General features: G+C 66.0%; 47 protein-coding genes (2 of these 47 cut by a window edge). 20 read left to right on the top strand and 27 right to left on the bottom strand.

Features of this window, described 5'->3' with window-relative positions:
• The 3 genes from folD to KW843_RS10735 all read right to left on the bottom strand — a co-directional run.
• A protein-coding gene (gene folD / locus KW843_RS10745; RefSeq protein WP_218295106.1) for a bifunctional methylenetetrahydrofolate dehydrogenase/methenyltetrahydrofolate cyclohydrolase FolD crosses the window boundary here: on the bottom strand, window positions 1-806 show its 5' portion. 49 nt of this gene lie to the left of the window's left edge; the window shows 806 of its 855 coding nt (coding positions 1-806); it begins with the start codon at window positions 804-806; the stop codon falls past the left edge of the window.
• Window positions 807-878: 72 nt separating this feature from the next.
• A complete protein-coding gene (locus KW843_RS10740; RefSeq protein WP_218295105.1) occupies window positions 879-1,505 on the bottom strand; it encodes a response regulator transcription factor in 627 nt (208 codons plus the stop codon).
• Complete coding sequence (locus KW843_RS10735; RefSeq protein WP_218295104.1) at window positions 1,502-4,063, bottom strand: PAS domain S-box protein; 2,562 nt, start codon at window positions 4,061-4,063, stop codon at window positions 1,502-1,504. The genes KW843_RS10740 and KW843_RS10735 overlap by 4 nt, the downstream gene beginning before the upstream one ends.
• A gap of 168 nt (window positions 4,064-4,231) precedes the next feature.
• Between KW843_RS10735 and aceE the strand changes: the two genes are divergently transcribed.
• The 5 genes from aceE (at window position 4,232) to KW843_RS10710 (ending at window position 13,677) form a co-directional block, all read left to right on the top strand.
• The gene (aceE, locus tag KW843_RS10730) at window positions 4,232-6,955 is read left to right on the top strand and encodes a pyruvate dehydrogenase (acetyl-transferring), homodimeric type (protein ID WP_218295103.1); all 2,724 of its coding nucleotides are present in this window, start codon (window positions 4,232-4,234) and stop codon (window positions 6,953-6,955) included.
• Between the two features lie 17 nt (window positions 6,956-6,972).
• Complete coding sequence (gene aceF, locus KW843_RS10725; protein ID WP_218295102.1) at window positions 6,973-8,658, top strand: dihydrolipoyllysine-residue acetyltransferase; 1,686 nt, start codon at window positions 6,973-6,975, stop codon at window positions 8,656-8,658.
• Window positions 8,659-8,677: 19 nt separating this feature from the next.
• Window positions 8,678-10,528 (top strand): dihydrolipoyl dehydrogenase, encoded by a 1,851-nt coding sequence (gene lpdA / locus KW843_RS10720; RefSeq protein ID WP_218295101.1) that lies wholly within the window; start codon window positions 8,678-8,680, stop codon window positions 10,526-10,528.
• Between the two features lie 378 nt (window positions 10,529-10,906).
• On the top strand, window positions 10,907-11,977 hold the full coding sequence (locus KW843_RS10715; RefSeq protein WP_218295100.1) for a hypothetical protein: 1,071 nt from the start codon (window positions 10,907-10,909) through the stop codon (window positions 11,975-11,977).
• A 278-nt stretch (window positions 11,978-12,255) separates the two neighbouring features.
• Window positions 12,256-13,677 carry an aspartate kinase gene (locus KW843_RS10710; RefSeq protein WP_218295099.1) on the top strand — a complete coding sequence of 474 codons (1,422 nt, stop codon included), beginning with the start codon at window positions 12,256-12,258 and terminating at the stop codon, window positions 13,675-13,677.
• 87 nt (window positions 13,678-13,764) lie between these two features.
• On the opposite strand, the gene KW843_RS10705 is transcribed toward KW843_RS10710, so the two are convergent.
• The 7 genes from KW843_RS10705 to KW843_RS10675 form a co-directional block, all read right to left on the bottom strand.
• Window positions 13,765-15,096 (bottom strand): four-carbon acid sugar kinase family protein, encoded by a 1,332-nt coding sequence (locus KW843_RS10705; protein WP_218295098.1) that lies wholly within the window; start codon window positions 15,094-15,096, stop codon window positions 13,765-13,767.
• A 3-nt stretch (window positions 15,097-15,099) separates the two neighbouring features.
• A complete protein-coding gene (locus tag KW843_RS10700) occupies window positions 15,100-16,377 on the bottom strand; it encodes a ribulose-bisphosphate carboxylase large subunit family protein (RefSeq protein WP_218295325.1) in 1,278 nt (425 codons plus the stop codon).
• A gap of 98 nt (window positions 16,378-16,475) precedes the next feature.
• Window positions 16,476-17,018, bottom strand: a complete 543-nt coding sequence (locus KW843_RS10695) for a VOC family protein (RefSeq protein ID WP_121420116.1) — start codon at window positions 17,016-17,018, stop codon at window positions 16,476-16,478.
• A gap of 93 nt (window positions 17,019-17,111) precedes the next feature.
• A complete protein-coding gene (locus KW843_RS10690; protein ID WP_218295097.1) occupies window positions 17,112-17,906 on the bottom strand; it encodes a transporter substrate-binding domain-containing protein in 795 nt (264 codons plus the stop codon).
• 56 nt (window positions 17,907-17,962) lie between these two features.
• Window positions 17,963-18,790: an amino acid ABC transporter ATP-binding protein gene (locus tag KW843_RS10685; RefSeq protein ID WP_255594659.1), complete on the bottom strand. Its 828-nt coding sequence runs from the start codon at window positions 18,788-18,790 to the stop codon at window positions 17,963-17,965.
• A gap of 14 nt (window positions 18,791-18,804) precedes the next feature.
• Entirely contained in the window at window positions 18,805-19,491 is a 687-nt protein-coding gene (locus KW843_RS10680; protein ID WP_218295096.1) for an amino acid ABC transporter permease, read from the bottom strand.
• Window positions 19,488-20,171 carry an amino acid ABC transporter permease gene (locus tag KW843_RS10675; RefSeq protein WP_218295095.1) on the bottom strand — a complete coding sequence of 228 codons (684 nt, stop codon included), beginning with the start codon at window positions 20,169-20,171 and terminating at the stop codon, window positions 19,488-19,490. The genes KW843_RS10680 and KW843_RS10675 overlap by 4 nt, the downstream gene beginning before the upstream one ends.
• Before the next feature lie 269 nt (window positions 20,172-20,440).
• On the opposite strand from KW843_RS10675, the gene KW843_RS10670 reads away from it, so the two are divergent.
• The gene (locus KW843_RS10670) at window positions 20,441-21,508 is read left to right on the top strand and encodes a LacI family DNA-binding transcriptional regulator (protein WP_218295094.1); all 1,068 of its coding nucleotides are present in this window, start codon (window positions 20,441-20,443) and stop codon (window positions 21,506-21,508) included.
• Between the two features lie 68 nt (window positions 21,509-21,576).
• Here the strand turns inward: KW843_RS10670 and KW843_RS10665 are convergent, their stop codons facing one another.
• A complete protein-coding gene (locus tag KW843_RS10665) occupies window positions 21,577-24,174 on the bottom strand; it encodes an AAA-like domain-containing protein (RefSeq protein WP_218295093.1) in 2,598 nt (865 codons plus the stop codon).
• A 5-nt stretch (window positions 24,175-24,179) separates the two neighbouring features.
• Entirely contained in the window at window positions 24,180-25,697 is a 1,518-nt protein-coding gene (locus KW843_RS10660; protein ID WP_218295092.1) for an AAA family ATPase, read from the bottom strand.
• Window positions 25,698-25,803: 106 nt separating this feature from the next.
• On the opposite strand from KW843_RS10660, the gene KW843_RS10655 reads away from it, so the two are divergent.
• Complete coding sequence (locus KW843_RS10655) at window positions 25,804-25,959, top strand: hypothetical protein (RefSeq protein ID WP_218295091.1); 156 nt, start codon at window positions 25,804-25,806, stop codon at window positions 25,957-25,959.
• A 100-nt stretch (window positions 25,960-26,059) separates the two neighbouring features.
• Here the strand turns inward: KW843_RS10655 and KW843_RS10650 are convergent, their stop codons facing one another.
• On the bottom strand, window positions 26,060-27,571 hold the full coding sequence (locus KW843_RS10650; protein WP_255594658.1) for a TIGR01777 family oxidoreductase: 1,512 nt from the start codon (window positions 27,569-27,571) through the stop codon (window positions 26,060-26,062).
• Between the two features lie 21 nt (window positions 27,572-27,592).
• Window positions 27,593-28,321 (bottom strand): DUF4166 domain-containing protein, encoded by a 729-nt coding sequence (locus KW843_RS10645; protein WP_218295089.1) that lies wholly within the window; start codon window positions 28,319-28,321, stop codon window positions 27,593-27,595.
• Between the two features lie 187 nt (window positions 28,322-28,508).
• On the opposite strand from KW843_RS10645, the gene KW843_RS10640 reads away from it, so the two are divergent.
• Window positions 28,509-30,407: a HAMP domain-containing sensor histidine kinase gene (locus KW843_RS10640; RefSeq protein WP_218295088.1), complete on the top strand. Its 1,899-nt coding sequence runs from the start codon at window positions 28,509-28,511 to the stop codon at window positions 30,405-30,407.
• Window positions 30,404-31,855, top strand: a complete 1,452-nt coding sequence (locus tag KW843_RS10635; protein WP_218295087.1) for a sigma-54 dependent transcriptional regulator — start codon at window positions 30,404-30,406, stop codon at window positions 31,853-31,855. Before KW843_RS10640 ends, KW843_RS10635 begins: the two co-directional genes overlap by 4 nt.
• A 97-nt stretch (window positions 31,856-31,952) precedes the next feature.
• Here the strand turns inward: KW843_RS10635 and KW843_RS10630 are convergent, their stop codons facing one another.
• Window positions 31,953-32,936: a DMT family transporter gene (locus KW843_RS10630; protein ID WP_218295086.1), complete on the bottom strand. Its 984-nt coding sequence runs from the start codon at window positions 32,934-32,936 to the stop codon at window positions 31,953-31,955.
• A 202-nt stretch (window positions 32,937-33,138) separates the two neighbouring features.
• Between KW843_RS10630 and KW843_RS10625 the strand changes: the two genes are divergently transcribed.
• Window positions 33,139-34,041 carry a LysR family transcriptional regulator gene (locus KW843_RS10625; RefSeq protein WP_218295085.1) on the top strand — a complete coding sequence of 301 codons (903 nt, stop codon included), beginning with the start codon at window positions 33,139-33,141 and terminating at the stop codon, window positions 34,039-34,041.
• A 5-nt stretch (window positions 34,042-34,046) separates the two neighbouring features.
• On the opposite strand, the gene KW843_RS10620 is transcribed toward KW843_RS10625, so the two are convergent.
• On the bottom strand, window positions 34,047-34,811 hold the full coding sequence (locus KW843_RS10620; protein WP_218295084.1) for a DeoR/GlpR family DNA-binding transcription regulator: 765 nt from the start codon (window positions 34,809-34,811) through the stop codon (window positions 34,047-34,049).
• Between the two features lie 63 nt (window positions 34,812-34,874).
• On the opposite strand from KW843_RS10620, the gene KW843_RS10615 reads away from it, so the two are divergent.
• Window positions 34,875-35,285 carry a DUF4406 domain-containing protein gene (locus KW843_RS10615; protein ID WP_218295083.1) on the top strand — a complete coding sequence of 137 codons (411 nt, stop codon included), beginning with the start codon at window positions 34,875-34,877 and terminating at the stop codon, window positions 35,283-35,285.
• Complete coding sequence (locus KW843_RS10610; RefSeq protein ID WP_218295082.1) at window positions 35,282-35,914, top strand: NUDIX domain-containing protein; 633 nt, start codon at window positions 35,282-35,284, stop codon at window positions 35,912-35,914. Before KW843_RS10615 ends, KW843_RS10610 begins: the two co-directional genes overlap by 4 nt.
• Window positions 35,915-35,988: 74 nt before the next feature.
• Here the strand turns inward: KW843_RS10610 and KW843_RS10605 are convergent, their stop codons facing one another.
• The 3 genes from KW843_RS10605 to KW843_RS10595 form a co-directional block, all read right to left on the bottom strand.
• Complete coding sequence (locus KW843_RS10605; RefSeq protein WP_218295081.1) at window positions 35,989-36,933, bottom strand: IS481 family transposase; 945 nt, start codon at window positions 36,931-36,933, stop codon at window positions 35,989-35,991.
• A gap of 86 nt (window positions 36,934-37,019) precedes the next feature.
• On the bottom strand, window positions 37,020-37,271 hold the full coding sequence (locus KW843_RS10600) for a GlsB/YeaQ/YmgE family stress response membrane protein (RefSeq protein ID WP_218295080.1): 252 nt from the start codon (window positions 37,269-37,271) through the stop codon (window positions 37,020-37,022).
• A 308-nt stretch (window positions 37,272-37,579) separates the two neighbouring features.
• Window positions 37,580-39,952, bottom strand: coding sequence for a penicillin acylase family protein (locus KW843_RS10595; protein ID WP_218295079.1), 2,373 nt, complete (start codon window positions 39,950-39,952; stop codon window positions 37,580-37,582).
• 139 nt (window positions 39,953-40,091) lie between these two features.
• Here KW843_RS10595 and KW843_RS10590 point away from each other — a divergent pair, with 139 nt between their 5' ends.
• From KW843_RS10590 to KW843_RS10575, 4 genes are all read left to right on the top strand, one after another.
• Window positions 40,092-41,207: a helix-turn-helix domain-containing protein gene (locus KW843_RS10590; protein ID WP_255594657.1), complete on the top strand. Its 1,116-nt coding sequence runs from the start codon at window positions 40,092-40,094 to the stop codon at window positions 41,205-41,207.
• Window positions 41,208-41,372: 165 nt separating this feature from the next.
• Window positions 41,373-42,326, top strand: a complete 954-nt coding sequence (locus KW843_RS10585; protein ID WP_218295077.1) for a class I SAM-dependent methyltransferase — start codon at window positions 41,373-41,375, stop codon at window positions 42,324-42,326.
• Between the two features lie 185 nt (window positions 42,327-42,511).
• Complete coding sequence (gene xrtH, locus KW843_RS10580) at window positions 42,512-43,033, top strand: exosortase H (protein WP_218295076.1); 522 nt, start codon at window positions 42,512-42,514, stop codon at window positions 43,031-43,033.
• Entirely contained in the window at window positions 43,023-43,661 is a 639-nt protein-coding gene (locus tag KW843_RS10575) for an exosortase H-associated membrane protein (RefSeq protein ID WP_218295075.1), read from the top strand. Before xrtH ends, KW843_RS10575 begins: the two co-directional genes overlap by 11 nt.
• Before the next feature lie 45 nt (window positions 43,662-43,706).
• On the opposite strand, the gene KW843_RS10570 is transcribed toward KW843_RS10575, so the two are convergent.
• The gene (locus tag KW843_RS10570) at window positions 43,707-44,105 is read right to left on the bottom strand and encodes a nuclear transport factor 2 family protein (RefSeq protein ID WP_218295074.1); all 399 of its coding nucleotides are present in this window, start codon (window positions 44,103-44,105) and stop codon (window positions 43,707-43,709) included.
• 300 nt (window positions 44,106-44,405) lie between these two features.
• Here KW843_RS10570 and KW843_RS10565 point away from each other — a divergent pair, with 300 nt between their 5' ends.
• Window positions 44,406-46,214, top strand: coding sequence for a diguanylate cyclase (locus tag KW843_RS10565; protein WP_218295073.1), 1,809 nt, complete (start codon window positions 44,406-44,408; stop codon window positions 46,212-46,214).
• Between the two features lie 18 nt (window positions 46,215-46,232).
• Here the strand turns inward: KW843_RS10565 and KW843_RS10560 are convergent, their stop codons facing one another.
• Window positions 46,233-46,745: an EVE domain-containing protein gene (locus KW843_RS10560; RefSeq protein WP_218295072.1), complete on the bottom strand. Its 513-nt coding sequence runs from the start codon at window positions 46,743-46,745 to the stop codon at window positions 46,233-46,235.
• 269 nt (window positions 46,746-47,014) lie between these two features.
• On the opposite strand from KW843_RS10560, the gene KW843_RS26755 reads away from it, so the two are divergent.
• Window positions 47,015-48,874 (top strand): DUF3592 domain-containing protein, encoded by a 1,860-nt coding sequence (locus KW843_RS26755; protein ID WP_370628483.1) that lies wholly within the window; start codon window positions 47,015-47,017, stop codon window positions 48,872-48,874.
• Here the strand turns inward: KW843_RS26755 and alkB are convergent.
• The 5 genes from alkB to KW843_RS10530 form a co-directional block, all read right to left on the bottom strand.
• The gene (alkB, locus tag KW843_RS10550; RefSeq protein WP_218295071.1) at window positions 48,871-49,563 is read right to left on the bottom strand and encodes a DNA oxidative demethylase AlkB; all 693 of its coding nucleotides are present in this window, start codon (window positions 49,561-49,563) and stop codon (window positions 48,871-48,873) included. The genes KW843_RS26755 and alkB overlap by 4 nt on opposite strands.
• A gap of 157 nt (window positions 49,564-49,720) precedes the next feature.
• Complete coding sequence (locus KW843_RS10545) at window positions 49,721-50,458, bottom strand: 2OG-Fe(II) oxygenase (RefSeq protein WP_218295070.1); 738 nt, start codon at window positions 50,456-50,458, stop codon at window positions 49,721-49,723.
• On the bottom strand, window positions 50,455-51,582 hold the full coding sequence (gene ada / locus KW843_RS10540; RefSeq protein ID WP_255594656.1) for a bifunctional DNA-binding transcriptional regulator/O6-methylguanine-DNA methyltransferase Ada: 1,128 nt from the start codon (window positions 51,580-51,582) through the stop codon (window positions 50,455-50,457). Before ada ends, KW843_RS10545 begins: the two co-directional genes overlap by 4 nt.
• A 248-nt stretch (window positions 51,583-51,830) precedes the next feature.
• Window positions 51,831-54,674, bottom strand: a complete 2,844-nt coding sequence (locus KW843_RS10535; protein ID WP_218295068.1) for a DEAD/DEAH box helicase — start codon at window positions 54,672-54,674, stop codon at window positions 51,831-51,833.
• A 50-nt stretch (window positions 54,675-54,724) separates the two neighbouring features.
• Window positions 54,725-55,633 (bottom strand): DMT family transporter, encoded by a 909-nt coding sequence (locus tag KW843_RS10530; protein ID WP_218295067.1) that lies wholly within the window; start codon window positions 55,631-55,633, stop codon window positions 54,725-54,727.
• 135 nt (window positions 55,634-55,768) lie between these two features.
• Here KW843_RS10530 and KW843_RS10525 point away from each other — a divergent pair, with 135 nt between their 5' ends.
• Window positions 55,769-56,212 (top strand): Lrp/AsnC family transcriptional regulator, encoded by a 444-nt coding sequence (locus tag KW843_RS10525; RefSeq protein WP_010458347.1) that lies wholly within the window; start codon window positions 55,769-55,771, stop codon window positions 56,210-56,212.
• A gap of 26 nt (window positions 56,213-56,238) precedes the next feature.
• Here the strand turns inward: KW843_RS10525 and KW843_RS10520 are convergent, their stop codons facing one another.
• Entirely contained in the window at window positions 56,239-57,171 is a 933-nt protein-coding gene (locus KW843_RS10520; RefSeq protein WP_370628482.1) for a helix-turn-helix transcriptional regulator, read from the bottom strand.
• Window positions 57,172-57,318: 147 nt separating this feature from the next.
• Between KW843_RS10520 and KW843_RS10515 the strand changes: the two genes are divergently transcribed.
• Window positions 57,319-57,365, top strand: the 5' portion of a protein-coding gene (locus tag KW843_RS10515) for a DUF3237 domain-containing protein (RefSeq protein WP_218295066.1). 430 nt of this gene lie beyond the right edge of the window; 47 of the gene's 477 nt are visible here — the first part of the coding sequence; it begins with the start codon at window positions 57,319-57,321; its stop codon lies beyond the right edge, outside the window.

Raw genomic sequence — 57,365 nt, 5'->3', positions numbered from 1 at the left:
ATGGTAATGGTCATGGGGCCAACCCCGCCAGGCACGGGGGTGATCCAGCCGGCCACTTCCTTGACGCCGTCAAAGTCCACGTCGCCGCAGAGCTTGCCTTCGTCGTTGCGGTTCATGCCCACGTCGATCACCACGGCGCCGGGCTTGACCATGTCGGCGGTCAGCACATTGCGTTTGCCGACCGCCGCCACGATCACGTCGGCCTGCAGGGTTTGCGCCTTGAGGTCCTGCGTGGCGCTGTGGCAGATGGTGACGGTGGCGTTCTGGCCCAGCAGCATCAGCGCCATCGGCTTGCCCACGATGTTGCTGCGACCGATGACCACGGCGTGTTTGCCCTTGAGGTCGTAGCCGATGCTCTCCAGCATCTTCATGCAGCCGTAGGGCGTGCAGGGCCAGAAGCCGGGCATGCCGGTCATCAGGGCCCCGGCGCTGGCGATGTGGAAGCCGTCCACGTCCTTGGCGGGCGAGATGGCCTCGATCACCTTCTGCGCGTCAATGTGCCGGGGCAGGGGCAGTTGCACCAGGATGCCGTGGATGGCGGGGTCGTTGTTGAGGGCTTCCACGCGGGCCAGCAAGGCGGCCTCGGTCATGTCGGCCTCGTATTTTTCAAGGACGGAATGCAGGCCACCGTCTTCGCAGGCCTTGACCTTGTTGCGCACGTACACCTGGCTGGCGGGGTTGTCGCCCACCAGGACCACCGCCAGCCCGGGCGTGGTGCCCCGGGCCTTCAGGGCGGCGGCGCGTTGCGCCACGTCGGCGCGCAGTTGGCGGGAAAGGGCATTGCCGTCGATGAGTTGGGCGGTCATGTCAAAAAATATCCGTCAAATCGGGCTCTGGCGCTTTATTGGAAAGCGCGAGCAGCTATCAAAAAAATAGTATTACGCCTTGGGCGCGTTCTGGCCCAGCGCGATCTTGAGCAGGTCGGCCACGGTGTTGGCGTTGAGCTTTTCCATGATGTTGGCGCGGTGCGCCTCCACCGTCTTGATGCTGATGCCCAGATCGTCCGCGATCTGCTTGTTCAGGCGGCCGGCGACGATGCGCTCCAGAACCTGCGCTTCGCGGCTGGTGAGCTTGGACAGCAGGGCATCGCGGCTGGCGGCCTGCTGGTAGCCCGCGAAGGCCTCGCGGGCGTGGTCCAGCATGCGCTCGACCAATCCGACCAGTTCTTCCTCGTCAAAGGGCTTCTGGATGAAGTCGAGCGCGCCCTTCTTCATGGTGTTCACCGCCATCGGCACGTCGCCGTGGCCGGTGATGAACACGATGGGCAGGGGCGACTTGCGCTCGATGAGGCGGTCCTGCAGCTCCAGGCCCGTCATGCCGCCCATGCGGATGTCCACGATCAGGCAGGCCACCTCGCGCGGGTCGTAGCGCGACAGAAACGTTTCGGCCGAATCAAAGCAACGCACCCGGTAGTCCTTGCCTTCCAGCAGCCACTGCAGGGAATCGCGAACTGCTTCGTCGTCGTCTACAACGTAAACAGTGCCTTTTTTCGGAATCAAGCTCATGCAATTGTCCTTGGGTTTCGTACGTGTGCTACAGAATTTGTAGTGGCATCAGCAGGCTTGGCAAGCGGCAGCCAGAAGGAGAACCTGCAGCCTGTGACCTCCGATCCATTGTAGAGGTTCTCCGCCTGCATCCGGCCCTGGTGCGACTCGACGATGCTGCGGCACAGATTGAGGCCCATGCCCATGCCTTCTTCCTTGGTGGAGAAGAAGGCTTCGAACAGCCGTTCGAGCACCTCGGGCGCCAGGCCCTTGCCGGTGTCCTGCACGGAGAACTCCACCACCTCGCGGTCCTCGATGTGCTTGGGCACGACGCGCAGCTCCACGCTGCGCCCGGACGGGGGGCGGCTGGCGTGCTGGATGGCCTCGGCGCCGTTCTTCATGAGGTTGACCAGCACCTGTTCGATCAGGATGGTGTCGGCCATCACGGGCGGCAGGCGGGCGGCTACGTAATGCGTGAGGCGCACGTTGTGGCGGCGCAGCTCGATGTCGGCCAGCTCCACGGCTTCGTTGACCATCGAGTGCACGTCGGCCAGGGTACGGTTGGGCTCGCTCTTCTTCACGAAGGCGCGGATGCGCTGGATGATCTGGCCCGCGCGCTGCGCCTGGTGGGCCGTCTTCTGCAGCGCCGTGAGGAGCGCCTCTTCGGTGAGCTGGCCGCTCTGGATGCGCGAGACCATGCCGCTGCAGTAGTTGTTGATGGCCGTGAGCGGCTGGTTGAGCTCGTGCGCCACGCTGGAGGCCATTTCGCCCATGGTGATGAGGCGGCTCACCGACTGCGCGCGCTCGGCCTGGCGCGCCGCCTGCTCCTCGGCCTGGCGGCGGGGGGTGATGTCTGTGGCGATCACCATCTGGGCCAGGCGCCCGTCCACCCAGTTGAGGTAGCGCGAGCGCACTTCCAGCCACTTGCCCAGGTCGGGCAGGTAAATCTCGGCGTTCTCGGTGCGGGCGCTGGTCAGCGGGTCGGTCGGCAGGCCCATGAGGCCGTCCTCGTCGTCCATGCCCCGGTGGTCGGTGCCCGCCACGGGCACCACGCCGGCCTGGGCGACCAGCTGCAGGTGCCCGCCGGTCTGCGAGCCGAACCATTGGCGGTAGAGCTTGTTGGCGAACAGCAGCTCTTCGCTGCCCAGCGGGGCCACCGACACCGACGCGTCCAGCGATTCGAGCACGATGGTGAAGCGTTCGTGCGATGCCGAGAGCTGCTCGCGGATGCGGTTGGGCTCGGTGATGTCGGTCATCGACGTCATCCAGCCCGTTTGCTGGCCGTGCGCATCGATCAGAGGCGAGACATACAGGCGGGCATCGAACAAGGTGCCGCTCTTGCGCCGCACCCGCACCTGAAAGCCGCCCACGATGGTCTTGCCGGACAGCTCGTCGCGCAGCTTGGCGTGCAGGGCTTCGTGGTCGGAGTCGGGCCAGTAAGGGAAGGGCGCCTTCAGGCCCACGAGTTCCGCCTCGCTCCAGCCTGTCATCTGGCAGAAGGCGGCGTTCACATAGGTGATGCGGCCTTCCATGTCCAGCGCACGCATGCCGGTGAGGATGGAATTCTCCATCGCGCGGCGGAAATTCGTCTCGGCCACCAGGGCCTGTTGTGCCTGCATGCGGCGGCGGGTGTGGCGCCAGGTGGCGATCAGCATCCATGCCGTCATGGCGGAAAGCGTGCCCACCAGCCAGAAAAGCCCGCTGCCGACCACGCCCAGCGAGGTGCGGTAGGCCTGGGCCTTGAGCACCAGCCCGTTGCCCACGGGCGACACGGGCACCTCGTATTCATTGGCGCGGGGCGTCCAGGGCAGGAGCTGGGTGGCGGTGTTGCGCGGGCCCAGGGGGGTGCCCGCCAGAACCTGGTTCTTGCCGTCCAGCAGCGTGACGGCGTAGCGCGCCAGCACTTCGGTGGGCGTGCCATAGCGCAGCAGGCTGTCGATGGAGTATTCGCCCAGCACCACGCCGCTGAACTTGCCCTGGTTGTTCAAGGGCACCTGCAGCTGCAGCAGCGGCGTCGAGTCGCCCGAGGTGGCGGCCGGCTGGGCGTACACCGGCTGCTGCAGGTCGCGCGCCAGCCCGAAGGTGTCGGCGGTGTCGCCCGGCTTGAGCACTTCGCCCGCGATGCGCAGTTCGCTGCTGGCCAGCGTGGGGGCCGCGTGGCTGGCGCGGATGCGGCGGCGCTCGTCGATCCAGGTGATGGCCTGCAGCTCGGGGTACTGGCTGATCAGGGTTTCGGCGCGGCTCACGAATTCCGTGCGCTCCAGCTCCTGGTTGGACAGGTCGCGCGCGATGCGCATGAGCTGTTCCTGCCGCTCCAGCAGCCGCAGCCGCACGCGCTGTTGCGCATATTCCACATCGCGCCGCAGGGCTTCCTGCTCGCGCTCGGCCTCCTCGGCGCGCAAATACCAGAACGCGGCCACGATGGCCGCGAGAAACATCAGCACGGCGGCCAGCGGCGCCAGGGCCGCGAACCGGTCCTGCCGTGTGGGCGACAACCCGCGCCACCACTTGCGCCACCAGCGGGCGGGCGCGGCCACGACCATGGCGGTGGGGGAAGACGTGGGGGGCAGGGAGTCCATGTTCCAAGTGTAGGGGAGGCGATGCCCGGTGTTGGAACGGCGGGTCAATGTGCGTTTGCAGCATTTTCTTGTAATGTGAAATGAATAAGCACCATTTGAAATTATCAAAAAATATGCGAAACTAGAGCCAACGTACTAAATTGCTGCCACACCTACAGGAGACAAAGCATGTCAGCTCAGCCCGACCCCCAGGCCGGAAACGGCGCCGCGCCCGCCACCGACACCGACCAGCAGGAAACCCGTGAGTGGATGGATGCGCTGTCCGCCGTCATCGACAAGGAGGGGGCCGAGCGCGCCCACTACCTGCTGGAGCAATTGCTGGAACATGCCCGCCAGAACAGCGTGGACCTGCCGTTCTCGGCCAACACCGGCTACGTGAACACCATCGAGCCCGGCCAGGAGGCACGCAGCCCCGGCAACCTCGAAATCGAACAGCGCCTGCGCGCCTACATGCGCTGGAACGCCATGGCCATGGTCGTCAAGGCCAACCGCCACCATCCGCCCGAAGGCGGCGACCTGGGCGGCCACATCGGCTCCTTTGCCTCGCTGGCCAGCATGTTCGGCGCCGGCTTCAACCATTTCTGGCACGCCGAGAGCGAGAACCACGGCGGTGACCTGCTCTACATCCAGGGCCACGTATCCCCCGGCATCTATGCCCGCGCCTACCTCGAAGGCCGCCTCTCCGAAGACCAGCTGCTCAATTTCCGCCAGGAAGTGGACGGCAAGGGCCTGTCGAGCTACCCGCACCCCAAGCTCATGCCCGAGTTCTGGCAGTTCCCCACCGTGTCCATGGGCCTGGGCCCGCTGATGGCCATCTACCAGGCGCGTTTCCTCAAGTACCTGCACGCCCGTGGCATCGCCAACACCGAGAACCGCAAGGTCTGGGTGTTCTGCGGCGACGGCGAAATGGACGAGGTCGAATCCCTGGGCGCCATCGGCCTGGCCGCGCGCGAGAAGCTCGACAACCTGGTGTTCGTCATCAACTGCAACCTGCAGCGCCTGGACGGCCCCGTGCGTGGCAACGGCAAGATCATCCAGGAGCTCGAAGGCGAGTTCCGTGGTGCTGGCTGGAACGTCATCAAGCTGATCTGGGGCAAGGGCTGGGATGCGCTGCTGGCCGCCGACAAGGACGGCGCGCTGCGCAAGCTCATGATGGAAACCAACGATGGCGACTACCAGGCCATGAAGGCCAACGATGGTGCCTACGTGCGCAAGAACTTCTTCGGCCGCGACCCGCGCACCCTGAAGATGGTCGAGCACATGACCGACGACGAGATCTGGAACCTGCAGCGCGGCGGCCATGATTCGCAAAAGGTCTATGCCGCATTCCATGCCGCGCAGAACCACGGCGGCCAGCCCTCCGTCCTGCTGGTCAAGACCGTGAAGGGTTTTGGCATGGGCAAGATCGGCGAGGGCAAGAACACCGTCCACCAGACGAAGAAGCTCAGCGACGAAGACATCAAGGCCTTCCGCGACCGCTTCAACATCCCCGTCCCGGACAGCCAGCTCGCCGAGCTGCCTTTCTACAAGCCGGCCGACGACACCCCGGAAATGAAGTACCTGCACGAGCGCCGCAAGGCCCTGGGCGGGTACCTGCCGCACCGCCGCGTGAAAGCCGACGAGAGCTTCACCGTGCCCGCGCTGGACACCTTCAAGGCCATCCTGGAAGCCACGCCCGAAGGCCGCGAAATCTCCACCACGCAGGCTTACGTGCGCTTCCTCACCCAGCTGCTGCGCGACCAGGCCCTGGGCCCGCGCGTGGTGCCCATCCTGGTGGACGAGGCCCGCACCTTCGGCATGGAAGGCCTGTTCCGCCAGATCGGCATCTACAACCCCGCTGGCCAGCAGTACACCCCGGTCGACAAGGACCAGGTCATGTACTACAAGGAAGACAAGGCCGGCCAGATCCTGCAGGAAGGCATCAACGAAGCCGGCGGCATGAGCAGCTGGATCGCGGCGGCCACCAGCTACAGCACGAACAACCGGATCATGATCCCGTTCTACGTGTACTACTCCATGTTCGGCTTCCAGCGCATCGGCGACCTGGCCTGGGCGGCGGGCGACATGCAGGCGCGTGGCTTCCTCTTGGGCGGCACCTCGGGCCGCACCACGCTCAACGGCGAAGGCCTGCAGCATGAAGACGGCCACAGCCACATCCTGGCCAACACCATCCCCAACTGCGTGAGCTACGACCCGACCTTCGCGCACGAAGTCGCGGTGATCATGCACGACGGCATGAAGCGCATGGTCGAGCGCCAGGAGAACGTCTTCTACTACCTGACGCTGCTGAACGAAAACTACCCCATGCCCGGCCTGCAGCCTGGCACCGAGGAGCAGATCATCAAGGGCATGTACCTGTGCAAGCAGGCGCCCGCACTGCCCAAGGATGCGCCCACGGTGCAACTGCTGGGCAGCGGCACCATCCTGCGCGAATCGTTCTTTGCACAGGAGCTGCTCGAAAAGGACTGGGGCGTGGCCGCCTCGGTGTGGAGCTGCCCGAGCTTCAACGAACTGACCCGCGACGGCCAGAACGCCGAGCGCTGGAGCCTGCTGCACCCGACCGAAGCGGCCAAGGTGCCGTTCGTCACGCAGCAACTGTCCGCATCGCAAGGCCCCGTGGTCGCGTCCACCGACTACATGAAGGCCTATGCCGAGCAGATCCGCCCCTTCATCCCCAAGGGCCGCACCTACAAGGTGCTGGGCACCGACGGCTTTGGCCGCAGTGACTTCCGCAGCAAGCTGCGCGAGCACTTCGAGATCAACCGCCACTACATCGTGGTTGCTGCACTCAAGGCGCTGAGCGAAGACGGCGTGCTGCCCGCCACCAAGGTGGCCGAGGCGATTGCCAAGTACAACATCCAGGCCGACAAGGTCAACCCGCTCTACGCATAAACCGAACGGAGACAACAATGGCATTGGTAGACATTCAAGTCCCGGACATCGGGGATTTCGACGAAGTGGGCGTGATCGAACTGCTGGTCAAGGTGGGCGACACGGTCAAGGCCGAGCAGTCGCTCATCACCGTGGAGTCCGACAAGGCCTCCATGGAGATTCCATCCAGCCACGCAGGCGTGGTCAAGGAACTCAAGATCGCCCTGGGCGACAAGGTCAAGCAGGGCTCCGTGATCGCCGTGGTGGAAGCCGCCGACGCGGGCGCTGCGGCCGCAGCCCCGGCGGCGGCATCTGCACCCGCTGCCGCCCCGGCTGCAGCCCCCGTGGCCGCAGCCGCGCCTGCGCCGGCTGCGCCCGCCGCAGCCCCTGCGGCTGCGGGCCCGGTGGAAGTGCGCGTGCCCGACATCGGCGACTTCAAGGACGTGGCCGTCATTGAACTGCTGGTCAAGGTGGGTGACACCATCAAGGTCGAGCAGTCGCTGTTCACCGTCGAATCCGACAAGGCCTCCATGGAGATCCCTTCGCCCGCCGCCGGCGTGCTCAAGGAGCTCAAGGTCAAGATCGGCGACACCGTCAACATCGGCGACCTCGTGGCCCTGCTGGAAGGCGTGGCGGGCAGTGCGCCTGCTGCAGCTGCAGCACCCGCAGCGCCGGCGGCGGCTCCCGCTGCTGCGCCTGTTGCCGCCCCCGCACCGGTTGCTGCAGCCGCTGCACCGGTCGCCGCCACGGCCTCCGTGCCCGCCCACCAGCCCGGCACGCCCACCGTGGGCCTGCCCCACGCCAGCCCTTCCGTGCGCAAGTTCGCCCGCGAGCTGGGCGTGCCCATCGACGAGGTCAAGGGCACCGGCCCCAAGGGCCGCATCACGCAGGACGATGTGCAGTCCTTCACCAAGCAGGTGATGGCGGGTGCCACCCAGACCAAGGCGCAGGCTGCCAAGGCGCCTGCAGCGGCGGGCGGTTCCGGCGTGGGCCTGGACCTGTTGCCCTGGCCCAAGGTGGACTTCACCAAGTTCGGCCCCGTGGAGCGCAAGGACCTCTCGCGCATCAAGAAGATCAGCGGTGCCAACCTGCACCGCAACTGGGTCGTCATCCCGCACGTCACCAACCACGACGACGCGGACATCACCGACCTCGAAGCCTTCCGCGTGCAGTTCAACAAGGAAAACGAGAAGAGTGGCGTCAAGGTCACCATGCTCGCCTTCATGATCAAGGCCGCCGTGGCCGCGCTCAAGAGGTTCCCCGAGTTCAACAGCTCGCTTGACGGCGACCAGCTGGTGCTCAAGAACTACTTCCACATCGGCTTTGCGGCCGACACGCCCAACGGCCTCGTCGTGCCCGTCATCCGTGACGCCGACAAGAAGGGCATCGTCCAGATCTCGCAAGAAATGGGCGATCTGGCCAAGAAGGCCCGCGACGGCAAGCTCGGCCCGGCCGACATGACCGGCGGCTGCTTCTCCATCAGCTCGCTGGGCGGCATTGGCGGGCGCTACTTCACGCCCATCATCAACGCTCCTGAAGTCGCCATCATGGGCGTGTGCAAGAGCAGCCTGGAGCCTAAATGGGACGGCAAGCAGTTCGCGCCGCGCCTCATGCTGCCTTTGAGCCTGAGTTGGGACCACCGCGTGATCGACGGCGCCAGCGCTGCGCGCTTCAACGTGTACTTTGCCTCGCTGCTGGCGGACTTCCGCCGCATCGTGATGTAACGAAAGGGCAAGACACACCATGGCAATCATCGACATCAAGGTGCCCGACATCGGCGACTTCGCCGAAGTGGCCATCATCGAAGTGCTCGTCAAACCCGGCGACACCATCAAGGCCGAGCAGAGCCTGATCACCGTGGAGTCCGACAAGGCCTCCATGGAGATCCCGTCCAGCCACGCCGGCGTGGTGAAGGAGCTGAAAGTGAAGCTCGGCGACAAGATCGCCGAAGGCTCGGTGGTGCTCACGCTCGAAACGTCGGATGCGGCGTCTGCCGCGCAGGCGCCTGCGCCTGCTGCAGCACCTGCTGTATCTGAACAAAAATCGGCTCCAGCGCCCGCCACGCAAGCGCCAGCAGCTCCTAAAATCGAAGCGCCCAGCTTCGGCGGAACTGCCGATCTGGACTGCGACGTGCTCGTGCTCGGCGGCGGCCCTGGCGGTTATTCGGCTGCCTTCCGCGCGGCCGACCTGGGCCTCAAGGTCATCATCGTCGAGCGCTACGCCACCCTGGGTGGCGTGTGCCTGAACGTGGGCTGCATCCCTTCCAAGGCGCTGCTGCACGTGGCGGCCGTCATGGACGAAGTCAGCCACATGGCCGACCTGGGCGTGAGCTTCGGCGAGCCCTCGCTCGACATCGACAAGCTGCGCGGCCACAAGGAAAAAGTCATCGGCAAGCTGACCGGCGGCCTGGCCGCCATGGCCAAGATGCGCAAGGTCACCACCGTGCGCGGCTATGGCAGCTTCGTCGGCGCCAACCACCTCGAAGTGGAAGAAACCACCGGCACGGCGCAGGAAAAGACCGGCACCAAGAAGGTCATCGCCTTCAAGAACGCCATCATCGCCGCCGGCAGCCAGGCCGTGCGCCTGCCCTTCATGCCCGACGATCCCCGCGTTGTCGACTCCACCGGAGCCCTGGCGCTCAAGGAAGTCCCCAAGCGCATGCTCATCCTGGGCGGCGGCATCATCGGCCTCGAAATGGGCACGGTGTACAGCACGCTGGGCGCGCGCCTGGATGTGGTCGAAATGATGGACGGCCTGATGCAGGGCGCCGACCGCGACCTCGTCAAGATCTGGCAGAAGATGAATGCCAAGCGTTTTGACAACATCATGCTCAAGACCAAGACGGTGGGCGCCAAGGCCACGCCCGAAGGCATCGAGGTGACGTTTGCCGCAGCGGAAGAGGGCGGCACCGCGCCCGCGCCGCAGGTGTACGACCTGGTCCTGCAGGCCGTGGGCCGCACGCCCAACGGCAAGAAGATCGCTGCTGAAAAAGCTGGCGTGGCCGTGACGGACCGTGGCTTCATCAACGTCGACATCCAGATGCGCACCAATGTGCCGCACATCTTCGCCATCGGTGACATCGTGGGCCAGCCCATGCTGGCGCACAAGGCGGTGCATGAGGCGCATGTGGCGGCCGAGGTCATCGCCGGTGAACTGCAGGGCAACAAGGAGCTGGCATCCGCCGCCTTCAACGCCCGCGTGATCCCATCCGTGGCCTACACCGACCCTGAAGTGGCTTGGGTGGGCCTGACCGAAGACCAGGCCAAGGCCCAAGGCATCAAGGTCAAGAAGGGCCTGTTCCCCTGGACGGCCTCCGGCCGCGCGATCGCCAACGGCCGCGATGAGGGCGTGACCAAGCTGCTGTTCGACGATTCGCCCGAGGCCCACGGCCACGGCAAGATCCTCGGCGGCGGCATGGTCGGCACGCATGCCGGCGACATGATCGGCGAGATTGCGCTGGCCATCGAGATGGGCGCCGACGCTGTGGACATCGGCAAGACCGTCCACCCGCACCCCACGTTGGGCGAGAGCATCGGCATGGCGGCGGAGATTGCACACGGCTCGTGCACGGATGTGCCGCCGCAGAAGAAGTGATTTGACAAGCTCCTCGAATCACTCCTGACTTGATAGTTGGCCGCACAAGCTCTATGAGCTGTGCGGCCTTCTTATTGGCGACGCAGATATTTTTGAGGGCTTTTAGGACCTGGGGATGTTAGATGGAAACCTGGCGAGCATCGTGCAATTCGATTCCGTATGGTTGGCATGGCAGACTGCCTTGAACTGTGCACGCACAGTCCAGTTGTAGTCAGCAGGTTTGGGCCATGGGCGGCTCGCGCCAACAATCAGGGAGCCGATTTTGAAATGCATGAACTTTGCCCGCTTTACCGGGCGTGTATTGGTTTTGGGAAGTTGCCACAGCAGGTTTGCAATGTGCATGTGGCACGGCGCAAAGCGCATGGAAAATAGTTCATCATGAGTTACGCCATCCATATCTGGGACCAGCCCACTCCGACGAACTGGGCCGAGGCGCAGGCCGCGTTCAAGCGCCTCGCCGACCAGCGGGCCGCGCTGAATCCAAAGTTCGTCGAGCTGGCCCAGCGCATGAAAGCCGCGTTTCCCGAATACGGCGATGCGTGGGACCTGGGCACACCCACCGCGCTGCCGGACGATGCGGTCTTGGCCGTGGACATCCATGATCTGACGCTGTTCTATCCCCGGCTCGTGGATGCAGCGGTGGAACTGGGACTTAGCGTCTACGACGACAGCACCGGTGAATGTTTTGTGCCCGGCCCTTGGCGGCTGTCGCCTCAAGGGCGAGAGCATTTGGCCTGGAGCAACCCGGCGCCAGCGCCTGCAAAGCTGCCCGATATCGAAGGCCGCGTGCGAGCGCTGGTCCATCCGCAATTGCACACGCACGGGTTCAGGCTGGAGATCGCGAGGTCGTCGTCGGTCACGATGCAAGTCCACTGGCTCCGGGATTCGCCCCTGGGATTGCAGCGAATCTCGCTCGGATGGAAGAGCCGCTCGGACGGCGCGTTGTACGAGGCTCGCACATCAGCAGGGCTTCGTCCGGTGCTGCCCGCAGAGCTGGCGCCGCTGTGCGAACCGCAGCACATGATTGATTTGCACATCATCCATGCGGGGGTGGTGCAGCAGTTCGTCAGCCCGTTGCGGTCCGGCGCCTATGACATCAACCCGGTGGAAATTTCGAACCCAAGCCAGTTGGATCATTTCCTGGCAGCGACTGCGGACTGGCTGATAGCCGAGGTGTTGCCTGTCTTGGACCAATGCCGGACATTGGCGGACTTTCTGGTCTATGACCTGGGCGAGCCGCGCCAGGCGATCGCCGTCAAACCGTACCAGGCTAACCTCGTGCTGGCCCACTGGGCCGGGGAAGCCAACATGGAACAGCGTTTTGAGCTGCTGGTCCAGCGCTGCGCTCACCACAACATGACCCCGTACTTCCTGAACGCAACGCACCGCGCGATTCAAGCTGACGACCTGCGAACACTGTTTGGCGCAGGACGCGTGCCCACGGCGTGAACTGCCGCCATGGCCACGCGAACGCCTTTGCCATGGACGCATGAAAGCTGGCCGCCCAACAACGGTAAGCGAGCCGCCGAGCAGGCGACGGCCAGATTGCGCATGCCACCCATACTCGGCGGGCAGTGTCCTGCCAATGCATCCCCCGGCTGCAGCTGTGCTTGCCCCGCGCAGGAGTCCCGACAAAAGTCGTGGAAAATAGAGCGTTTTCTGCCGCTACCCATGGGGCAGGACATCCGCCCGGCCTCCCAATCCTTTTTGCTCCTCTGAGCTTGTCCATGTCAGACGTCAACTCCTCCAAGATCTCTGTCGAGAAAATCGGCGGCACTTCCATGACCGCCTTTGGCGATGTGCTGCGCCACATCATGCTGCACGATCCCAAGCGCATCTATGGCCGGATCTATGTGGTGTCCGCCTACTCGGGCGTGACGAACCAGTTGCTGGAGCACAAGAAGACGGGCGAGCGCGGCATCTATGCCCTGTTTGCAGAGGGCAAGGGCTACCAGGACGCCCTGACCCAGCTGGCCGCCAGCCTGAAAAAGCTGAACGCGGGCTACGCCGACCTGGGCCTGCCGCTGGATGTGGCCGATGCCTTCATCGACCAGCGTATTGGCCAAGCGCGTGAGTACCTGAACGCCATGCAGCACGTGCTCGCCAGCGGCTACTTGAGCCGCAAGGATGTGCTGCTGGCCGCGCGCGAGGTGCTGGCCTCCATTGGCGAGTCGCACAGCGCGTTCAACTCGGTCGAGATCCTCAAGGCCAGTGGCGTCAACGCCATCCTGATGGACCTGGCCGGTTTTGACGACAACGAAGCCTGGACCATTGACGAGCGCATCGCGCAGAGCTTCAAGGGACTGGATCTGAGCGACAAGGTGGTGGTGGCCACCGGCTACACCAAGGGCACCGAAGGCATCATGCGCGAGTTCGACCGCGGCTATTCCGAGGTCACGTTCAGCAAGATCGCGGTGGAAGTGCGCCCGGCCGAGGCGGTGATCCACAAGGAATTCCACCTATCGTCTGCCGACCCCAACCTGGTCGGCCTGGAAAACGCCATCGTGGTCGGCGCCACCAATTACGACGTGGCCGACCAGCTGGCCGACGTGGGCATGGAAGCCATCCACCCCAAGGCCGCCAAGCCCATGGAACTGGCGGGCATTCCCATCCGCCTGAAAAACACCTTTGAGCCCGACCACCCCGGCACGCTGATCACCAAGGACTTCGTGGGTGAGCGCGCGCGCGTGGAGATCGTGACCGGCACCGACAAGGTCACGCTGATCGAGATCCACGACCCCAGCATGGTGGGCACGGTGGGCTTTGATGCGGGCCTGATGAACGTGTTCTGCAAGCACGATGTGAGCTACATCCTGAAGGCGACCAACGCCAACTCCATCGCCCACCTGGTGTGGGACAACCAGGTCACCCCCGAACTGGTGGCGGAGCTGCAGGAGGACTACCAGGTCGTGACGATCAAGCCCAGCGCGATCGTGTGCACCATCGGCTCCAACATCGGCATCCCTGGCGTGCTGGCCAAGGCTGCGCAGGCGCTGGCCGATGCGCGGGTCAACGTGAACTGCGTGTCCCAGACCCTGCGGCAGGTGAACATGCAGTTCGTGATCGAGCGCGAGGACTACAAGACGGCCATCAAGGCGCTGAATCTGGCGCTGTGCGTGAATTCAGGCACCCCGGTTCCGCGCGTGTGAAGAAATTGCGGCAGGCGCGCCTGCCGCAATGCCTTTTCATAAGACCAGCCCGCCATGCGCGGGCTTTTTATCGCCTGGATGTCTCCGTCAGGCGGTGCCGAGCAGCCTTTCGAACAGATCCGTTCCGCCCATCTGTCCCCCCTTGAGCATCAACTCGAGCCCGTGGCGCGACGGGTCTGCACTCTGTGCGCTGCTCAGCGTGACCCCGGGGCATACCGTGGTCTTGTACGACAGCCCCCACAGTTGCAGTGCCTGGACTGCATGGCTTGACGTGTCACCGCCAGCGATGCCGATGCGGCGCAGTGGCGCGCCGCGTTCTGCGCGGGCTTGCACCACGCGGGCGATCAGATGGGCGCTGGCTTGGGCGACATCGGTGGAAGAGGCCGCAGCGGCCAGCGGCGCGCCGTCCGTGGGACCGGTGAAGGCCAGCACGTTCTGTCCGCTCTGCAGCCCTGCGCAGATAGCGTCTTGCAGACCCTGCGCGTAGGCCGTGTCGCTGCACAGCCGTTGGGCGTCCACTGCGATGCGGTGGTATGCGGTGGCGGCCTGCACCTGCGCGGCGGTCAGGGGGGACAAGCTGCCCGCCCAGGCCAACACCGGCCCGTCGGCGGGCGCCAGCGGCGCAGCGGCCGTGGACGCCGGCTTGCCCCAGTGGGCGACCAGCGCCTGGGCCACGGCGCTGGAGCCCACGGCCAGCAACCGGGCGTGTTGGGACTGCTGCCACAGCAGGCGGCCCACGGTGGCCAGCTGGCCGGGCGTGGTCAGGTCCAGCAAGGTCGGCGCCATGGCGTGGGACGCTGCGCCATGCGCCAGCAAGGCCTCCAGTGCGGCGTACAGGGCGTCGGGGGAGTCGTACAGCGGGTAGTGCAGGGCGGTGATGCCATCCAGCCCCTGGCGCGCCAGATGGAGCCGAAGATCGGCCTCACCCATGGGTGTGACCGGGTGCTGTCGCATGGTGGGATGCCGGTCGATGCGGTGCACGGCGCCGCCCGTGCCCGCCGCAGCGAACAGGTTGCTGAACGCGCAGTAGCGCCCCAGGCTCGGCTGCCCGCCCACGATGGGCACCCAGCGGTTGCTCACGAACGGGTGCAGGGTCTGAATGCCGCAAGCGATGTTGCCGACATGCGGGGCGCTGTCGAAGGTGGAGCACACCTTGTAGTGCAGCACCGGCGGCGCCAGCTTTTCGAAGAAGCGGCCTACAGCCGACATCTCGGCCCGCATGGCCTCTGGCGGCATGGCGCGCGCGGCACCAGCAATGCCCACCGCATCCAGCGGCCCGGCGGCGGCCAGGGCCTCGGCGCTGGGCACGCCCATGAACAGCATGGACCGCAGCCCGGCCTGGGCCAGCACGGCCAGCGTGTCGGTGGCGCCTGTGAAGTCGTCGCCGTACCAGCCGTACAGAGGGGCCGTCGTCGTCATCGTTTATTTCTTGCCGAAGAATTCGATTGCACGGCGCAGCTCGGAGGCCTGGCTGGCGCGCTGGGCCAGGGTCTCTCCCTTTTGCACCGCGTCCCAGGCCTGCTGCAGGCTGGCCACGCCCGCAGCGGGGCCGTCCGGGTGCGCCAGGATGCCGCCGCCGGACATGAACAGCAGGTCGTTGGACTGGATGCTGTCCCACGTGGCGGGCACGGTGCCGGCCCACTGGCCGTTGGAAAATGCGGGCAGCACGCGGTCGTCCAGCCCTTCGCACAGCGGCGCCAGCGTGTCGTGGGCCGACTCGATCACCTCTTCGTCGGTCTGTGAGAACTTGCCCTGCAGGCCGTGCACATGCATATGGTCCACGCCCGCCAAGCGCCACAGCGTCTGCCAGGCGTTGAACGAAAAGCCCAGCAGCGGGTGGCGCGACAGTGCGCCGTAGCCATTGCGGTGGCCGTGCAGCGCCAGCGGGCTGTGGCGGCGCAGGGTTTGCACCGCCGAGTAGCCGCACCAGTTCAGGCTGACCATCACGCAGCTTCCGCCTTCGGCGGCGATCAGGTCGGCATGGCGGCGCATGGCGTCGGTCTCGTCGGTGATGTTGAAGGCCACCATCACCAGCTTGCCGGTCTTGTCCTGGTGGGCGCGCACTCGGCGCATCACGGCCTTGACGCGGTCGGCCAGCGGCGCGTGAACCGGGTTGGCGCAGACCTCGTCGTCCTTGATGAAGTCCACCCCCGCAGCGCACAGGCGGCCGGCCAGGTCGCCGGTTTCTTCGGCCGACAAACCCACGTTGGGTTTGATGATGGTGCCGATCAGCGGGCGACCCTGCACACCGGTCAGCGCGCGGGTGCCGGCGATGCCGTGGCGAGGCATGTCGAACTGTTCGCGGTAGGCGCGCGGCAGTTTCATCGACTCCAGCCGCAGGCCGGTGACTTCGCCCAGGTCGTACAGATTGCCCGACACCGTGGCGGCCAGCGTGGGCAGGTTGGGGCCGATGTTGTCGCACGGAAAGCTCACGCGCAGCCGGGCGCGCTGCCAGTTCTGCGGTGTGTCAAACATGCCGCGCCGCTGCATCCAGCCGTTGGGCAGCGAAGGGACGGGCGCCACGTCCAGCAGCTCGACGGACTCGACCGTGGCGCGCGCACGTTCGCGCAACGCGTCGGTCTCGCCCTCCACCCGGGTGAAGGTGCCACACGATTGTTCGCCCGCCAGCACTTCGGCCACATGGGCGGGGTCCAGCGGGGTCTCGATCAGGTAGGTGGCTTCAAAGCGGTCTGGGGACATGGTCAAGGTGATACTACTGTTTTGATAGCTGCTAGCGCTTATGGGACAAGCGCTAGGGGCTAATTTGGCTTGAAACTCAGACCTTCTTCAGGCCTTCATCAGATCTTGGAGAGATCCGGAAACGGCCGCACCGGGTCCGTCGTGCCGTCCCAGGTTTCCGACTCCGCACGGATCAGGTCGAACATGCGGCCCTTGGGGCCCGCCACTTCCGACAGCTCGATCACCGTGCCGGGGTGGTATTCGGTATCGAAGTAGACAAAGCGGCCTTTTTCGCCCACCTCGCCGCTCATCACCGTCTTGAAACCCTGGGCCGTCAGCCGCGCCAGGTCGGCGTCGTAGTCGCTCGTCCAGTAGGCCACGTGCTGCAGCCCGGTGCGCCCGGCCTGCAGAAAGTCGCGGTACATCGACGGCACATCGTTGCGTGTCTGGATCAGCTCGACCTGCACATAGCCCGAGTTGGCCAGCGCCACCGAGTTGTGCGGCTCGTAGCGCTCGCCCTTGTACACGTAGTTCTTGATCGGGACCTTGGGGTTGTAGAACCAAGGGCCCACGCCCAGGGTTTTGCTCCAGTAGTCCATGGCGGCTTCGATGTCGTGGACCACATAGCCAAGTTGGCGGATGGCGCCGAAATGACGGCTCATAAGAATTTCCTTTGGTGGTGATGCGTCAGGGCAGGGCGCAGCCGGGCGGGGCCCGTCAGGCGCCGCCCCCGGTTGCAGGCTTGCTTTATTTACTTACTTGGCGCCGTCGATGATTTCTTTGGGGATCGGCACACCCGCGTACTTCACGTGGATGTCGTTGAGCTTGCCGTTGGCCAGGTTGGTCTTGATCCAGCCGTTGACGGCGGCCATCAGCTCGGGCTGGCCTTTGCGCATGGCCACACCCAGCTGGTACGACTGCAGGATGAACTTGGTCTCGAAGTCGCGCGAGGGGTTCTTCTTGGCGATGGCCGCGATGATGGGCGGCGTGATGGCCACGATGTCGGCCTGGCCGGTGGCGGCAGCGGTGATGGATGCGGACTCGTCATCAAACCGCACCACCTTGGCCTGCGGCGCGCGCTCGGTCACGATCTTGTCCTGCGGGCCACCGCGCGTCACGGCCACGGTCTTGCCTGCGAGGTCTTCGATGCTGGTGAGCTTGAGGCCCTTGGGCGCACCCACGGCCGCCTGGATGGCGCCGTACGGGATGGAGAAGTCCACCGCCTTCTGGCGCTCGGGCGTGATCGACAGCGACGAGATGATCAGGTCCACCTTGTTCGACAGCAGGTTGGGGATGCGCGCCGAGTTGGTGGTGTTCACGATCTCCAGCGTCAGGCCCAGGTCCTTGGCCAGCAGCTCGGCCGCTTCCACGTCCGAGCCCACGGGCTTCATCTTGTCGTCTACGTAGCCATAGAACGGCGCGCCAAAGTCGATGCCCACGCGCAGCTTGCCGGCGGTTTTGATGTCGGCCAGCTCGGCCATGGCGGGCACGCACAGAGCGGCGGCGCCCACAGCCAGCAAGGTGCGGCGGAAGAGGAGGGAAGCGGTCATGGTGGTTGTCTCCTGGTGGTTTCTGAATAGGGAATCGAAAAAGGCAGGCCTGAAACTCAAAGCCCGTGAGAAAGAAAGTCGCGCAGCTCGGCGGTCTGCGGGTTCTTGAGCATCGCGCCCGGGCCCGTCTCCCAGACCTTGCCCTCATGCATGTAGATGATGGTGTCGGCCACGCGGGCGGCAAACTCCATCTCGTGGGTGACCAGCACCATGGTCATGCCGCCCTGGGCCAGGGCTTCGATCACGCGCAGCACCTCGCCGGTGAGTTGCGGGTCGAGGGCAGAGGTCACTTCGTCGAACAGCATCACCTGCGGCTCCATCGCCAGCGACCGGGCAATGGCCACGCGCTGCTGCTGCCCGCCGGACAGTTGCTCGGGGTAGGCCTGCGCCTTGTCCGCCAGGCCCACCTGCTGCAGCGTGCGGGCGGCAATCTCGCGCGCCTTGGCCGTGGGCATGTTCTTCACGGCCTTGGGGGCCAGGGTGATGTTCTGCTCCACCGTCAGGTGCGGAAACAGGTTGTAGCTCTGGAAAACGATGCCCACGTCCTGGCGCAACTGGCGCAGGTCGATGACCGGGTCGTGCACCGCGTGGCCGCAGACGTTGATGGTGCCGCTGTCGATGATCTCCAGCCGGTCGATGCAGCGCAGCGCCGTGCTCTTGCCCGAGCCGCTCTTGCCGATGATGGCCACCACCTGGCCCCGGGGAATGGCAAACGACACGCCCTTGAGCACCTGGTTGCTGCCAAAGCTTTTGTGGACGTCTTTCAGTTCCACCACGGGCTTTTGTGACTGTGACTGAGGTTGTGGCTGTTGTTGAAGCGGTGGTTGTGCAGACAGATCCGCTTGCGCAGAAGCTTGCATGGCAGCGTCTTGGGCCAGATTCATGGTGTCGTCTCGTTTCATGCGGTGGTCACAGGCACAGTGGCTGGGCCACGGTTTCTAAACTGCTGGCGCTGCTCCAGCTTGCGGCTCCAGACCGACAGCGGGTAGCACATCGCAAAGTAGACGATGGCGATCAACAGGTACACGGTGAAGGGCTGAAAGATCGAGTTGTTGATGAGCTGCCCGGCACGCACCAGCTCGATGAACCCCACGATGGACGCCAGCGAAGTGTTCTTCACGATCTGCACCATGAAGCCCACCGTGGGCGGCGTGGCAATGCGCACTGCCTGCGGCAGCACCACCAGCCGCATGCGCTGGGTGCGCGACAGGGCCAGGCACTCGGCCGCCTCCCACTGCGTGCGCGGCACCGACTCGATGCACCCGCGCCAGATCTCGCCCAGGTACGCGCTGACGTAAACAATCATCGCAATGCTGGCCGCCACGATGGCGGGCAGCTCCAAGCCCGCAATGGACAGGCCGAAATAGCACAGGAACAGCACCACCAGCAGCGGAGTGCCCTGGATGATCTGAATCCACGCAATGGTCGCCCAGCGCACCGCCTTGATCGGGCTGACACGGCACAGCGCAATCACGCCCCCGGCCACGCCGCCGCCCACAAACGCAATCAGCGACAGGCCGACGGTCCACAGCGCGCCCCACAGCAGGTACTGCAGGTGGTACGAATTCAATCCACCGTCAATCATTTAGCGCTCCCCAATTTGCGTTGGCGCGTGAACACGATCTGCCCGAACACCCACAGCCCCAGCCGCATCAGCAGTGACAGCGCCAGGTACGCCACCGCCACCAGGATGTAAGCCTCGAACGGGCGGAAGGTCTCGGACTGCACCCGTGCCGCCACGGCCGTGAGTTCTTCCACCGAGATCTGCGAGGTGATGGACGACGCCAGCATCAGCAGCACGAACTGGCTGGTGAGCGCGGGGTACACCTTCTCCATCGCCGGGCGCAGCACCACGTGCCAGTACACCTGCCGGCGCGTGAGGCCCAGGCACTCGGCCGCCTCGATCTGGCCCTTGTGGATCGAATCCATGCCCGCCCGCATGATTTCGCAGGTGTAGGCCGCCACGTTGATCACCAGCGTCAGCAGCGCCGCTGCAAACGCCGACACCTTGAAGCCCAGGCTGGCCAGGCCAAAGAACACCAGAAACACCTGCACCAGCAGCGGCGTGTTGCGCAGCACCTCCACATACGCACCGCAGGCCCGCACCAGCCAGCGCCGGTCGCTGCGCCGGCCAATGGCCAGCAGCGTGCCGCCCACAAAACCGATCACCGTGGCCGGGAAGGACAGCAGGATGGTGATCCACGCCCCTTCCAGAAACTGGGGCCAGTTGGCCAGCACGCTGGCAAAGTCGAACTCGTACGTCATGGGTAGGGCAGCGGTGCGCGTCAATCAGCGAGTGCTGGCGCGGCGGCCAAAAACTGGCGGCTTGCCCTGTGGGCGCAGGCGAGCGTGAGCGGAAATACCAGGCATGTCTTTGTCTCCTGCGTGATCGGTCTGGCAGGGTGCCAACCGTCGCAACCTAGGGTTTTTACTGATGGTTTCTGATGCCTTTCAGCACCGAACGCCCAGCGATACTATCCGCAGAATCCATCAGATACCAGCAATCTGGATGATGGTTTTTGATTGAATCGCACATGGCCCAAACCCCGTCCAACCCCAGCAGTCCCCGCAGCCCGCGCATCCCCGACATCGCCCAACTGTCCGGCGTCTCCACCGCCACGGTCGATAGGGTGCTGAACCAGCGCTCGGGCGTGCGCAACGCCACCGCGCAGCGTGTGCTGCAGGCCGCAGCCACCCTGGGCTACCTGCCGCAGGCCGAGCTGCACGCGGCGCTGCAGCCCCAACCCCTGCGCCTGATGGTGCTGATCCCCGAGGGCAGCAACCGCTTTCTGCAAATGCTGGGCGACGTGATCGGCTACGCCCAAGACCACTGGGCACCGTTCAACGTGCGCTGCCAGGCGGCGTATATCGAAAGCTTTAACCCCGACGCCTTGGCCAAAGCGCTGCTGCACTACGGCAAGCGCTGCGACGGCATCGCCTTCATGGCGCTGGAGCACCCCGTGGTGCGCGAGGCTGTGGCCCAGCTGGCAGAGCAGGGCGTGCCCACCGTCACGCTGATCTCGGATTTATCCAACTCGCGCCGCGTGGCCTACGTGGGCCTGGACAACCGCGCCGCAGGCCGCACCGCCGCCTACCTCATCGCCCGCTTCATGGGCCCCCTGGCCCACAGCCGCAAGGCGCATGTGGCGATGATTGTTGGATCACTGCGCTACCGCGCCCACGAGGAGCGCGAGGCGGGTTTTTTGCACCTGTTTGAAGAGCAGTTCCCCCTGGTGCAGGTGGTGGGCGTGCGCGAAGGCCAGGACGACGCCGAACGCAACTACCGCCAGGCCCGCGCGCTGCTGGAGCAGCATGACGACTTGGCAGGCATCTACAACATCGGCGGCGGGGCCGAAGGCATTGGCCGGGCGCTGAAAGAGGCGGGGGCGGACTGCAAGATCGTGTTCATCGGCCATGGCCTCACGCCGGATACGCGGGCGCTGCTGATTGACGGGACGATGGATGCGGTGATCACGCAGAACCCGCAGGGCGCGGTGATGAACTGCGTGCGGATTTTTGCCAACTTGCGGGATGGGCGGGAGCCGACGAGTGGGGTGGAGACGACGCGGAGTCAGGTGATATTTCGGGAGAATTTGCCGTAGGAGGGAAGGTGGTCAGCCAAGCTTACTAGGCATCAGGCTCTCATGTCGTTTTTGACGGCAATTTTCGGTCAGAGAATCTCAACAATGTCGCACAAGCCCATCTCTATATCACCTGCGAATTTTTTGTGCTTTCCTTTCTTCAAGCCAGTCTTATAACGAACCAATACCAGTTGGTTTCGCCCAATTTTTCTCCCTTCTTTTCGTCCCATCGGTACGCCAGAATTAATCAAAAGGCTATGTATCTGAGCTCCTAGGGCCGAGAAGTAGTCCGCCGGAAAGAACGGAAGCGTAGGTGAGTGGGCGCGATTAAGTCTAGTAATAAGTGCCCTAGCACGAGGCGTCGCGGTAGAATCCTGCAGCTGCAAGCTCTGTAAAACAACAACAATATCGCGAATAAGTGCGAGCGATGCGGAGTCTATACCGGTAAGTGCATCTTCGTCGGCGATTTTTTTCGAAATAATATCTTTTGATCGCTCAACTAGTTCAATATCTCTCGCCTTAAGCGCTTCAATAAAAACTTCGATAAGTGCATGAAGATTGTGATGCCCAACTTGGGATCGACCATTTTCAAAAAGCCCTACAAATCGGGGTCCATAGGTCAAAACTTTACTTCGTTCGATGCTTAACAATAGTCCAATAGTGTCATTTAGAGAGTCAAGACCTTCACTCCCGGGATCTGAAATAATTCCCTCAAGAAAACGCACAGAAATATAACGATTGCCGCCTTGAATTGCTAAACCGCACACTTGTACACAAACATCTTCAAACTCATTCTCGCTTGTGCATTTAATTAAATGGGAAACGACAGTTCTGAAGTGTGATCCCAAGTCCAGCTTGTCCAACGCCACCAGCAATTGAACCAACTGGGGAACTTCGATAGTGTTTGAGTCTTCAGAAGAGAAAGATGAGAATCGCTTTACGTCTCGCAGTGCCTGCACGCATCCTTCAAGTAAAATCCGCTTATGAATGGGATTCCGGTTCAGATCAAACTGAAGAAGGGATATTCGAATTTTTGTCGCGCCTACGGCATATCTATCTGCCGACTCCAGAAATTTCCGGCCATGGTCCGTGTTTCCGTTCTCGCGTGCTGCTTTTGCAAGGCAGATATAAGCATCTACCAGAACGTTGGTGGCGGATCGATAAATGCATTTGCCGTTAAGCAAGACCCCCTCCTGTGCAACGACTGCCTTGCAATATTCCTCCACCAATTTGTAATCGGCGCGGCCGCTTTCCAAGGCTGCCCGCGAATAATCTACGATTGACTCCAGTTTATGCTCAAATCCGGGCATCCATTCGATGGTTGCTTCTGCGCAATATTTCAGTATTTCCAGTGCATGTAGATAATTCCCGGATTGTAAATTGGCTTTGCCAATAAGCGATTGTTTTTGCAGGGTTTCTTTATCGGATCTTGGCGAGGCATCAGTTAAACTCGCAATTGCTTCCTCATACTGGCCTAGTGAATACTGCGACCTTGCTGTCCAGTATTGCGTCAGCCAAATAACTTCTGCATTCTTGCTATTCTCCCCTATAGATTCAAGGGTAAAGAGCGCGCGTTGGTATTCCGCAGTAGAGAAGAGGTGAAGTGCAGTCTCAATAGTCTGCTTCGTCTCATCTGGCGACACATTCAATATATATTTTTCGGACAGTGCTTCCTCAAATATTTTGTTCTTGAATTCCACCATATTCTGTTTGTGGTCCATTCGACTAATTCCAGCAAGATAGAGGCGCGCACGAATTGCCTCGTTTACTGACGAGCCGCGGTCATAGTGAATAGACATTAGTGCATCGCGAATTTCCTTGCTCTCAACGACAAGTTTTTTTACTTGGTCAACAGGTGGAAAATCCAAATCACCAAAGTACAATTTTTGGATTATTGAATCTACATAATGGCGATCTGGAATGATTCCGCTAATAATTCCATCCTCCAGTGCGGAGGCAACATCCCAAGTCATGCGCGGATGCCCATTGGTCCACTCGTAGAGGCGCTCAATCACAATTGAGGGCAGCTTCAACTTGGCTTTTTCTATGAATTCGCCCAGTTCTTGACGGCTAAAATCTTCTAGATAAATTTTTGCTCCGATATTGAACGGAGATACGTCTTTGTTTTTTATAATATCGCTTGGCTCGGCAACTCCCGACAGAAGGTACCCCAGCCTGTAAAAGGCTTCGTAGTTGGATCTGCCAGAAAAATAGGTACTACGAATGAAGGAGAAAATTTGATCAGAATAATCGACTCCAACTAGTGCATCGATTTCATCAAGGCATATTATTAGCCGACCTTCAATACTCTTGCAGATGATTGCCAATTCGTACTCGTGCTCTTTGTGAGGCAGGAGATCGCTGTCACGTCGATGCTCACGAATTTCCTGTGCAACGCGTGATCCATCAAATATTGGGTTTTCACAGCACACGTCGATTATGTTTCGAAAAAAACTACGCGCGTCTGGGATGCGGTTTGAAGCATCGAGGTAGGCGAAGAGATCCCCCTTTTTGGAGAGGGTTTTTCTTGCGTGCAGTATGAGGTTTGTTTTCCCCATTTGCCGCGCGACAAGTACGTAGCCGGGCCGGCCCAGGTCCTCAAGAATGGCGCTAACTTGGCGATCTGCCTCTCGCGGTACATAAAGTTCCGGAGGAATTATCGTGTAAGCTCGGAGTTTTTTTGTCATTATATTTATCTCAGTATCATTCGAGCGCGGCTAAGACCTTCAGTGAAGGGATTTTCACTCTTGGGAAAATTTTTTAGCTCTCTAAAAAACGTTTTTACAAAACGGGGCGATCCGTTGGCAGCAAGGATCAACTCCTTCACTTGTTCGTCGCTTAGCGCTATACCTTCCTTGTCCAGCGTGATTAATATTATTAACGCCGCCAAGTCTTCGTGCGACCAGAGCTTGTTCTCGACAAGGGTAAACTGTTCGAAGAGGCGTTGATTGTTAGGAGATGACGGCTCTGCCAACGAACATGCAATGAAGCGAATTTGATCATGTCCTTGCCGCCGGATGGAGTCGTGAAGTCCAGCGACAACATCAACCACATGAGCGCCCGAAGACGCATTTACGGGAACTTCATCTAAAAAAAGAATTATTGTTAATTGCTGATTCAGAGCAACGAGCATCTCGATAATTTCTCGGCTGGTAGCCGATTTAGGAGCGCCGCGTCCAGTCTTAATTGCTAAACTTTCAGCAATTTCTCGGAGTACGCCACCGGTGTCGCTGGGAATTGAAAGAGATATTTCAACGGAATGCTGGTGGGAGAAACGTAGGTATCGTCTGGCAACAGAGGTTTTTCCGCATCCTGAAGGGCCGTGAAGCCAAACGCTTCGGGTCTTTATTTGATTCACCAATGTCGAGTCAACATCCCGCTGAACGTAGTAGGCCTCATGCCGAGCATCATAAATTTCAAAAAGCGGGTCTGGGAGAGCAGGCTGTTCCAAGCAGCCTTGAAGAGTTATACCGGTAAAGCGCCGCTCGAATTTTTCTAGTGCGAATCGCTTAAGAATACGATGTTGAATAGCGGTCAGCGAATCTAGTTTGGTCAGGGTTGAGTGGTCGGTGTCAGGGACCTTATATGAGTCGCCAAAATAGAGTCCGGCGGAATGTTCTTCAACGATTTTCCCGAAAAATCCAGTCGCTGTATCCTCAATAAGCTCTTTCCCAACAATTTTTTTCCTTCGACGCTCACGAAAACTGTTAAATCCTTTATGAAGATCCCTTAGCCAAGGGTTTGCATCAATATAAACCAGTCCTTGCGCTTGCTTGTTTCCTATTAATTTTGATGCTAAATTTATTATGCTGGCTTTTTTGGATCCCAATGAAGGCGATCCCAACATAAATAATCCTAAGTGAGAATTTTCAATTTCCGCCTCTGCATCAATGAGAAATTTGCGCGCAATAATTCCCCCCATGCTATGACACACAAATATCACATTATTGAATTCAAAAAGTCCATCCAACCGGAAATTTTCTTTCAGTGAGTCAACTGCATCGCTTATTCCGTAATCACCTGAAAAAACGCGAGTCTTGTACGTGAACTCGTAAACGCCAATGTTTCGCAACTCTGCGTCTTCAGCAGCTAATGTTGGCCAATGCGTCCCGTTCGCATGTGTCCAACATTTTCGCGAGTCCGACAAAATTCCATGAATGAACACCAAGCAGGTTTCCGTGTCGGGCTTACTTAACCATCGTCCGTTCATATGGAGCTTTTGCGGTTGTGACGGCACCTTTAGGGCACCGACCGCATCTGCCTCGGGTTTTCACGGGCAGTGCGGGTCAGAAGGTAGGGTATGGAGCGCAGCTGGAATGGACACAACCATTGAGCGACGCGTAACTGTACGTATCGTAACGGCCCATCCTCAACAAACGCTTATCAAATTGTTGAAGAACAACGCCAAGGCAACGCTGGCGGGCATGCAGCGCGTTGTGCCTGGAATGAGATGCGATGCACAGAAAAAATGATGCTGCAGCAACGAGGCCCATTCCCGACTAGGACTCGGTACATTCGTTTAGTCGACATTTGCTATCGTATTGATAGCTAGAAAAGATTTAGGGATAAGCGCTAGATGCATTTTTTTAGTAATCTTTGCAAGCCAAACCTGCGACGCGCCTTGTAAGTTTCTGCCAGATCCGCCAGCGCATCGTTCAGCAACGGGTGCACAAACAGGTAGCCATGCGCCATCGCGGCACCAGGCGCCGCGTTCTGCCCGTCCAACAGCAGCGTGGACATTTCTCCCAGCATGGCACGCAGCGGCAGCCCCGGGATTTGCAGCCAAGCGCGCCGACCAAACGATGCGGCCAAAGCCTGCGCAAACGTGGCCTGCGACACCGCCTCAGGCGCCACGGCATTGACGGGGCCTTGCAGGGTTTTGTGCGCCATCGCAAACCGCACCAAGCCCACTGCGTCGGCCAAATGAATCCACGGAGCAGGCTGGCGCCCATGGCCCAGCACGGCCCCCAAGCCCAAGCGTGCGGCCAGCGCCTGCATCGGGTAGGCGCCACCCCCATGCCCCAGCACCACACCAAACCGCATGCGCACCACCCGCACGCCCAGGGCTTCTGCGCGGCGCGCTTCGTGTTCGATGGCAGCGCACAGGTCGGACTGGAACTTACCCGGGCGGGGTGGGGCGGTTTCGTCTAGCGGCTCCATTGAGGCGTTGGGTGATGCGCCGTAGAAGCCGACAGCCGATGCGCTGACCAGCACGCGCGGGGCCTTGTGCAGGCGCCGCATCAGGCTGACGACGGCCACGGTGGTGTCCACACGGCTGGCCAGCAGTTGGCGTCTGCGCGACTGGGTCCACGGCATGCCCAGCACGCGGGCGCCTGCCAGGTTGACCACGGCGTCGATGGTCGTTTCAGACGGGATCGCGTCCAGCGTGTCCACCACCCACACGCCGGGGCCGAAGCTGGCGCGGGCCTGCAGGGCGTCGCGGGTCAACACGATCACCCGCTGGCCGTCGCGCACCAGGTCGGCCACCAATGCGCTGCCCACGAATCCGGTGGCGCCGGTGACCAGGGTGGCTGGCTGGGGTTGCAGGCCACGGGCATGCAGGGTGGCGCTGGGCTGTGTTGGCGGGGCCGTGCGGTAGAGCTTGATGGCGGCCAGCGTGTTGCGCACGCTCCAGGCCCACACGCCCACGGCATAGGCCGTAAACAGCCACGACACCCAGCCGTGCGGGGCCAGCACCATGGCGGTGGGTTGCTGCGCCCAGGCCCACAGCACGGGGCCGATCAGGCCCAGGAAGAGGCCGTAGCTGATGGTCAGCACGGTGTGAAGCACACGCTCGAACGGCGGCAGGCGCCGGGTGCGGTCTTCTTCCAGAAAGTCGGCCAGGGTGATGCCCAGCTCGATCAGCAGCAGGGCAGCGAGCACGGCGGCAAAGGCGCCGCGCCATTCAAACCAGGCCAGGCCGACAAAGACGACGCCGTAGATGGCTTCGCGCGCGGCGTGGAGCGAGAGTTCGTACCGCGCCGAGGTGCGCTGCGGCAGCCGGGCTTCGAGCTCGTGGTGCCAGAGGTTGTCAAACGCGCCCAGGGCGGCCTGAATGGAAAGCAGCAGAAAGATGGTGTTCATGGCGGTCATGGTGTGAAGGCCTCAGTGGGTAGAAGAATCGGTGACAGCGGGGTCGGTGGAGTCACCGACTACGGGATCGATGAAGGGATCGGTGAACACGCCGGACTGGTGGAAGGTTTCGCCCCACAGCGGGTGCACCATGCTCAGCGTGAAGCGGAACTGGCCTGCGCCCAGGTCGGTGTGGGCAACGCGGCAGGTGCCGGGCGTCAGCAAGGTCGGCACGGGGATGCGCAGGCCCGCCATCACCCACCAGAAGCGGCGGCTGCGGAACACGAGTGCGCCGTCTTCTTCCAGCACGTCCAGCGACATGGCCAGGCCGCCTTCGGTGCGTTCCAGCAGGGTGCCGTCGGTGCCCAGCTCCTTGGTGGATCGCACGGTGCGGTCTGCGCCGTGGTCAGTGCCGTTTTCGGTTTCGGCGCCGGTGTGAAAGCGCCGCTCCCACACCACACCGCCGCGCCCGTTGTGGCTGACGTTCACGGTGGCGGGCAGCGCTGTGGTGTTGATGTGGGTCAGCGGGCCGCCCCAGGGCCGGGTCAGCGCGGCGTAGACGTGGCCGATCTGCGAGCAGCGCAGGTCCATGTGGCCGTGGTAGCTCACGTCGGCGTGGGCGGTGCCAAAGCGGCGTTGCACGGCGGCGGGCAGGCGCGCCCAGGCTGCGGCGCCGGCCAGGGCGGGCAGGTCGAGTACCGGGCTGGGCTGCGCTGGGTTGGCGGTGCAGTGGCGGGGCGCTGGGGCGAAAAGGGCAAACATGGCGGGCTTTGTAAGAGTGGCGGTTGCACTCTCTATTGCGAAACCCGGGCCAGCCTCAACGGCCGCTGCAAGTACTTGATTTCATTGAAATTTGCTTGCTGACCTGCATACTTGGTTTACAGTGCGCGCAGCCCCCACCGTTAACCCCAGGAACAGGTCCCGCCATGATCACCACCACCGTCTGCACATGCTGATCCACGCCGTCCTCGGGTTTTCGGTGCTTGAAACGCTGGTGCTGGCAGCCCTGCTGCTGGCCTGGGCCGACCGTGTGGCGGGGGCGCGGTTGCTGGCGGCTTTTTTGATCGGCATTTCGCTGTGGATGGTGGGCAACGAGCTGCCCAACTGGCTGGGGCCTGAGACCGAACCGGTGGCGATGCGCTTGCTGGCTACGGCGCCATTTACCTCTGCGCTGTTCTTTCATTTCTGCACCGTGTTTTGCCGGGTGGACCTGGGGCGCTGGGGCGTTGCGGCGGCCTATGCGCTGGGCGCGACTGCGTCGGTGGTTTCCATCATCCTGGTGCCGGGGCACTTGATTGAGCACCGCGACATTGGCTTTATTGCGGTGGCCGACCCGGTGGGCACCATTGCCAGCATGGCCTGGGTCATTTTGGGCATTGGCGGTGTGGCGGTGCTGCTGCTGGCCTTGCTGCGCGCGCGTCGGTCGGGTGATGGGCAGAAGTTTCGGCAGATTGCCGCCGTTACCGCGTCGTGCCTGTGGGGCCTGCTGTGCCTGGCGGGGTACGGCATTGCGGTGCTGGATTTGCCGATCTACCCATTTCCGCTGCTGGGCCTGCCGCTGTATTCGTTGATTCTGGTCTACGGCATCTTGCGTTATGGCGTGTTTGTGGCCAACGCCTGGGCACGCCGCGCCCTGGTATGGGCGCTGCTGTTGGCGCTGGGGGCGGTGGTGCTGGCGCTCACGCCGCTGCTGCCGTTTGAGTCGCGCTGGCTGGGTGGCCTGGCGGTGGCGGCCAGTGTGCTGGCGCTCAACGGCCCGGTGCGCCGCGTGGCCGAGCGGCTGGTCTACCCGGGGGGCGAGGTATCGATTGCCGACCTGGGCGCCTGGCGCAGCGCGCTGCTGTCGGCCGAGACACCCCAGGCCCTGGCGCAGCAGGCCGCAACGTTGCTGAGTGCACGCATTGGCACGCAGGTGGAGGTGCAGATTGGCGCTCCGTCCGCATCAACAATACCCTCAACGTCGTCAGCGCCATCAACTCCACCCGGCAGCACCCCGCAGCTGGTGTGCAACCCGGGCGAGCAAGGCTGGCAAACCACGCTGCAGGGCTGGGACGCCGCACCGCCCGGCCCGCGCCATGTGGCCGAACTGTTTGGCACGGTGGTGGCCGAGGCGGCGGTGCGCGTAGAGCAGGCCCAGCAGTTTGCTGCCCGCGAACGCGAGCGCCAGTTGCAGGCGCGGCTGGCCGAGCTGGGCGCGCTGGCCGCCACGGTGGCGCACGACATTCGCAACCCGCTCAACATCATCTCGATGGCCGTGGCCGCTGCGCCCAGCGACACGCGGCGCGAGGTGGCCGACCAGGTGGCGCGTATTGCCAACCTGACGCACGACCTGCTGGACTTTGCCAAGCCCTGGAAGCTGGTGCCCCGCGAGCTGGACCTGGCCGCCCATGTGCGCAACGCAGCCCTGCGATTGCCTGAGGTGAGCCTGGGTGCCGGCCTGGCCCAGCCGCTGGTGCTGCAGGCCGATCCCCGGCGGGTGGACCAGGCGCTGACCAATTTGCTGGAGAACGCGCGCATCGCGATGGCCTCCGATGCTGCCGATCCCGATGGGGCTGCAGATGCCATAGCGGCAGCCACGCACAGCCCCGTACACATCGACGCAGAAACCACCGACACCGCCGTGCTACTGCACATCTGCGACGCGGGCCCCGGCGTGCCGGACGAAATCCGCAGCCGCCTGTTCGAGCCCTTCGCATCGCGCAGCCCCGGCGGCACCGGGCTGGGCCTGGCCATCGTGGCCCGCATCATGGCCGCGCATGGTGGGTCGGTGGCGCTGACTGAGCGGCCACCTTGGAGCACGTGTTTCACGCTGCGCTTTCCTTTGACGACGACGCAACGCCTGCCATGACCGCCAACACCACATACAACGCAGCCGACACCCCGCCGGATGCAGAGCAAGACGCCACGCCGGTGGGCGGGCCGCAAAACGGCCATGTGCTGCTGGTCGATGACGAGGCAGCCTTTCAGCGGCTGGGCGGAGCCTTTTTGCGCAACCTGGGCCACACCGTGACGCTGGCGGGCGATGGCGACCAGGCCCTGGCCGCGTTTGCCAAACAGCAGCCCGAGCTGGTGCTGCTGGACCTGGCCATGCCCCCCCACATGGACCCGGAGATCGGCCTAGAACTGATACCGGGTTTTGCACGCGTGCCGGTGGTGGTGTTGACAGGCCACGGCGACCACGCGCTGGCCCTGCGCGCCACCGAGCTGGGTGCCTGGGACTTTCTGACCAAGCCCATCGACCCCGACATGCTGCGGTTTGTGGTGGCGCGCGGCCTGCGCAAGGCGCGGCTCGATGCCGAACTGGCCGCCCTGCGCGCAGGGCAGTCGCTGGATGACCTGGGCATGGTGGGGCAGGCGGCCGCCACGGTGCAACTGCGCGCCCTGGTGCGCCGCGTGGCGCCCACCCACGTCAGCGTGCTGGTGCTGGGCCCCACGGGCACCGGCAAAGAACTGGTGGCCCGCGCCTTGCACGCCTGCAGCGCCCGCCGCAGCGAGGCCTTTGTCGCCATCCACTGCGGTGCCTTGTCGGCAGAGTTGCTGGAGAGCGAGCTCTTCGGGCACATGAAAGGCAGCTTCACCGGCGCCTACCGCGACCAGCCCGGCCTGGTGGAGGCCGCGCACGGCGGAACGCTGTTTCTGGACGAGGTGGGCGAGATGCCGCCGCCCATGCAGGTCAAGCTGCTGCGCTTTTTGCAAGAGGGCACTTTTGTGCCTGTGGGTGGCCGTGTGCCCAAGCGCGCCGACACCCGCGTGGTGGCGGCCACCCACCGCGATCTGGAAGCGATGGTGCGCGACGGTACGTTCCGCGAAGACCTGTTCTACCGCCTCAAAGGCGTGGTGCTGCGCACCCCGTCGCTGGCCGAGCGGCCCGCCGACATCCCGCTGCTGGCCACCCGCTTTTTGCACCGCGTGGCGCACCGTGCCAGCCTGTCAGCCAGCGCCTTGGCGTGGCTGATGGCGCGCGAGTGGCCGGGCAATGTGCGCGAGCTCAAAGCCGTGGTGGAGTCCGCCGGGGCACTGCTGATGCCCGACCAGCGCGAGGTGGATGCCGAGCTGCTGCAACTGGCCAGCGGCGATATGCCCGACGTGAGCGACACCGCAGCGAACCTCAAAACCCATCCGCCGGCCCCGCCCGGCAGCACCGGCCCCCTGGACGCCGCGCTGATGGAGCTGGAAGTGCGCATGGTGCGCGACACCATGGTGGCGGTGTCGGGCAACCAGTCTGAGGCGGCGCGGCGGTTGGGGATTTCGCGGGTGGGGTTGATCAAGAAGCTGACGCGGCTGGGGTTGAAGTAAGCCCGCGAGCGCGACCACAGGCACAGGCACCTTTGCGGCCTAGGCGCTGACTGGAAGGAAGTGCGCGCCGCCCCTAGGAGCCGACCGCCGCGAGGGGTCAGGTCGGTCTGACGGTGGATTCAACGGATGCGGGCGAAGTCGATCCCTCTTTCGCTTGGCGCACCGCCGGCGCGCCGCGTTTGCTGATGAGCAGAACCCCCGCCAGCACCAGCGCGGCCCCCGCCATCTGCGGCCAGGACAGCGGCTCGTCCAGCAGCCAGCAACCGAAGAAGATCGTGAGGATGGGGCCCAGCGTGCCCACCAGCGCGGTTTGGGCTGCGCCGATGCGGCGGATGGCCGCCGAGGTCATGAATACCGGCAGCACGGTCGAGAAAATGGCCATGCCCAGCGCGTGCAGGTAGACCGGGGCCGGCTGCACCAGGGAGCCCGCGGGCTGGGACACGATGAAGTGCGCCAGCGTGGCGACCGTGGAGACCAGCATCGCCAGCGCCGTGAAGCGTGCCGCGCCCAGGCGCCGGATGGCGGGCTCGCTGCCTGCCTGGTAGAACGCGTACGACACGGCCGAGCCGAACACGAAGCCCGCGCCGATGAGCACGGCGTGCGTGTCGCCCGCAATGTGCAAGTCGTGCGCGAAGGCCAGGCCGATGCCCGCGTAGGACAGCAGCAGCGCCCCCATCTCGCGCCGGGATGCCCGCTTGCCCGTGAACAGCACGCCGATCAGGATGGTGAGCGTGGGGTAGGTGAACAGGATCAGCCGCTCCAGGCTGGCGGTGATGTACTGCAGGCCGATGAAGTCGAGGATGCTCGCGCCGTAGTAGCCCAGCAGGCCCAGCGCGATCACCAGCAGCCAGTCGCGCCGGGTGAGCGGGGCCAGGTTGCGGCTGGCACGCCAGCCCACCCAGGCGAACACGGGCACGGAAAACGCCATGCGCAGGCACAGCAGGGTGACGGAATCCACCGGCACGGCCTGGGGCACGGCATAGGCCAGCTTCACGAAGATGGCTTTGAAGGAGAAGCCCAGCGCGGCCAGGATGGCGAGGATGAGGCCGAGGCGTTCGGCGGACCAGTGTTTCCAGGGCATGGGATGCGGGCAGAGGGTGTGGGCGCGGGGGGAAAGGGCGCGCTGCAAGTGGTCAGGGCATGTAAAAAATGCGAACGCCATGCAGGCTCAAAGGCGGGCCCAGAAAGATCGATGCGCCCGATGGTGCCTGCCGGGCGCGGCGGGCACAATTGTTATTGCCGCAACCGTCCGTTCGTTGTGGACGAATGCCAAGGGGCCTCCATTGACCTATGACCTGATCGATCTGCGCCTTTTTGTCGCCATTGCCGAAGAGCGCAACCTCACGCGCGGCGCCGCGCGCGCCTGTCTGGCGCCGTCGTCGGCCAGCCACCGGCTGCGGCGCCTGGAGGAGGCGCTGAACACCGCGCTCTTCGAGCGCCAGACCCGGGGCCTCGTGCTCACCCGTGCGGGCGAGGCGCTGCTGCGCAATGCCCGCCAGGTGCTGGCCAGCATCGAGCAGATGCATGCCAACCTCTCGCCGTTTGCCACCGGCATCCGCGGCCACGTGAGCCTGTGGGCCAACACGCATGCCACGCACACCTTCCTGCCCGACGACCTGGCGGGTTTCCTGAAGCGGCATCCGCAGCTGAGCGTGAGCCTGGAGGAACGCACCAGCGCGGACATCGTGGTGGCGGTGGCCAGCGGCGAGATCGAGGTGGGCGTGCTGGCCGACAGCGGCTCGGGCGCGGGGGTGGAGCTGGCCCCGTACCGGCAGGACCGCCTGGTGCTCATCGTGCCGGCGGGCCATGTGCTGGCCGGGCGGGCGAAGGTGGGGTTCGCCGAGGTGCTCGACCACGCGTTTGTCATGCTGCACGCGGGCTCGGCCATCCACACCTTCACGATGAATGCCGCCGCCGAGCTGGGCCGGCACCTGGACGTGCGCATCCAGGTGCGCAGCTTCGAGGCGGTGTGCCGCATGGTCGGGGCGGGCGTGGGCATCGGGCTGGTGCCGCGCGGCGCGGCCTTGCAGGTGGCGGGGCTGAGCGAGCCGCCGGTGGTGGTGGAGATGGACGAGCCCTGGGCGCAGCGCGACCTGCAGATCTGTGTGCGCAAGGGGGCGGTGCTGTCGGGTTTTGCCCAGGCGCTGGTGGCGCACCTGCGCCTGGGCGCGGGGCCCTTGGGCTGATCAGATCAGGCGGCGGCTGCGGTGGTCACCGTGACGCCACCCGCCTGCAGCTTCTTGCGCAGTGCCGCGGGCGTGGACGCGGGCACCACCAGGGCCGCCAGTTCGCCGAGGGGCGCAATCGTGAAGGGCGATGCCGCGCCCAGCTTGTCGGCGGATGCCAGCACCACGGTTTCGGCCGCGCGCTGGTGCAGGGCGCGTTTCACGGCGGCCTCCTCGAAATCGCCCGTGGTCAGGCCCGCTTCGGCATGCACGCCGGTCACGCCCATCAGGTACAGGTCCGCGCGCAGCTGCGCGGCGGCCTCGACCACGCTGGCGCCCACGTTCACCATCGAATGGCGGAACAGCCGGCCGCCCAGCACCAGTACCTCGATCTGCAGGTGTCCGGCCAATGCCACGGCCACGGCGGGGCTGTGCGTGACCACGGTGGCGCGCAGCGCCAGCGGCAGGTGCAACACCACCTGCAGCGAGGTGGTGCCACCGTCGAGGATCACCACCTGGCCAGGCCGCACCAGGGCCGCCCCGGCACGGCCCAGGGCGCGTTTGTCTTCAGGGGCCAGCTGCTCACGGGCCCGCAGGCTGCCCACGGCGGCCGAGGCGGGCAGGGCGCCGCCATGCACGCGCTGCAGCAGGCCCTCGGCGGCCAGTTCGCGCAGGTCGCGCCGCACGGTGTCTTCCGAAATGCCCAGCTCTTCGCTGAAAGCCTTGGCCACGATCTGTCCGTCCCGCCGAAGGCGGTCGAGCAGGAGTCGCTTGCGTTGTGTGGTCAGCATGGGTGGGTTGCGCGAATTTGCATGTTTGTGCATGATATTGCACGTATTGAATATTGCAACACCATGCCCGCCCCTTCCGACACTGACTTTCCGCTGCTGGTGCTGATCGCCGGCCCGTACCTCTCTGGCACCGACGGCGACGCGGACCGCATCGCCGCCAACCGGGCCCGCCTGGAGGCGGCCGCGCTGCCGATCTACGAGCGCGGCCATCTGCCCCTGCTGGGCGAGTGGCTGGCATTGCCCATCATCCATGCGGCGGGCGGGCGCGAGCCGGGCGATGCCGTCTTCCATGCCTACCAGTACCCCGTGGCAGAGCGGCTGCTGGCGCGCTGCGATGCCGTGCTGCGCCTGCCCGGCGCGTCGCGTGGCGCGGACATGGACGTGGCGCGGGCCCGGGCACGCGGGCTGCCCGTGTTCCACCACGTCGATGAGCTGCCCCGGCGCCAGGCTGGCGCCCGGGGGCATGCCGCATGAGCCGCCCGGTGCCCGCCGTGCCCATCGCCGAGCTCAATGCCCGCGCGGAGCACGTGAAGCTGCTGGACGTGCAACTGCTGTCCGACAACTGGTACGTGCTGCGCAAGGTCAGTTTTTCGCTGCGCCGGCGCGACGGCCAGTGGCAGACGCTGAGCCGCGAGGCCTACGACCGGGGCAACGGCGCGGCGCTGCTGCTGTTCGACCCGCGCAGGGGCACGGTGGTGCTCACGCGCCAGTTCCGGCTGCCGGCCTTCCTCAATGGGTGCGCGGACGGATTGCTGGTCGAGGCCTGCGCCGGGCTGCTTGACGGGGACGACCCCGAGACCTGCATCCGCCGCGAGGCGCAGGAGGAAACCGGCTACCGCGTGCGCCAGCCGCGCAAGGTGTTCGAGGCGTACATGAGCCCGGGTTCGGTCACCGAGAAGCTGCACTTCTTCATTGCCGAGTACGAGCCGCAGGACCGCGTGCGGGCCGGAGGCGGCCTGGTGAACGAGGGCGAGGACATCGAGGTCATCGAGATGCCGCTGGCCGAGGCCCTGGCGGGCATCGCCGGGGGCGCCATCCAGGACGGAAAGACGATCATGCTGCTGCAGCATGTGGCGCTGCAGCAGCAATTTGCTATTGTTTAGATAGCTGCTTGCGCTTTACCCATGGGCGCTGGAGGCCGATTTTCTTCAAACCGGCGGGCCAGCGGGCGCGGTGGCTAGGTGTTGATTTTCAGGAGGTTGTTCATGGCCGGAATGCGGCTCATGGGCGGCTGATGGTTGAGAGCGGAGTGTGGTCGACACCAGTTGTAGCCGTCAATGAATGGCTGCAATGCAGCTTGGCGCTGGGCTGAACTCTCGTAGGGTCTGGCATAGGCCCATTCGCGCAAACTGGTCTGCACGAAGCGCTCGGCCTTGCCGTTGGTCTTGGGCGTGTAGGGCCGTGTTCGGATGTGCCGGATGCCCAGTTCCTGGCAGGCTGCCCCGAAGGTGTTCTTGTAGCCCGCGCCGTTGTCGGTCATGACGCGCTCGATGCGCACGCCCAGGCTGGCGTAGTAGTCCACGGCCTGGCGCAGGAACTGCACGCAGCTCGGGGCCGTCTCATCGCCCAACACCCGGGCGAAGGAGACCCGGGAGTGATCGTCGATGGCCAGATGCACGGCGTCCCAGCCGATGCCTCGGTTGCGGTGCTGGCGCTGGCCCGTGATTCGGTGGCCCACGCCCTGGATGCGTCCCAGGCGCTTGGTGTCGATGTGCAGCAACTCGCCAGGGCTGGCCCGCTCATAGCGGCACACGGGCACGGGCGGTTGCAAGGCGCTCAAGCGGCTCAAGCCCAGGCGGGCCATGTGCCGGGCCACGGTGGACAGGCTGCGGCCGCACTCGCGGGCGATGCGCCACAACGGCAGGCGTTGTCGGCGGTGCAGTTCGAACTGGCTCACCTGTTCGGGGCGGCAAGCTGTGGGGCCGTGATGCGGTCGCGAGCTTCGATCACACAGCCCTGCGGTGCCTTCGGCCCTGAAGCGGGCCACCCACTTGAACCCGGTGCGGCAGCTCACGCCCATGGCCTGGGCGGCCGCTGTCACGCACCAGCCTTCGTCCAATACCCTGCTGACCAGCAGGGCTCGACCCGCAGCCGTCAAGCGGGCATGCTTATGACTGTTCATCCGTCTCTCCTGACTTGAGTTGCTTGGCCTGGTAACCACAGCTTCCCAAATCCGAGACGGATGAACAACCTATTGAGACATCACAGCTAGGCCTTCTTCTTGAGCAGCCCGTAGATCACCAGCAGCACGATGGCACCGGCCACCGATGCGATCCATCCGGCGGGCGCGCCGGGTGCGTACCAGCCCATGGCGCTGCCCACATAGCTTGCCGCCAGCGACCCGGCAACGCCCAGCACGGTGGTCATGATCAAGCCCAGCTTGTCGTCGCCGGGTTTCACGGCGCGCGCGATCAGCCCGACGATGAAGCCGACGATGATGGTTCCGAGGATGGACAGCATGCAATTCCTTTCAATCAAGAGTGCGCAGGCCCGGCAGTGGGCTCCGGCAATGACTGTAATGGCATTTTCGGAGCCCGGCGGCCCTCGGAACCCATTCAAGATCTTTTCGGGGATCGCATTGGCGTGCAATCGCCCGATGACATTCCAGCCTTCGGGCAAGCGCCTTGCCGGGCGGCCTGCGGCGTTGCGGCGCTTGCCCGTAGCCGGGCTGTCGGCGGGCTCGGTGCGGGCTATCGGGGCGGCGCGCCGCGCCTGGCATCCCATTGCGGCCAGGCGCTTGCGCGACCTCTAGAAAACCTCGAACAGGCTCAGTGCCTCACCAGCCGCAGCGGCTCGCCGATGCGCGCCTTCACCACGTCCTCGCGGTGGAAGGGCAGGGTGTGCCACTGCTTGGCAGAGAACAGGCGCATCTGGTCGTTGGCGTGTGGCGATGCCGGGTTGGTGGACTGGCCGTAGGTCAGGATGGCCTGGGCCACCGGGCCTTTGGCGTCGAAGGTCACCGTCTGCACGTAGCTGGTGCCGTAGTCGATGCGCAGGCCACGCGCATTGAGCGGCGCGGGTTCCTGGCGGCCCAGGTTGTTGAGCACGCCTTCGAACTCCTCGCCGCCATGCAGCGCGATGGGCTCTTCGGTGATGTCCGGGCGCTGCACGCTGCCCAGGGTGGCGTCCAGCGCAAAGCCGCTCGCGCGGACGGTCTTCACGGCGCCGTCCAGGGCTTCCCACACCTTGGTGGCGGTGGCGGCGTCGTCCATCTTCAGGCCGGCGGGCGTGGCCACGGGTTGTGCCGGATCGAACGGCACGCGGTGCACGCCGGGGATGTTGCGCGCGGTGCGCCAGAACTCGCGGAACACATGGGCGCCGCGCGCGTCCAGGTTGTTGCGGCGGTCCCAGCCCTTCAGGGCGGCGCAGCCGCCGCGCGACTCTGCCGAGGGCGCCTTGTCGCAGGCGGCCAGCAGGTCGGGCACCACCACCTGGGCCATGAAGTTGCGGTTCTGGAACAGCTGGTCCTGGATGGCCTGCAGCGTGACCTTGCCACGGCCGAGCATCTCGGGGATTTCCGCGAGGCCGGCGCGCGTGCGGGGCCGCGTGAGGCTGGCGTCGCCCACCATGGGCGAGATGCCGTCGAACTTCTGCCCCGGGTGGGTGTAGACAAAGCTGTCGTTGCTGTTGTGCACCCAGTCCGTGCGGAAGGCCACGGGCATGCGGCCGATGGGGATCAGGCCCGGGACGGGCGATGCGCTGTCGCGGTGCCAGTCGCAGTCGGCGCGCGATCCGTTCAGCACCACCAGGCCTGCGGCGGCCCGCAGCGCGGCGGCGGGCTGGCTGGGGGCGCAGCGCGCGAGCTGCGCGGCGTCCATGTCCGGCACCACGCTCACGTCGGCGTACATGGCCTGTCCGCTGCGGTCGGCCGCCAGGGTGTTCACCCAGGGCAGGCCCAGGTTGGCGTGCGCCTTGTGCAGGTCCTGCACCGAGCGGGCGCGCGCAAAGGCCAGGGCCGCGTCCATCATGCGGGTGTTGCCGGTGTTGGCGTCGCGCAGCGCGTAGGCGGTCCTGGCGTTCCAGGTCAGGCCGGCGCGGGGCACCACCACCAGCGGGCCCCAGCGGGTGGACCACACGGTGTGCTCGCGCGCCTGGAGCTTGCCGTCCGGGCCGGGAACCTGGGCGCTGACCTTGTGGGCCGTCATCTTCTCCGGCTTGCCGTCCACCAGGTAGGTCGTGGGATCGCCCTCGGCCAGCGTCACTTCGTAGAAGGTGAAACGCTTGCCGGTGGACACCGTGTGCGACCAGGCGACATCTTTGTTGAAGCCGATGGAGACCATGGGGTAGGTGCCGATGCCCACGCCCATCACGTCCATCTGGCCGGGGATGGTGAGGTGCATTTCATAGAAGCGGTTGGGGCCGCTCCACGGAAAGTGCGGATTGCCCAGCAGCATGCCGCTGCCGTTGGCCGTCACGTCCTTGCCAAAAGCCCAGGCGTTGGAGCCCAGGGGCGAGTCGAGCAGGCCCACGTCGCGCAGGGCCTGGGCGGCGTCGGCCAGCTCCACGCCAGGGGCGGGGGCCTGCGCGGCCTTGGCGGCGGGTGGCTGGGCGCCCAGCATGCCGTCGGCCAGCGCGGCGATGCCGGCCTGCACGGCCACCACTTCGGCCATGCGGCGGTACTGCGCCAGCGTCATGGGCTGCACCCAGGGCTTGCCGCGGCAGGCATCGGGCAGCGCGGCGGCGTTGTCGGCCAGGTAGCGGTTGTAGCCCGCCACGTAGCCGCGCGCCATGGCCTGCACCTGCGGGCTCGTGGCCGCCCAGTGGCGCTCCAGCGCGGCGTCGTCCATGTGGGCGGCCATGAACAGGTCGATCTGTTCGTTGGGAATGTAGCGGCGCCCCAGCAGGCCGATGGCCTGGCCGCCGAAGGTGCTGCTGCGCTGGCCGCGCGCGGTCACGAGCTGGTCGGCCGTCATGCAGACGTTGTCCTGCGCATAGGCATAGGCCACGCCGTAGGCCAGCGATTCGGGGTCCTGCGCGGTGATGTGCGGAATGCCGTAGGTGGTGCGCTCGATGGTCACGCCGCGGTCGCTGCCCGCCGCGCCGGGCTGGATGGCGCAACCCGCCAGAAGAAGGGCGGCGCAGGCAGCGGCGAGGGTGGTCAATGCCGTCGTCTGGCCGGCGGTGGCTGGGGTCTGTCGCATGGGTTCAGGTCTCCTGGGTGTTGGACCCGCGGGCGGTTCGCATCGCCGGCGGGGTGCTGTGGTCGCGCAACCATGCTACTGCCCGGTAACACCTCAACGGGGTGGTGGTTTGGCCACGAATGGTGGCAATATCGCCACCATGCCCGTCCGCACCACCGTCCTTTCGTCCTGCGTGAATGTGGGCATCCTCTGGGGGCGCGACAGCATTGCCAGCACGGCCACCGCGGTGGTGGACGCCCTGCGTGCCATGAACATGCTGGCCGCCATGCGGCCCGGTGGCGCGCAGCCCGCGCTGCGCTGGTTCTGGCTGCCGATGCCGCATGAGGGCGATGCCACCCCGCCCCCCGTGCCAGCAGGGGGCGATGGCTCGCAAGGCCCTCTGCACGTGGTCGTCATCCCCGGCTGGCTGGTGCCCACGGGGCCCCAGTTGCGCGAGGTCAGCAGCCGCTACAGCCAGCACTTCGGCGCCATGCTGCACAGCCACCTGCGCGGGGGCGGCAGGGCCCTGGCGCTGTTCAACGGCTCCAGCCTGCTGGCCCACTGCGGGTTGCTGGCGGGGCGCAAGGCGGCGCTGCCGTGGGTGTTCGCGCCGTCCATCGTGCTGCAGTCCAGCGAGAGCGGGCCGGCTGCCGCCGATGGAGCGCCTCCTGCCGACGTGGTGTGGCAGCGGGAGCAGGCCTGGCAACGCGATGGCGCCCTGTGGACCACGGCATCCCTGCAGGACACCCTCCCAGCCGTGCTGGACCTGCTCGGCCACACGCCCGCCGCCGAACTGGCGCAGGCGGCAATGCACGCGCTGCTGTTCGACCGGGAGCGGCAGCTGACGGCCACCGCCGCCATGGAAACCCCCACCGGCCATCCGCTGGCCGCGGGCGCCCTGGAGCTGGCGCGGCGCTGGCTGCAGGCCCACCGCAACGAACCCTACAGCCTGCAGGCCACGGCCCGCGCCGCTGCCACCAGTCCGCGCACCTTGCTGCGCTGGTTTGCCCAGGTGCATGGCGAAAGCCCCCAGGACTACCTGCACCGCCTGCGCATCGCCCAGGCGCAGGCGTTGCTGCAGACCACCTACCTGACCGTGGAAGATGTGGCGCAACAATGCGGCTACAGCGACACGGGCAGCTTTCGCAAGGTGTTCGCCCGCGTGTGCGGGGTGACGCCGGGGGCCTACCGCCAGCGCTTCAAGCTGCGCACTTCGCGCAAGCAGTGGCTGGCGCGGCAGACCCCGCCCGGGGCCGACAGCGCAGGAGAAGCCTGACAGGCCGGCACGGCGGGTGCACAAGCCACCCGGCCGCAGCCCGCCCGCGCCGGGCCACAGGCGATAATCCATGGTTGCTATTGAAATAATAGCTGTGCGGCATGAGTGCACCAGCGCATGCGGCCGTTTTCTCCTGATTTCCGTTCATTGAAGCCTTTTTTCTCCATGCAAGCCCTGCTCGACGCCATCGCCGCGATGCCCCTGCCCACCGATGCCCAGCGCATCTTCCACGGCCGGGGCGGGCTGCACCCGGGCTGCGAGCAATGGGTGCTCGATGTGTACCCGCCCGTTTTTGTACTCACCAGCTTTGCCCCGGCCACCGAGGAAGCGCTCGACGCCATTGGCGCCGCGCTGCAGGCGCGGTGGTCGCTGATCGCGCCGGATGGCCAGCCGCTGAACTGGGTGTTCCAGCACCGGGGCGAGGCGCTGCGCGCCGAGGGCCGCAGCGATACCCGCCTGATGGCGGGCGCCGTGCCCGACCCGCATGCGGTCCCCGAGGCCGGTGCACGTTTTCGCGTGCACGTGCTGCGTGGGCAGAACCACGGCCTGTTCCTGGACATGGCCGGCGGCCGCCGCTGGGTGCGCGACTTTGCCGCCGCGCGCAGCGCGGACCGCTACGGCCTGAAGGTGCTCAACCTCTTTGCCTACACCTGTGCGTTCTCGGTCGTGGCGCTGCAGGCGGGCGCGCGGCAGGTGGTCAACGTGGACATGAGCCATGGCGCCATCGCGGTGGGCCAGCAGAACCACCAGCTCAACGGCATCGCCACGGGCGCGAGCTTTCTGGCGCACGACATCTTCAGCAGCTGGGGCAAGATCACCCGCAGCGGGCCGTATGGCCTGGTCATCGTGGACCCGCCGAGCTACCAGAAGGGCAGCTTCGTGGCCACGAAGGACTATGCCCGCCTCATGCGCCGTCTGCCGGACCTGCTGGCGCCCGGCGGACACGCGCTGCTGTGCCTGAACGCGCCGGAGCTGGGCGAGGGATTCCTGCGGGAGCAGATGCAGGCGCAGGCGCCCGGGCTGTCGTTCGTGGAGAGGGTGGACAACCCGGCGGCATTTGCGGACGTGGACCCGGAACGCGCCCTCAAGGTGCTGGTGTACGCGGCGCCGGACCTTTAAGCGCCGTCTCCGGGACATGCGCCGGGGACCAACGCCCTGCCCATGCCATTCGGGCTTTGTGGATTTGGGATGGCTTCTGATATTCTTTGCGGCGCCCGAGTGAACGGGCCCGCATTGTCATGGCCTCGCCGCCTGCCGCAATCCTGGCGCGCTGGTGCGCCTCACCAGGTTCTTCTCATCGACGTATGGTCCGATTCTTTCTCATTTTCATCGTGGTGCTGGCGGTTCTCTTTCGCATCGACATGCTCGACGAGGTACAACGGGTCGCCATCGAGCCCTGGACCAGCCTGCTAGCCACCGCCAGCGCGGCGCTCATGACCCCGCTCGATGCCGACGTGGCGCACCACGGCCGCATCCTCATGAGCAAGGCCACGGGCTTCGCGGTGTCCATCGAGGCGGGCTGCAACGGGGTGGAGGCGGCGATCATCCTCATCGCCGGCATGATCGCGTTTCCTTCGAGCTGGAAACACAAGCTCGCCGGCATCGCCATCGGCATCGCGGCGGTGCAGGCCGTCAACCTGCTGCGCATCATCAGCCTGTACTACCTGGGCAAGTGGAACATGACCGTGTTCGAGTTTGCCCACCTGTACCTCTGGCAGGCGCTCATCATGCTGGATGTGCTGGTGGTCTGGATGCTCTGGATCCGCTGGATCGCCCGGCAACAACCCCCCTCACCCCCTCAACCCCCCCTCGCCAATGCAGCTTAGTTCGGTCGGACGTTTCCTGCTGGTCGCCATTGGCAGCCTGCTGTGCCTGATGCCGTTGTGGTACTACCTGTCGCCGCAACTCTCCAAGCCCGTGTTCTTCATGGCGGGCGAGGCGTCTTCCGCAGTGTTCCACTGGGCGCTGAGCTACACCCAGAAGGAGACCACCGGGGTGCTGAACACCACGCTCAAGGTGGTCTCGGTGCAAAACGGCCAGTTCCGCTCGGGCAAGCTCGCCCCCGTGGTGGACTACCGCCTGCTGGGCTACGGCATCGTGATCCTGTGGGCATTGCTGCTTGCCTCGTTTCCTCGCGGCTGGGTGCGAAAACTGCTCATCGGCTCGGTGGCCATGCTGCCGATCCAGGCGGTCAACGTCGCCCTGCAGTGGTGCAACGACGCCTTCAACCGCGCCGGGCGCGAGGTGTTCGTGCAGACGGGGCTGCCCGGGTGGGTGGCCGACGTGGTGGCGTTCCTCTACCACTTCAACCTGTTCATCTTCACCGCGCTGGCCCCGGTGATGTTGTGGCTGCTGCTGGACCGGGAGTTCCTGGCCAAGCTGCATGCCCAGGCACGGGCGGCGGTCGCTGTCCAGCAGCCGCCGCAATCCCAGCAACCCCAGCAACCTGAGTAGGCCGCACGGCCGTGGCCGGTTGCGCGGCGGGCCCGGGCGGGGAGGTCAGTGCTGCGGGCGGGCGTCCACGGGCGTTTCCGTGTGCATCACGCAGCGCCACTCGCCGTCCTTGCGCGTCCAGACGGACGAATCCGTCATTTCCTGATTGATTTCTTCCGACTTTCCACGGGGCGTGAGGGCCTGCCGCGCGTGGTAGGTCAGGACGGCCGTGTTGTCGTCGGGGAACAGCACGTTCATGTTGCTCAGCTCGAAGGACTTGATCACCATCGGGCCCTGTTCCGCCATCCGCCGGTAGGTGGCGTGGTCAAACTGCATGGCGCCGTGGCTGCTGACCATCAGTGCCGGTTCATCGAGCATGGCGAGGGCGGTGTCCGTGTCCTCGTCGACCATCGATTGCCAGAATTTCCTTTCCAGCTGCATGAGCTCATTGCTTGCCGTGCGCATGTCGTGCTCCTAAGTGGTGGTGAAAGGGACCACACTGCGCGCCGGCCGGCCCGCCGGATGTCGGACGGGAAAGCAGGCGGCCGTCAGCACGTTCCTACCGGCGCCCGGCATGCCGTGGGGCGGGGCCCTGCGGGTATCACCCCCCTGGGCCTCTGGTTGCAGGTGGTAACCTAGTCTGGCAGCCGGGCGGCATGCCGCTGCGCGCAATGGGTGCAATTTCGGGGCTCCAGGAGGTTCAAGCTGTTCTTTCCACTGTTTTCCACAGAGAAAAAAGAAGAAGGAGAGGGCGCGGCGGGCGCCATGGACGCGGCGGACACCGCGCAGGACGCCAGCCCCGCGGTGTCGCCGGAGCGCAGCTTCAACACGAGGCTGTCGATCCATGTCGCGATCGCGATCCTCGCCACGGCGCTGCTCGCGCTGACGATCGTGGTGCCGACGTTCCACGAATTCGAGATGGCGCGGCAGGGGCTGCACGACATCCAGCATTTCCGGCGCGTTCTCGATATCGCCACCCTGGTCGCGGCGGAGCGGGGGCCCGCGAATGTCGTGATGTCCGAAACGCCCGCGCCCGACAGCGCGGGAACCCGGCGCCTGGCACAGTTGCGGTCCCGGGTGGACGCCGCGCTGGCGGCGCTGGCGCAGCCGCAGCCGCCGCGCTGGGGCCTGCACCACCACCCCGTGCCGCCGGCGTTGCTGGAGGGTGTCACGCAGCAGCTGGCCCGGGCGCGGCGCCAGGTCGACGAGGCGGCGGCGGTGCCCCTGGCCTCGCTGCGTCCGGACGAGCTGGATGCGGCCATCCAGGGCATGTTCGAGGCGTCCGACAAAGTCCAGGCGATCATCGCGTGGCAGGCCAACGAGATCCTGCACCACGACGCGAGCCTGGCCTCTCCCGTCCTGATCGGCCAGATGCTCAACGACTTCCGGGACTATGGGGGACGGGCCGCCTCGCAGATCATGGCGCCCATCGCCCTGGGGCAGCGCCTGCCGCTCAAGAACATCATCGAGAGCCGGCAAACGCAGGGGCGGCTGAGGGCGCTGTGGCAGGTGATCGGCGCCCACGGGGGGCTGCATGACAATGAAACGCTGGCAAGAACCCGCGAAGAGATCGAACGCGGCTACTTCGGCGATGGTTTTGCGCTGATCGACCGGCTGATCGCCGAAGGACGCCCGGGCGCCCGCTACACGATGTCGGCGACCGAGTTCACCGAGCGCTACGTGCCGACCATGCGGCCGATTGAAACCTACCGCAGCGTTTTCCTGGACGCGGCGGTCAAGCGGTCCGAGCACAACAGGGATGCGGCGCTGGCCACCCTGGCGGCGGTGGCGGTCGTGACGGGCGCCATCTTCGCGATCTTGGTGTGGCTGATTCTTTCGGTGCGGGCCCGCGTCTTCCGCCCGCTGCTCCATGCCCACGCGGCGGTCCTGCGGCTGGCCGAAGACCGGCCCGCCGTGCCCTACGGGCACCCCACGGCCGCGGGCGAGGTCACCGGCCTCTTTCGCGCCATCGAGGTGCTCCAGGGCAAGCTCAGGGAGCGGGCGTCCATGGCCAACGAGCTCAAGAGCCTGGCGGAGACGGACGGCCTGACCTCGCTGCTCAACCGCCGGGCGCTCGACGGGCACGCGCAGGCCCAGCGGGCCGGAAGGGGCGCGGGGGACCCGATGTGCCTCATCCTCCTGGACATCGACCACTTCAAGGCCGTCAACGACACCCACGGCCATCCCACCGGCGACCGCGTGCTCATCCAGGTCGCCAGGCTGCTGCGCACGGTTCTGCGCTCCAACGACATCGTGGCCCGTTTTGGCGGGGAGGAGTTCGCGGTGCTGGTTGCGGGGGACGACATGGCCGGGACCCTCGTGATCGCCGAGAAGCTGCGCCAGGCGCTCGAGCGGGAAACCTTCACCTCGGCGGAGGACACCGCGCTGCGCGTCACGGCCAGCTTTGGCGTGGCGTGCGGCTACCGGGGCGAGGCCGGATGGCCGCAGCTGGTGGAACGGGCGGATGCCGCGCTGTACCGCGCGAAGGCGGACGGCCGCAACTGCGTGCGCTCGGCGCCCATGGCGCCGGTGCCGCAAGACGGGCCGGTACCCGCGCCACCCCCGCCGGGGTAGCCCCGGGGCCGTTTCCCGCTACCCGTGGCGGGCCGCCGCGCGCGGCTCCAGCATCTCCAGGATCAGGCTCCACTCGGCAGGCTCCACCGGCGTGATCGACAGGCGGTTGCCCCGCTGCAGCACCCGCATCTCCCCCAGTTCGGGGCGCGCCCGCAGCTGCGCCAGGTTGACGAGCCGTGTCTTGCGCACCGCCTGCACGTCCAGCAGCAGCCAGCGCGGCTTGTCCGGCGGGGATTTGGGGTCGTGGTAGGGCGATTGCGGATCGAACTGGGTGGGGTCGGGCCGCACGGAAGACGCCACGCGGGCAATGCCCGCGATGCCCGGTTCCGGGCAGCTGGAGTGGTAGAACAGCACGCCATCGCCGATGTGCATCTCGTCGCGCATGAAATTGCGCGCCTGGTAGTTGCGCACCCCGGTCCAGGGCACGGTGGCGTCCGGGGCGGCCAGCGCGTCGTCGATGGAGCACTCGTCCGGCTCGGACTTCATGAGCCAGTAGCGGGGCGCGCGGTGGGATGCGGTGGGCGTGGTCATGGCGCCATTCTGGCAAAGGCCGATTCGCCCTGGTGCCCCGATGGGCTGCCGGGGCAGGGGTACTTTTGCTATCGAATATGTAGCTATCGGCGCCTATCCATGAAGCGCCAGGGCCCTGAAAGATTCAAAAAACGACAACCACCCCACATGCATTGCGCGTGCGCGCGGCGGGTCGCAGAATCAGGCCTGCCCCCGTCCAGGCCGTGCCAGCGCACGGGAGGCGCAGATTTTTCCAGCACACAAGAACACAGGGAGGAGGACGTGACGCCGTGGCCGGCCGCGCCTTGCCCGCCACGCTGCCGGTGGCGGGCAGGGCCCCGGCCGCCATGCGCCACGTCATCAGCACACCGATGGCCACCAGCAACACCCGGAGAAAGAAGCACCGCGAGGCCCAGGCGCGCAAGGGCGGGGGCAAGTCCGGCACCTGGGCGATGGCGCTGTTCGCGCTGCCCTTTGCCGCCGTGGGCGTGGGCATGCTGCTTTTCGGCGTGCTGCCCACGCTGTACGACTGGGGCCGCATGCAGGGCTGGCAGCCGGTGCCGGCCACGCTGGTGTCGGCGCGTCTGGAGACCTCGCGTGGCAGCAAGTCCACCACCTACAGCGTGTCGGCCAGCTACCGCTACCAGGTGGGGGGCCGGGACTATCAAGGCCAGCGCGTGGCGATTGGGTCCGGCGCGGACAACATCGGCGACTTCCAGGAGCAGCTGGGGGAACGCCTGGAGGCCGCCCAGCGCGAGGGCCAGCCGGTGCAGGCCTGGGTGAACCCGTCGAACCCCCACGAGGCCGTGCTGGACCGCAGCCTGCGCCCGGGCATGCAGCTGTTCAAGATGCTGTTCGTGGTGCTGTTCGGCGGCGTGGGCCTGGGCATGCTCCATGGCGCATGGCGCGGCCCCCGCGCCGGGCGCGGCACGCAGGCGCTGGAGGCATCGGCCCAGCCCTGGATGGGGCGGCCGGCCTGGGCGGGCAACAGCATCCGGTCGAACAAGCGCTATGAGGTGTGGGTCGCATGGACATTTGCCCTGGTCTGCAATGCGATCGCATGGCCGTCCGCGATCGCCCACCGGGACGAGGCGCTGGACGGCCCCCAGTACCTGCTGGTGGCCGTGTTCGGGGCCCTGCTGCTGGCGGCTGTCGCGACGCTGGTGTGGGCCGTGCGGGCCACGCTGGATGCCTGGCGCTTTGGCGATGTGCGGCTGGTGCTGGACCCGTTTCCAGGCGCCATCGGCGGCGATTTTGGCGCCACGCTCGCGCTGCCCGTGGCGCACCGGCCCGGGCAGCAGCACTTCGCGGTCACGCTCAGCTGCGTGCGGCACTACCGCAGCCGCACTGGCGGCAAGAGCGAGTCGCGCGAAACCACGGTATGGCAGAGCCAGGGCGTGGCCCAGGTCGAGCCCCGGGGCGATGGCATCCAGCTGGGTTTGCGCCTGCGGGTGCCGGCGGGCCTGCCCGCCACGGAGCCGGTGGACAGCGAACACCACGCATGGCGGCTGCAGGTGGAATCGGCCGATCCCGGGCTCAGGTTCCTGCGTGTGTTCGACGTGCCGGTGTACGCCACCGGCGCGGCTTCCCACGGGGCGCGCGCGGACGCGGCGCAGCATCCGCAGCTACGGGAAATGCGCCACGCCGAGGTGGCCGCGGTGAGCGAGCTGGAGCGCATTCCCGGTGGGGTGCGGCTGTACCTGCCGTATGGGCGCGCCTGGAAGCAGACCATCGTCTGGATGCTCGCCGGGGCGGTGTTCGTGGGCATTGCCGCGCTGGCGGGCGGCCAGGATGTGCCAGTGCTCTTCCTCATCGCCTTCGGCGGCCTGGGCGGGGCGGCGGTGGTGGGCGGCTTCTACGCGGTGGCCAACAGCCTCAGCGTGGAGCTGGACGGCCGGGGCATCCGCACCGAGCGGCGGCTCCTGGGGCTCATGCTGGTCCACCACCAGGCGCCCGCCACGGACATCGCCCGGCTGCGGGTGGCCGAAAGCTATTCCACCCAGACGGGGGCGCGGCAGGAGACCTTCTACCGCATCGAGGTGGAGCTGCGCAACGGCAAGCGGCTCACCGTGGCCGACAGCCTGCGCGGGCGCGCGGCGGCCGACCACCTGCTGGCCTCCATCGCGTCGCAGACGGGGTACCCGCGCTAGGCAGCACCGCCTGCTGAAGAGACCGGCCCAAGTTCCTGGCGCGCCCGGCGAAAGGTGAGGTTGATGCGCTGCGCGCCCGTCAGCGCATGCGCGGCCTCGGTCAGCGGCAGCACGCCATGGAACCGCAGGCGCGCCGGGCCGCCCCACACGACCACGTCGCCATGCAGCAGCCCCACGCGGCGGGCCTTGTCCGTGCGCTGCGCGCCACCCCACAGGAAGACCGCCGGGATGCCCAGGCTGACGGACACGATGGGGTGGTCGTAGTTGCCCTCGTCGCGGTCCTGGTGGAGTGACAGCCGCGTGCCCGGGCTGTAGCGGTTGATGAGGCAGGCGTCGGGCGCGAAGCCGGGGTAGCCCGCCGCCCCGGCGGCCTCGCGGGCCAGCGCATGGATAACCGCCGGCATGGGCGGCCACCGTTCGCCCGTCAGCGGGTCCGTGGGGCCGTAGCGGTAGCCGCTGCGGTCGCTGATCCACCCCAGCGGCCCGCAGTTCGTCATGGCCACCGACATGTGCTTGCCGCCGGGCGTGACCAGGTGCCTGAACGGTGCGCGGGCCGCCACCGCCTCGACGGCCTGCAGCAGCTGCGCCGCCTGCGCCAGGGCAAAGCCGCGCAGCACCACGGCGCCTGGCTCCAGCCATTCGGGCGCCTGGGGCGTGGCGGGCAGTTCATCAAAAAGACCGAGGTTCATGGATTCATGGTTCTAGCGTGATGGCCCGACCCGGTGCAACGGGCGCGATCCGGGCGAGCGCGCCCGTGGAACTGGCTCCGCCAGGCCACCGGGCGCGGCCCCTCCCGCGCAGCGAGAGAGGGGTGAAGGCCCCGAAGGCGCCTCAGCGGGAGCATCGCTATGCAGCATCGTGAAAGATGATGCCCGCCGTGTGCCGCTGCCCCGAGCGCACGCGGCTCACGCCGTGGCGCATGTGGACGCGGTAGGCGCCGCGCGTGCCCTGCACGGGGCGGTGGTGCACGGCGAAGGCCACGGCATCGCCCTGGCGCAGGGGGACGACCTCGGCGCGCGACTGCATGCGCGGGCGCTGCTCGGTCAGCACGAACTCGCCACCGGTGAAGTCGCGGCCGGGCTCCGACAGCAGGATGGCCACCTGCAGCGGGAACACGTGCTCGCCGTACAGGTCCTGGTGCAGGCAGTTGTAGTCGCCGCTCGCGTACTGCAGCAGCAGCGGCGTGGGGCGCAACTGGCCCGCAGCATGGCAGCGCGCGATGAAGTCGGCATGGCGCGGCGGGTAGCGCGCATCGATGCCCATGGCGGCGTTCCAGTGGTTGGCGATGGGGCACAGATGGGGGTACAGCGCATCGCGCAGCCCGGCCACCACGTCCGGCAGCGGGTAGCTGAAGTACTGGTACTCGCCCAGGCCAAAACCGTGGCGCTGCATCACCACGCGGCTGCGGAACAGGGGCGGGCCGGCGTGGCGGTACAGCCCCGCGAGCGCTGTGCATTCGTGCTCGCCCAGCAGCCGAGGCAGCACCGCATGCCCCTGCGTGTGCAGGTCGTCGGTGGCCTGGGCCCAGTCGAGGGCCGCCACGCGGGCAGGCCAGGGGTGCGTGTCCTGAGGCAGGGCACTCATGCGGCCTTCTCCCGCGTGTGTGCTGGTTCAGCGGCGCCGGCTTCGCGGTCCAGCAGCGCCCGCTTGCGCTCCACGCCCCAGCGGTAGCCCGAGAGCGCGCCGTCGCTGCGCACCACCCGGTGGCACGGTATGGCCACCGCCAGCGTGTTGGCGCCACAGGCCTGCGCCACGGCGCGGGTGGCGGTGGGCGCGCCGATGCGCCGGGCGATGTCGGCATAGCTGGCGGTCTGCCCCGGGGGAATGGCACGCAGCGCCTGCCACACGCGCTGCTGGAAGGCCGTGCCCCGCACGTCCAGCGGCAAGTCCAGGCCCAGGCCGGGCGATTCGACAAAGCCCACGACCTGGGCCACGAGCGATTCGAATTGCGCATCGCCGCCCACCAGCTGGGCCTGGGCAAAACGGTCCTGCAGGTCGTGCACCAGGGCTTCGGGGTCGTCGCCCAGCAGGATGGCGCACAGGCCCTGGCCGCTGTGCGCCACCAGGATCGCGCCCAGCGAGCACTGCCCCACCGCAAAGCGGATGCGCTGCGCCGCGCCGCCCGCGCGGTAGCGCGTGGGGGTCATGCCCAGCACCTGGGCGGATTTCTCATAGAACCGGCTGCTCGACTGGTAGCCCGCGCCGTAGATGGCGTCTGTCACGGAGGCCGTGGGTTGTTGCTTGAGGGCACTGCGCACACGCTGCTCCCGCCGGGCGGCGGCGTAGGCCTTGGGCGTGAGGCCGGTGGCCTGCTTGAAGACGCGGTGCAGGTGCGAACTGCTCAGCCCCACGCGGGCCGCCAGCGCATCGAGCGTGGTGGCTTCTTCGGCTTCGATGATGCGGCAGGCCTGCGTGACCAGCTCGGCATGGTGTGCCAGCGCCGAGGGCTGCCGGGGCTTGCAGCGCTGGCAGGGGCGAAATCCGGCTGCTTCAGCCTCGTCGCAGCTGGCATGGAAACGCACGTTCTCGGGCCGGGGCGTGCGCGCCGCGCAACTGGGGCGGCAGTACACGCCCGTGGTCTGCACCGAGTACCAGAAGCTGCCATCCGCCGCCGCGCTGCGCGCCACCACCGCCGCCCAGCGCGGGTCGGCCTGGGTGGCGGCAGCGGCCTGTGCGGCCTTGGCGGAGGGTGTTGCGCGGTGGGGCATGGTGGCAACGCGGGTGGAATGCAGGGGCGGGGCTTTCGCGTGGAGGTGGGCGGAGTTCGGATTCATGGTGGATGGCTCACAAGGTGGGTTGCGATGCCATGCACTCTAGGGACGGGGTGGGCGGGGCGCACTCCGTTGCTTGCTTTTGAATTCTGCACTTTTCGGGGCAGGCAGGCACAGGGCCTGGACTGCTTTCAATTTGATAGCTGCTGGCGCTTGCTGGACAAGCGCTGACAGCCAAAAAACCTTCAAGCCTCGGGCGGCTGCAGCGGCCGGGGGCGCCGTTTGCCCGTGCCGCCCCAGCGCAGCGCGTCCTCGCCCGGAATGCCCAGCGGGTTGTTGGCTGGTTCGGTGAGTGGCGCCAGCAGGGCGTGCAGGTCGGCCTCGCTGAACTTGACGGCGCCCTCGGCGTCGTGGCCCAGCACGCCCTGGGCCAGCGCGGCCTTGCGGGCCTGCAGTTCCAGCATGCGTTCTTCGATGCTGCCTTCCACCACCAGCTTGTAGACAAACACCGGCTGGTCCTGCCCGATGCGGTGGGCGCGGGCGGTGGCCTGCTCTTCCACGGCGGGGTTCCACCAGGGGTCGAGATGAATCACGGTGTCGGCGGCCGTGAGGTTCAGGCCGAGGCCCCCGGCCTTGAGGCTGACGAGCAGGATGGGGGCGCTGGTGGCGTCCCGTGCCTGGAACCGCCGCACCACCGCGCCGCGCTGGCGGGGCGGTGTCTGGCCCGTGAGGGTGAGGTAGGGCAGGGCCAGGGTGTCGAGCAGCTCGGCCGCCAGCGCGAGCATTTCGGTGAATTGGGAGAACACCAGCACGCGGCGCCCTTCGTCGACCAGGGCGGGCAGCATGTCGGCCAGCAGTTCGAGCTTGGCGCGCTCCATCGTCTGCGCCGTTTTTGTGGTGCCTTTGACCAATCTGGGGTCGCAGCAGACCTGGCGCAGCTTGAGCAGGGCGTCGAGGATGGTGATCTGCGCGCCGTCGAAGCTCTGGCGCTCGAGCGCGCGGCGCACCTGCTTGTCGGCGGTGGTGCGCACGGCCTCGTACAGCTCGCGCTGCTTGCCCTGCAATTGCACGCGCTGGATGACCTCGGTGCGCGGCGGCAGTTCGGTGGCCACGTCCTGCTTGCGGCGGCGCAGGATGAAGGGGCGCACGCGCTGCGACAGGAGCTGGGCGCGCAGGGTTTCGCCGTTTTCCTCGATGGGCTTGCGCCAGCGGGCGTTGAAGCTGCGCACATCGCCCAGAAAGCCGGGCATCAGGAAGTCGAACTGGGCCCACAGCTCGCCCAGGTGGTTTTCGAGCGGCGTGCCCGTCAGGCACAGCAGGTGCGGGGCTTGCAGCTGGCGCAAGGCGCGGGCGCTGCGGCTGCCGGCGTTTTTCACCATCTGCGCTTCGTCCAGGATCAGCAGGTGGAATGGCTGTGCCGCCAGCGCCTCCACGTCGCGCCAGAGCAGCGGGTAGGTGGTCAGCACCAGGTCGTGGTCGGCCATCTGCAGATAGCGCTGGCCTCGGCTGGCGCCATGCAGCGCCAGCACGCGCAGGCCGGGTGCCATGCGCGCGGCCTCGGCCTGCCAGTTGAAGAGCAGCGAGGTGGGCAGCACCACCAGGGCGGGGCGGGTGAGGCGCCCGGCCTCCTTCTCGGCCAGCACGTGGGCCAGCGCCTGCGCGGTCTTGCCCAGGCCCATGTCGTCGGCCAGGATGCCGCCCAGGCCCTGGGCGCGCAGGTACTGCAGCCAGGCCAGGCCTTCCAGTTGATAGGGGCGCAGTTGCACCTGCAAGCCCTGCGGTGCGGCCACGGGCTGGGGCGTGCCGATGGTGCGCAGGCGCCGGGCCAGTTGCGCCAGGCCCAGATCACCTTGCAACTGCCAATCGTTGTTCCAGCCATTGACCGTGCCCACGCGGTGGGCCAGCACCAGCCCGGCGCGCAGGGCCTCGATGCGGCGGGCCTCCCACGCACCCAGGTGCAGCGGGTCGCCGTCCTTGCGCTGGTTGCGGGTCGGGTCGGTCAGCAGGTCGATCATGGCCCCCACGATGGCCTTGAGCGGGCCAGCGGGCGCGTCGATGCGTTTGCCGCCCGGGGCGCGCAGCGAAATGATGGCAATGTCGTCAATGGCGGCCATCTGCCGGGCATTGAGCCAGCGCGCGTCGCGGCGCAGCAGGTCGGCCAGCATGGGGGCCAGGTCCAGCGTTTCATCGTCGATCTCGATGCCCAGGCTGAGCAGCCAGGCGCCTTCGCGCTCGGGCAGCTGCAGTTTCTGCACGGGGCGCTCGCGTGGGCCGAGTGGGCCGTCCACTTCCTTGCCCAGCAGTTCGCCGGTGTCAGGGGCGATGTGCAGCTTCCAGCGCAACACGGGCACGCTCTCGTGCGCGAAGCCCGGTTGCACCACCACGCTCCAGCCTCTGGCGCGGAGTTGGGGGATCTGCTCGGCCCAGAAGTCGCCAAAGAAGGCCTCCTGCGCCAGCGTCCACAGCGGGCCCAGGCTGGCGGCGGCATCGCGGTTGCGCCATTGCAGCGAGCGTGCGTCCACGGGCAACAGGCCCAGATCCCACACGAGGTCCATGGCGTCCGACTCGGCCGCCACGTCGCGCTGCATGCGCACCACGGGGCCGCCGGTGTCGTACAGATCCTGCAGCGGGGCGGGGCGCGAGTTGAGGATGGACGTGGGCGCAGGCGTCTGCCAGGCGATGGCGCCTGGGAGTGTGTCGTCGGTGCGGTAGGTCCAGTCGATCTGGGCCAGCGTCACGCTGTCGCCGCGCGGCCCCATCTTGCCCTGGGGCTTGAGGCCCAGCAGACCGTCGCCCCGGCCCAGGGTCATCAGCGTGATGCGCGGGCGGAAGTGCCCGGTGGCGATGCCGGGCGGTGGCGCGGTGCGCCCGGCGGGCGGCGTGGCGGTCTCCGTGCCGGTCTCGTCGCCCCGCATCAGCGCCATCACGCGCGCGGCCTCGGCGTCCGTCAGCGGGGGCAGGGCCTTCAGCGCTACTGCATTGGCCTGGCGGCGCAGGGCGGTCACCCAGGCGGCGATCACCGCCTGGCGGTCGGATCGCGGCGGCGCGGGCGGCTCGGCGGGAGAAGGGAGGTCACCGGGGTGTGTCACTGGCCGGTGATTGTGCCGTGCCCATGGGCTGGGCCTGGCGGGATGCGGCGCTATTTGGCGCCTTGTGCCGCCGCCTGCGGTGTGGTGGTCGCCCGGGGCCGGCTGCCCTGCAGGTGCATGGCGGCCGCGGCGAGCAGGATGGCGACAGCTCCCAGCCACTGGGCCGGCTGCAGGCGGTGGCCAAACGCGGCGAAGTCCACGCCAATCGCCACCACGGGGTAAATGAATGACAGCGCGCCCTGCAGGTAGGTGGGCAGCTTCTGCACGGCGCCGTACAGCAGGATGTACATGAGCCCCGTGTGCACCACGCCCACCGTGACCAGCAGCAGCCAGGTGCGGGCATCCTGCGGTGGCGTGCCCAGGTTGGCAAACGGCGCCAGCAGGAGCACGCCCACGCAGACCTGGACCAGGGCGATGAGGTGGGGCGGCGTGCCGGTGAGCCGCTTGGCGACCACCGAGGCCACCGCCCAGAAGAAGGCGGCCCCCAGTGCCATGACGATGCCCAGCGTGTAGTGCGTGCCGCCCTGGCTCGCGCCGGGTCGGGCCTGCACGATGAGGAGCATGCCGCCGAATGCCAGGGCCAGCCAGCCGAGCTTGGCCGGGGTGATGCGCTCGCCAAAGAGCAGGGCACCAAACACCACCAGCATGAAGGGCTGGGTGTTGTAGACCGCCGTGGCGATCGAAATGGAAGCATGCGAATACGCGCCAAACAGCAGGAGCCAGTTGGTGACGATGGCCACGCCACCCAGGGCCGCCCATGCTGCCGTGCGCCAGGTCAACACGCCGCGCAGCAGGCCCATGGCGGCGCACACGGCCGCCAGCGTGGCCGCGCCGAACACGCAGCGCCAGAACACCACGTTCAGTGCCGGCAGGCCGGATTCCACGACAAACCAGCCGATCGTGCCCGATATGGCCATGGCGGTGCCCATCTCCAGTGTGCCTTGCGTCTTCTTGTCCATGGGTGTCATTCCATCCGTGAGTTGATGGAATGACTATAGGAAAACGGGCCCGTGCGTGGAATGGATGAAAAAAGGCATCTGCTCAATAAATCCTCATAATCTGAGGCAACCATTGATTCTGAGGAGCTGCTTGCCATGGATTCCATCGACCAGGCCATCCTGACCGTGCTGCACCAGGACTCCCGCACTTCGCTCAAGGTGCTGGGCGAACGCGTGGGGCTGTCGTCGCCCAGCGTGTCCGAGCGGCTGCGGCGGCTGGAAGAGCGCGGGGTGGTCCGCGCGTTCACGGTGGACATCGAACCACGTGCGCTGGGCTATCAGCTGCAGGCCATCGTGCGCATCAAGCCGCTGCCGGGCCAGCTGGCGGCGGTGGAGAAGTTGATCCAGGAGACGCCGGAGTTCTGCGAGTGCGACAAGGTCACCGGCGACGACTGCTTTGTCGCCCGGGTGTATGTGCGTTCCATCGAGCAGCTCGACGGCGTGCTGGACCGCATTGCCGACAAGGCGCAGACGAGCACGGCCATCGTGAAGGCGCAGACCATCCGGCGGCGGCCACCGCCATGGTCGCCGGGCGTCTGAGATTTTGAGAGCGGGGGAGGCCCTTTCTATCCGCCCAGCACCCGCGCAAACAGCTCGTTGCGAAAGTGGATGCCCAGGCGCGCAAAGGCGCGGTTGCGGTAGGTCTTGACGGTGGGCACGCTCAGGCCCAGGTCGCTGGCGATGCCCTCGTGCGTCATGCCTTGCAGCAACCGGGCGCACACGTCCAGTTCGCGGTCGGTCAGCTCGGCCTGCAGGCGCACCAGGCGCATGCGCAGCGCCGGCAGCCCATCGGCGGCCAGCGGGGCGGGTGCGGCATCGGCTGACAGGAGCGCGGGGGCGCCCGATGTATTCACGGTCAACGTTGCCGGGCCTGGGCGGCTGTCCTCTGTTCGCCAGGCAGCCGTGGCTGTGGGTGGAAACGGGTGCGACAGAACAATGTGTTTGCGCGTGAGGGCCAGCAGCACGGGCGCCACGGACTCGAAGGCGACGATCTGCCGGTCGCTGAACGCCCGCTGGTGCTGGTGGCGGTAGAAGTTGACGGCGAACACCGAGCCATCGCTTTCGTATTCGACCACCGACACGCGCTCGGCCACGCCGTGGGCCTCATACACCCGGGCACGGTGTTCGCCCTCCACCTCGGTGGCCGTGACGTGGCACAACCGCGTCTCGGGCTGGGCAAAGGGCGCCTCGTCAAAGGCCCGGCCCCAGGTGCTATCGCTGCGGTAGGGGCCCGAGAGGTACGCCCACCAGCAATCCTGCGTGGTGTCGGGCACGCCCCGGCTGGCCGACATGAACAGTGTGGGCTTGCAGCGGTGGCCCGTGCGGTACACCGACCACGAGGCCGCAGGCAGCACGGGCTCCAGGTCCTGCAGAAGCCCTTTGGCAAAGCCGTTGCCGCCCAGGCGGTGAACCATGCTCGCCAGGGTCTCGCTGGCGGGGTTTTGCAGCACCTGCCGGCCGGGTGCTTTCTGCAGGGAAGGGGGGAGCCACTGCCGCATGGGAAAAGTCGGAAATTGGAGTGTTCGTTGCCGAAAGCGTGGAGTGTGCGCTGAAAACGCCCCCGATTCCGTCGCCGAAAGCCCGGGTTATCCCGTCATCCTCTGGGATGACAGGCTCGGGTGGCAACGGGACTTACGCTAGGTCCCATGCCTGATCTCATCCCCTTGCCCGACCCGCAATTCCGATTTTTTGC

It is taken from the genome of Acidovorax sp. sif1233 (genome assembly GCF_019218755.1).
GTDB lineage: Bacteria > Pseudomonadota > Gammaproteobacteria > Burkholderiales > Burkholderiaceae_C > Acidovorax.
This window is presented reverse-complemented; position numbering and strand designations above follow the sequence as displayed.

Bases quoted from the DNA above. Each gene is read 5' to 3' on its own strand.
- KW843_RS10740 (WP_218295105.1), bottom strand. From the start codon at position 1,505: ATGAGCTTGATTCCGAAAAAAGGCACTGTTTACGTTGTAGACGACGAC.
- KW843_RS10735 (WP_218295104.1), bottom strand. From the start codon at position 4,063: ATGGACTCCCTGCCCCCCACGTCTTCCCCCACCGCCATGGTCGTGGCC.
- aceE (WP_218295103.1), top strand. From the start codon at position 4,232: ATGTCAGCTCAGCCCGACCCCCAGGCCGGAAACGGCGCCGCGCCCGCC.
- aceF (WP_218295102.1), top strand. From the start codon at position 6,973: ATGGCATTGGTAGACATTCAAGTCCCGGACATCGGGGATTTCGACGAA.
- lpdA (WP_218295101.1), top strand. From the start codon at position 8,678: ATGGCAATCATCGACATCAAGGTGCCCGACATCGGCGACTTCGCCGAA.
- KW843_RS10715 (WP_218295100.1), top strand. From the start codon at position 10,907: ATGAGTTACGCCATCCATATCTGGGACCAGCCCACTCCGACGAACTGG.
- KW843_RS10710 (WP_218295099.1), top strand. From the start codon at position 12,256: ATGTCAGACGTCAACTCCTCCAAGATCTCTGTCGAGAAAATCGGCGGC.
- KW843_RS10705 (WP_218295098.1), bottom strand. From the start codon at position 15,096: ATGACGACGACGGCCCCTCTGTACGGCTGGTACGGCGACGACTTCACA.
- KW843_RS10700 (WP_218295325.1), bottom strand. From the start codon at position 16,377: ATGTCCCCAGACCGCTTTGAAGCCACCTACCTGATCGAGACCCCGCTG.
- KW843_RS10695 (WP_121420116.1), bottom strand. From the start codon at position 17,018: ATGAGCCGTCATTTCGGCGCCATCCGCCAACTTGGCTATGTGGTCCAC.
- KW843_RS10690 (WP_218295097.1), bottom strand. From the start codon at position 17,906: ATGACCGCTTCCCTCCTCTTCCGCCGCACCTTGCTGGCTGTGGGCGCC.
- KW843_RS10685 (WP_255594659.1), bottom strand. From the start codon at position 18,790: ATGAATCTGGCCCAAGACGCTGCCATGCAAGCTTCTGCGCAAGCGGAT.
- KW843_RS10680 (WP_218295096.1), bottom strand. From the start codon at position 19,491: ATGATTGACGGTGGATTGAATTCGTACCACCTGCAGTACCTGCTGTGG.
- KW843_RS10675 (WP_218295095.1), bottom strand. From the start codon at position 20,171: ATGACGTACGAGTTCGACTTTGCCAGCGTGCTGGCCAACTGGCCCCAG.
- KW843_RS10670 (WP_218295094.1), top strand. From the start codon at position 20,441: ATGGCCCAAACCCCGTCCAACCCCAGCAGTCCCCGCAGCCCGCGCATC.
- KW843_RS10665 (WP_218295093.1), bottom strand. From the start codon at position 24,174: ATGACAAAAAAACTCCGAGCTTACACGATAATTCCTCCGGAACTTTAT.
- KW843_RS10660 (WP_218295092.1), bottom strand. From the start codon at position 25,697: ATGAACGGACGATGGTTAAGTAAGCCCGACACGGAAACCTGCTTGGTG.
- KW843_RS10655 (WP_218295091.1), top strand. From the start codon at position 25,804: ATGGACACAACCATTGAGCGACGCGTAACTGTACGTATCGTAACGGCC.
- KW843_RS10650 (WP_255594658.1), bottom strand. From the start codon at position 27,571: ATGAACACCATCTTTCTGCTGCTTTCCATTCAGGCCGCCCTGGGCGCG.
- KW843_RS10645 (WP_218295089.1), bottom strand. From the start codon at position 28,321: ATGTTTGCCCTTTTCGCCCCAGCGCCCCGCCACTGCACCGCCAACCCA.
- KW843_RS10640 (WP_218295088.1), top strand. From the start codon at position 28,509: ATGCTGATCCACGCCGTCCTCGGGTTTTCGGTGCTTGAAACGCTGGTG.
- KW843_RS10635 (WP_218295087.1), top strand. From the start codon at position 30,404: ATGACCGCCAACACCACATACAACGCAGCCGACACCCCGCCGGATGCA.
- KW843_RS10630 (WP_218295086.1), bottom strand. From the start codon at position 32,936: ATGCCCTGGAAACACTGGTCCGCCGAACGCCTCGGCCTCATCCTCGCC.
- KW843_RS10620 (WP_218295084.1), bottom strand. From the start codon at position 34,811: ATGCTGACCACACAACGCAAGCGACTCCTGCTCGACCGCCTTCGGCGG.
- KW843_RS10615 (WP_218295083.1), top strand. From the start codon at position 34,875: ATGCCCGCCCCTTCCGACACTGACTTTCCGCTGCTGGTGCTGATCGCC.
- KW843_RS10610 (WP_218295082.1), top strand. From the start codon at position 35,282: ATGAGCCGCCCGGTGCCCGCCGTGCCCATCGCCGAGCTCAATGCCCGC.
- KW843_RS10605 (WP_218295081.1), bottom strand. From the start codon at position 36,933: ATGAACAGTCATAAGCATGCCCGCTTGACGGCTGCGGGTCGAGCCCTG.
- KW843_RS10600 (WP_218295080.1), bottom strand. From the start codon at position 37,271: ATGCTGTCCATCCTCGGAACCATCATCGTCGGCTTCATCGTCGGGCTG.
- KW843_RS10595 (WP_218295079.1), bottom strand. From the start codon at position 39,952: ATGCGACAGACCCCAGCCACCGCCGGCCAGACGACGGCATTGACCACC.
- KW843_RS10590 (WP_255594657.1), top strand. From the start codon at position 40,092: ATGCCCGTCCGCACCACCGTCCTTTCGTCCTGCGTGAATGTGGGCATC.
- KW843_RS10585 (WP_218295077.1), top strand. From the start codon at position 41,373: ATGCAAGCCCTGCTCGACGCCATCGCCGCGATGCCCCTGCCCACCGAT.
- xrtH (WP_218295076.1), top strand. From the start codon at position 42,512: ATGGTCCGATTCTTTCTCATTTTCATCGTGGTGCTGGCGGTTCTCTTT.
- KW843_RS10575 (WP_218295075.1), top strand. From the start codon at position 43,023: ATGCAGCTTAGTTCGGTCGGACGTTTCCTGCTGGTCGCCATTGGCAGC.
- KW843_RS10570 (WP_218295074.1), bottom strand. From the start codon at position 44,105: ATGCGCACGGCAAGCAATGAGCTCATGCAGCTGGAAAGGAAATTCTGG.
- KW843_RS10565 (WP_218295073.1), top strand. From the start codon at position 44,406: ATGGACGCGGCGGACACCGCGCAGGACGCCAGCCCCGCGGTGTCGCCG.
- KW843_RS10560 (WP_218295072.1), bottom strand. From the start codon at position 46,745: ATGACCACGCCCACCGCATCCCACCGCGCGCCCCGCTACTGGCTCATG.
- alkB (WP_218295071.1), bottom strand. From the start codon at position 49,563: ATGAACCTCGGTCTTTTTGATGAACTGCCCGCCACGCCCCAGGCGCCC.
- KW843_RS10545 (WP_218295070.1), bottom strand. From the start codon at position 50,458: ATGAGTGCCCTGCCTCAGGACACGCACCCCTGGCCTGCCCGCGTGGCG.
- ada (WP_255594656.1), bottom strand. From the start codon at position 51,582: ATGCCCCACCGCGCAACACCCTCCGCCAAGGCCGCACAGGCCGCTGCC.
- KW843_RS10530 (WP_218295067.1), bottom strand. From the start codon at position 55,633: ATGGACAAGAAGACGCAAGGCACACTGGAGATGGGCACCGCCATGGCC.
- KW843_RS10525 (WP_010458347.1), top strand. From the start codon at position 55,769: ATGGATTCCATCGACCAGGCCATCCTGACCGTGCTGCACCAGGACTCC.
- KW843_RS10520 (WP_370628482.1), bottom strand. From the start codon at position 57,171: ATGCGGCAGTGGCTCCCCCCTTCCCTGCAGAAAGCACCCGGCCGGCAG.